Annotated in this window: 29 protein-coding genes, 2 rRNA genes and 3 pseudogenes; 21 read left to right on the forward strand and 13 right to left on the reverse strand. The window is 35.3% G+C overall.

Features of this window, described 5'->3' with window-relative positions; all coding sequences use genetic code 11:
• Positions 1-221 precede the first annotated feature (221 nt).
• The 3 genes from TY19_RS02075 (at position 222) to TY19_RS02085 (ending at position 4,474) form a co-directional block, all read left to right on the forward strand.
• A 23S ribosomal RNA gene (locus tag TY19_RS02075) occupies positions 222-3,171 on the forward strand.
• 131 nt (positions 3,172-3,302) lie between these two features.
• A 5S ribosomal RNA gene (gene rrf / locus TY19_RS02080) occupies positions 3,303-3,417 on the forward strand.
• 241 nt (positions 3,418-3,658) lie between these two features.
• A complete protein-coding gene (locus TY19_RS02085) occupies positions 3,659-4,474 on the forward strand; it encodes an NADAR family protein (protein WP_042279684.1) in 816 nt (271 codons plus the stop codon).
• Positions 4,475-4,583: 109 nt separating this feature from the next.
• On the opposite strand, the gene TY19_RS02090 is transcribed toward TY19_RS02085, so the two are convergent.
• Entirely contained in the window at positions 4,584-5,492 is a 909-nt protein-coding gene (locus tag TY19_RS02090; RefSeq protein WP_042279688.1) for a phosphoribosyltransferase-like protein, read from the reverse strand.
• 220 nt (positions 5,493-5,712) lie between these two features.
• Here TY19_RS02090 and TY19_RS02095 point away from each other — a divergent pair, with 220 nt between their 5' ends.
• The 3 genes from TY19_RS02095 to TY19_RS02105 are packed head-to-tail and all read left to right on the forward strand — an operon-like array spanning position 5,713 to position 8,748.
• Positions 5,713-6,705 carry a malate dehydrogenase gene (locus TY19_RS02095; RefSeq protein WP_042279690.1) on the forward strand — a complete coding sequence of 331 codons (993 nt, stop codon included), beginning with the start codon at positions 5,713-5,715 and terminating at the stop codon, positions 6,703-6,705.
• A gap of 52 nt (positions 6,706-6,757) precedes the next feature.
• Positions 6,758-7,918, forward strand: a complete 1,161-nt coding sequence (locus TY19_RS02100) for a citrate (Si)-synthase (RefSeq protein ID WP_042279692.1) — start codon at positions 6,758-6,760, stop codon at positions 7,916-7,918.
• 8 nt (positions 7,919-7,926) lie between these two features.
• Complete coding sequence (locus tag TY19_RS02105; protein WP_042279694.1) at positions 7,927-8,748, forward strand: hypothetical protein; 822 nt, start codon at positions 7,927-7,929, stop codon at positions 8,746-8,748.
• Between the two features lie 55 nt (positions 8,749-8,803).
• Here TY19_RS02105 and TY19_RS02110 read toward each other — a convergent pair whose 3' ends face one another.
• Positions 8,804-9,808, reverse strand: a complete 1,005-nt coding sequence (locus TY19_RS02110; protein ID WP_042279696.1) for an NAD(P)/FAD-dependent oxidoreductase — start codon at positions 9,806-9,808, stop codon at positions 8,804-8,806.
• 466 nt (positions 9,809-10,274) lie between these two features.
• Here TY19_RS02110 and TY19_RS02120 point away from each other — a divergent pair, with 466 nt between their 5' ends.
• From TY19_RS02120 to TY19_RS02165, 10 genes are all read left to right on the forward strand, one after another.
• Entirely contained in the window at positions 10,275-10,574 is a 300-nt protein-coding gene (locus TY19_RS02120) for a hypothetical protein (protein ID WP_042279700.1), read from the forward strand.
• A gap of 39 nt (positions 10,575-10,613) precedes the next feature.
• Positions 10,614-11,363 (forward strand): MBL fold metallo-hydrolase, encoded by a 750-nt coding sequence (locus tag TY19_RS02125; protein WP_226988462.1) that lies wholly within the window; start codon positions 10,614-10,616, stop codon positions 11,361-11,363.
• A 3-nt stretch (positions 11,364-11,366) separates the two neighbouring features.
• Positions 11,367-12,701: a GTPase HflX gene (gene hflX / locus TY19_RS02130; protein ID WP_042279703.1), complete on the forward strand. Its 1,335-nt coding sequence runs from the start codon at positions 11,367-11,369 to the stop codon at positions 12,699-12,701.
• Positions 12,702-12,708: 7 nt separating this feature from the next.
• The gene (gene radC / locus TY19_RS02135; RefSeq protein WP_079979190.1) at positions 12,709-13,404 is read left to right on the forward strand and encodes a RadC family protein; all 696 of its coding nucleotides are present in this window, start codon (positions 12,709-12,711) and stop codon (positions 13,402-13,404) included.
• 197 nt (positions 13,405-13,601) lie between these two features.
• Positions 13,602-20,807 carry a hypothetical protein gene (locus TY19_RS02140; protein ID WP_042279706.1) on the forward strand — a complete coding sequence of 2,402 codons (7,206 nt, stop codon included), beginning with the start codon at positions 13,602-13,604 and terminating at the stop codon, positions 20,805-20,807.
• 194 nt (positions 20,808-21,001) lie between these two features.
• A complete protein-coding gene (gene mtaB / locus TY19_RS02145) occupies positions 21,002-22,306 on the forward strand; it encodes a tRNA (N(6)-L-threonylcarbamoyladenosine(37)-C(2))-methylthiotransferase MtaB (protein WP_042279709.1) in 1,305 nt (434 codons plus the stop codon).
• A 47-nt stretch (positions 22,307-22,353) separates the two neighbouring features.
• Positions 22,354-23,433, forward strand: coding sequence for a hypothetical protein (locus TY19_RS02150; RefSeq protein ID WP_042279711.1), 1,080 nt, complete (start codon positions 22,354-22,356; stop codon positions 23,431-23,433).
• Between the two features lie 44 nt (positions 23,434-23,477).
• Entirely contained in the window at positions 23,478-25,661 is a 2,184-nt protein-coding gene (gene glgB, locus TY19_RS02155) for a 1,4-alpha-glucan branching protein GlgB (RefSeq protein WP_079979191.1), read from the forward strand.
• A gap of 255 nt (positions 25,662-25,916) precedes the next feature.
• Positions 25,917-27,914, forward strand: coding sequence for an NAD-dependent DNA ligase LigA (gene ligA, locus TY19_RS02160; protein WP_042279714.1), 1,998 nt, complete (start codon positions 25,917-25,919; stop codon positions 27,912-27,914).
• Positions 27,915-28,106: 192 nt separating this feature from the next.
• Complete coding sequence (locus TY19_RS02165) at positions 28,107-28,724, forward strand: superoxide dismutase family protein (protein WP_042279717.1); 618 nt, start codon at positions 28,107-28,109, stop codon at positions 28,722-28,724.
• Between the two features lie 61 nt (positions 28,725-28,785).
• Here TY19_RS02165 and miaB read toward each other — a convergent pair whose 3' ends face one another.
• Entirely contained in the window at positions 28,786-30,057 is a 1,272-nt protein-coding gene (miaB, locus tag TY19_RS02170; RefSeq protein ID WP_255346654.1) for a tRNA (N6-isopentenyl adenosine(37)-C2)-methylthiotransferase MiaB, read from the reverse strand.
• A gap of 569 nt (positions 30,058-30,626) precedes the next feature.
• Here miaB and rplM point away from each other — a divergent pair.
• Positions 30,627-31,058 carry a 50S ribosomal protein L13 gene (gene rplM / locus TY19_RS02175; protein WP_011176302.1) on the forward strand — a complete coding sequence of 144 codons (432 nt, stop codon included), beginning with the start codon at positions 30,627-30,629 and terminating at the stop codon, positions 31,056-31,058.
• Positions 31,059-31,075: 17 nt separating this feature from the next.
• Positions 31,076-31,465, forward strand: coding sequence for a 30S ribosomal protein S9 (rpsI, locus tag TY19_RS02180; protein WP_011176301.1), 390 nt, complete (start codon positions 31,076-31,078; stop codon positions 31,463-31,465).
• 264 nt (positions 31,466-31,729) lie between these two features.
• Here the strand turns inward: rpsI and TY19_RS02185 are convergent, their stop codons facing one another.
• The 7 genes from TY19_RS02185 to TY19_RS02215 form a co-directional block, all read right to left on the reverse strand.
• Positions 31,730-32,299 (reverse strand): YqgE/AlgH family protein, encoded by a 570-nt coding sequence (locus TY19_RS02185; protein WP_011176300.1) that lies wholly within the window; start codon positions 32,297-32,299, stop codon positions 31,730-31,732.
• 19 nt (positions 32,300-32,318) lie between these two features.
• Positions 32,319-33,548, reverse strand: a complete 1,230-nt coding sequence (locus TY19_RS02190; protein ID WP_042279721.1) for an MlaD family protein — start codon at positions 33,546-33,548, stop codon at positions 32,319-32,321.
• 5 nt (positions 33,549-33,553) lie between these two features.
• Positions 33,554-34,330, reverse strand: a complete 777-nt coding sequence (locus TY19_RS02195) for an ABC transporter ATP-binding protein (protein ID WP_042279724.1) — start codon at positions 34,328-34,330, stop codon at positions 33,554-33,556.
• Positions 34,331-34,381: 51 nt separating this feature from the next.
• Positions 34,382-35,173, reverse strand: a complete 792-nt coding sequence (locus TY19_RS02200; protein WP_039358789.1) for an MlaE family ABC transporter permease — start codon at positions 35,171-35,173, stop codon at positions 34,382-34,384.
• Between the two features lie 360 nt (positions 35,174-35,533).
• Entirely contained in the window at positions 35,534-35,893 is a 360-nt protein-coding gene (locus tag TY19_RS02205; protein WP_042279726.1) for a hypothetical protein, read from the reverse strand.
• 282 nt (positions 35,894-36,175) lie between these two features.
• Positions 36,176-40,033, reverse strand: coding sequence for a translocation/assembly module TamB domain-containing protein (locus TY19_RS02210; RefSeq protein WP_042279728.1), 3,858 nt, complete (start codon positions 40,031-40,033; stop codon positions 36,176-36,178).
• A 20-nt stretch (positions 40,034-40,053) separates the two neighbouring features.
• Entirely contained in the window at positions 40,054-41,952 is a 1,899-nt protein-coding gene (locus tag TY19_RS02215) for an autotransporter assembly complex protein TamA (protein WP_052354728.1), read from the reverse strand.
• Positions 41,953-42,167: 215 nt separating this feature from the next.
• Between TY19_RS02215 and hemL the strand changes: the two genes are divergently transcribed.
• On the forward strand, positions 42,168-43,466 hold the full coding sequence (gene hemL, locus TY19_RS02220; RefSeq protein ID WP_042279730.1) for a glutamate-1-semialdehyde 2,1-aminomutase: 1,299 nt from the start codon (positions 42,168-42,170) through the stop codon (positions 43,464-43,466).
• Positions 43,467-43,850: 384 nt separating this feature from the next.
• Here the strand turns inward: hemL and TY19_RS12580 are convergent.
• Positions 43,851-44,522, reverse strand: a pseudogene (locus TY19_RS12580) (IS1 family transposase).
• A gap of 213 nt (positions 44,523-44,735) precedes the next feature.
• Between TY19_RS12580 and TY19_RS11505 the strand changes: the two are divergent.
• Positions 44,736-45,569, forward strand: a complete 834-nt coding sequence (locus TY19_RS11505) for a hypothetical protein (protein ID WP_052354729.1) — start codon at positions 44,736-44,738, stop codon at positions 45,567-45,569.
• Positions 45,570-45,708: 139 nt separating this feature from the next.
• Entirely contained in the window at positions 45,709-45,984 is a 276-nt protein-coding gene (locus TY19_RS02235; RefSeq protein ID WP_042279733.1) for a hypothetical protein, read from the forward strand.
• Positions 45,985-46,204: 220 nt separating this feature from the next.
• Here the strand turns inward: TY19_RS02235 and TY19_RS12585 are convergent.
• Together TY19_RS12585 and TY19_RS02240 are read right to left on the reverse strand one after the other, a co-directional pair.
• Positions 46,205-46,528: pseudogene (locus TY19_RS12585) on the reverse strand (IS1 family transposase); the annotation flags it as partial.
• 265 nt (positions 46,529-46,793) lie between these two features.
• Positions 46,794-47,001, reverse strand: a pseudogene (locus tag TY19_RS02240) (hypothetical protein); the annotation flags it as partial.

Here is a 47,001-nt window from a genome sequence, read left to right on the forward strand (position 1 = left end):
TATTTTGAAAGTCATAAAAGTTTAAGAATCAAGTTTAATCTGAAACGTTGATTGTTCGAAAGAACAAGAAACGTGAAAAGTAAAGATGACCAAAGTCATCACAAATTCACTGATCAAAATCAGCGCTTGAGAATAATCTTCACACAAAAATTTAAGTGACATAAGCGATCAGCTTATGTGAGTCGTAACTCATACTTAATTGCTTGAGACTAAAATTTTTTGGTCAAGCTATTAAGGGCTATTGGTGGATGCCTTGGCATTAACAGGCGATGAAGGACGCGAAACCTGCGAAAAGCTTCGGTGAGCTGGAAAAAAGCATTGACCCGGAGATATCCGAATGGAGCAATCCAACCAGAGTAATGTCTGGTTATCCTTAACTGAATCCATAGGTTAAGGAGGCGACACCTGCCGAACTGAAACATCTAAGTAGGCAGAGGAAAAGAAATCAAATCAGAGATTCCCATAGTAGCGGCGAGCGAAGTGGGAAGAGCCCAAACCACTAATTTATTAGTGGGGTTGTAGGACTCATCACAATGGCTAGCGAACTTTAGCAGAACATTTCTGGAAAGTTAGGCGATACAAGGTGAAAGCCCCGTATGCGAAAAAGAGAGCTAGCTAGATGAGCACCTGAGTAGGGCCGGACACGTGAAACCCGGTCTGAATCCGGAGGGACCACCCTCCAAGGCTAAATACTCGTTAATGACCGATAGTGAACCAGTACCGTGAGGGAAAGGTGAAAAGAACCCCTGTTAGGGGAGTGAAATAGAACCTGAAACCAATAGCTTACAAACGGTCGAAGGCCTATGCCCAATAATTTGGGAATGGCTGACGGCGTGCCTTTTGCATGATGAGCCAGCGAGTTGCGTTAAATGGCAAGGTTAAGGGATCTCATTCCGAAGCCGAAGCGAAAGCGAGTCTTAAAAGGGCGTTAAGTCATTTGGCGCAGACACGAAACCAAGTGATCTATCCATGACCAGGTTGAAGCAAGGGTAACACCTTGTGGAGGACCGAACTAGTAACTGTTGAAAAAGTTTTGGATGAGTTGTGGATAGGGGTGAAAGGCCAATCAAACTTGGAGATATCTTGTTCTCTTCGAAATAACTTTCGGGTTAGCCTCGGACAGCCCTTTACAGGGGTAGAGCACTGAATTCACGCGGGGGTCTTACCGACCTACCAAAGGAAATCAAACTCCGAATACTGTAAAGTCGTCCGGGAGATAGACAGCGTGGGATAAGCTACGTTGTCAAAAGGGGAACAGCCCAGATCGCCGATTAAGGCCCCTAATTCTATGCTAAGTGAGTAAGGAAGTGGAGTTTCTAAAACAGTTGGGATGTTGGCTTAGAGGCAGCCATCATTTAAAGAGTGCGTAACAGCTCACCAATCGAGAAACTCTGCGCCGATAATATCCGGGACTAAAGCATAGAGCCGAAATCGCGGGTTTATTCTGTTAAAGAATAAGCGGTAGGAGAGCGTAGTATGCAGCGTCGAAGATGTACCGTAAGGAGCGTTGGAGCGCATACTAGTGATAATGCATGGCATGAGTAAACGATAAAGGAGGTGAAAATCCTCCTCGCCGAAAACCTAAGGTTTCCAGGGTAAAGTTCGTCTTCCCTGGGTTAGCCGGTCCCTAAGCCGAGGCTGAAAAGCGTAGGTGATGGAAAGCAGGTTAAATATTCCTGCGCCACCTAAAACATTGGTGACGGGTCGACGGAGTACGTTAAGCGCGCGGACCATTGGATGTGTCCGTGGGGCAATGAGGTTGGTTAGTAGGTAAATCCGCTAACGGAAGACCAGGTTGTCACTAAGGGAAACCTTCGGGGGAACCGATAGCGTAGCGCAAGGCTTCCAAGAAATAGACTCTAATCGTTGATGGTGACCGTACCAAAACCGACACAGGTGGGTGGGAAGAATATTCTAAGGCGCGCGAGAGAACTCTTGTTAAGGAACTCGGCAAATTATCCTCGTAACTTCGGGAGAAGAGGAGCCACAAGTTGTGATAGCACTCGCTGCTAAAGCATCCTGTGGCCGCAGAGAAATGGCCCAGGCGACTGTTTAACAAAAACACAGCACTATGCAAAGACGTCTAAGTCGAAGTATATGGTGTGATGCCTGCCCAATGCCAAAAGGTCAAAAGGAGATGTTAGCACGTTAAGTGCAAAGCATTGAATTTAAGCCCTGGTGAATGGCGGCCGTAACTATAACGGTCCTAAGGTAGCGAAATTCCTTGTCGGGTAAGTTCCGACCTGCACGAATGGTATAACGATCTGGGCACTGTCTCAACAAGAGACTCGGTGAAATTGTAGTAGCAGTGAAGATGCTGTTTACCCGCAATAAGACGGAAAGACCCCGTGAACCTTTACTGTACTCTGATATTGGCTCTTGACTTGTCATGTGTAGAATAACCAGGAGACTAAGAAAGCTCATCGTCAGGTGGGCTGGAGTCGTCGTTGAAATACTGGTCTTGATAAGTCGGGAATCTAACGAAATCCCATGAAGCTGGGATTCGGACATTGTCAGACGGGCAGTTTTGCTGGGGCGGTATCCTCCTAAAGAGTAACGGAGGAGTCCAAAGCTTGCCTCATCGTGGTTGGCAATCACGAGTAGAGCGTAAAGGTATAAGGCAAGTTAACTGTGAGACCTGCAAGTCGAACAGAGACGAAAGTCGGGCTTAGTGATCCGGCGGTGGAATGTGGAATCGCCGTCGCTCAACGGATAAAAGGTACTCCGGGGATAACAGGCTTATCGCCACCAAGAGTTCATATCGACGTGGCGGTTTGGCACCTCGATGTCGACTCATCGCATCCTGGGGCTGAAGAAGGTCCCAAGGGTTTGGCTGTTCGCCAATTAAAGCGGTACGCGAGTTGGGTTCAAAACGTCGTGAGACAGTTTGGTCCCTATCTTTTGTGGGCGTAGGATACTTGAGAGGAGCTGCTTCTAGTACGAGAGGACCGAAGTGGACGAACCAATGGTGAGCCGGTTGTTCTGCCAAGAGCATTGCCGGGTAGCTATGTTCGGAACGGATAAGCGTTGAAAGCATATAAACGCCAAGCCTCCCTCAAGATAAGGTATCCCTATCAGACACCATATAGACCATGTGGTTAATAGGTTGGGTGTGTAAGCGCAGTAATGCGTTGAGCTTACCAATACTAATCGGTCGATCGGCTTGACCACCTTTTTTTCTAAAGGATGAAAACCATTCCCTTTAGCACAAACAGTGTGGTGCGAAATAAAAAATCAAGCGTGTGAGATTGTTTTCAAGAGCTGATTTTGATAAGTGAAACTTAAACCTTTTATGATTTTCGTTTGGTGGCATTAGAGAAAGGGAAATACCTGAACCCATTCCGAACTCAGAAGTCAAGCCTTTCATCGCCGATGGTACTGCACACAAGAGTGTGGGAGAGTAGGTCGCCGCCAAACTTTTCTTTTTGGCCTTAAAACACCCCGTTTTAAGGCCCTTTTTTTTGCCCGTTTCTTTCCTTTCCTTTTAGGCTCCCTGGCAAACCACCCGTGATTTACCCTAGCATCCCCAATAAAACTATTCATGAATTCGTTTTGTATTTAAGAAAAACATTTTATAAATATTCAAATTTAATTTGATAAATATTATTATTTGGACTGGAAACTTGTTGAATTTATATAAAATTTAAAGAGAGACCATATGAATCCAGAATTAAAATTTGAAACAGCATTAAAAACTTATTATAATCAAAACGAAAAAGTAAATAGCAATAAAGAGATTTTATTGTTTCAAAATGGTCAATGGCAGAGCGTTGATCAATCCTACAAGCATATCCAAGCTTTATTTGAGCAAACGATTCAAGAAATAGTTTTGCTAGATTCGAGTCAAATAAATACTCCTTTTTTAGCTGTTTGGATTCGAGATTTTAACGCGACTAAAACGACAAAAGATTTGCAAAATAAAAAAATTACAACCATTAAAGCCTCTGATACCCATATTCAATTTAGTTCTGTAAAAGGATTTGAATGGTTGTCCAATTTTTATCCCACGCTTATATATGATGCTGAAAATCAATTTATTTATCCCCATGTAGAGGCTGCTTATGTGGCTTTTAAAGCTAAAATGGCGGGTAAAAGTCCAGAAGAAGTCAGAGAATTTGCAATAACAATAGACCCCAAATTAGTGAAACAGCTTGGAGCTCATTTATGGAGGTGGGAAACTCCTGAAGATGGTAAAAAAGTAATTCAAGAAATGAGGCGTTTGGTGGCATTAAAAGTGAGTCAAAATCCTCTAATTAAAACTTGGCTAACGCCTTCGGCGGATCGATCGTTGGCTTTCGAAGAATTTACATCAGATACATTTTGGGGAAGTGGTTATGGAACAAAGATCGATGATATGCAATCTAATCATTTAGGAAGAATTTTTAATGAAATCAGCAACGAACTCAAAAATAATACCCAGAATTTTCCTAATTCGGCAATGAAAGCAAAAACAAAAAAATCTAGAAATTATTAGTGGGTGGGCCAATTTTTATTTTTCCAAATAAACTTAACTACTTAAGCTTGAGACTAGACAACTTGACTTTGAAATTCGCCAAGTAGAATTTCAAAGTCAAGTTGGTTTTTTACATATTTTCTTCTTGCGGTTTATAAGGAGGAGTGAATTCAGGAATAAAAGGGACAGGATCGCTTGTTGCTTTTGATTTAGGATGAGTAACAGTTCCTTTTGCTAAAACATCTGGAAATGACATTTGATTGGGAACTTTATGAGCAAACCAATGAAGAGCTGCTGTATTAGGCCGTTCTGCCAGCGCATTTTGATCCATGCCTTTCCAAAAGACATCTTTGATTTTGCTTAGATCATTTGATTTAATTTCTTCTGAAATTGTTTTCATGATTACAGCATGATAAATCTGAATTTTTACATTACTTTTTCTTAATCCTTCTAATTTATCGAGCGCAGTTTTGGTAATATAAGGAATAATAACATGAAAGGTAGGCTTTACGCCCGTATTTTCGAGAATAATCTCATTAGCACGAGTAATATTATTTGCCATTTGATTGCCAGAGTAAGATCCATCATCGACAATGACGTAGTTTGGTATGTCTCTATTTTCTTCCATTTGCTTTAAAGAATAGTCTAACCTAGCAGCTCCTTCTTCCCCTACACAAAGATAGGCTTTTGCGTTTAACCCTTGTTGCATCACTAACTCTGTTACCCATTTTTGGCTTTTTCCGGGTTCGACTAAAGCAATGTAATCATTAACTTTACCATCGAATTGCTGGTAAGCCCTAGTAAGTGCTTCATGAAAAACTTCATAGGAAACGTAAGTAATTTTACTTTGTAAGTTGTTTAATGCTTGGTGATATTTAGCCTCGTAACTTTCTACCCATTGTTTATAAGCATGGCCGTTAATTTGTTGTTCTGGAGGACGTTGTGGTTCCCCCATCGTTAATTCTCCTTCATAGGGATAAGTTCCAATGATAGGGATTCCATCATTAACTGGACCGATATGGTGATTAGAATAATCCATTTTAATTATCCTTTATTTTTAATTATTTATTAAAATGAAGGTTAAATTATCTTTTTTTATCTCATCTTGTTAACTTTATTTTACTACTAAAACTAGTTTTATTTATTAAGCATTTGTTAATTATTTGTTAATTGTTTAACTGGATCAAAATTAAATAAATTTTTTTGCGAAATATAAAGGGGAAAACTATAGTGAGGATAACTACGTTCACGGAGGGAATATGTCTCAACCAATCAAAATTGCAATTTCGGGAGGAGCGGGGCAAATTGCTTATAGCTTATTATTTCGCTTAGCGAGCGGAGAATTGTTTGGGCCTAATCAATTGATTGAATTACAGGTTTTAGAAGTTCCAAATGCTTTGTCAGCTTTAGAGGGTGTAAAAATGGAGATAGAAGATTGTGCATTTCCGCTTCTATCTTCCATTAAGATTTGCAGTGATCCGTATCAGGCATTTGAAGACATTGATTACGCTCTTTTAATTGGTGCAAAGTCACGCGGGCCAGGAATGGAGCGAAGAGATTTATTACAGGAAAATAGTAAAATTTTTGTTACTCAGGGACAGGCTTTAAATGCTGTGGCAAAGTCTTCAGCTAAGATATTTGTTGTCGGGAATCCTTGCAATACGAATTGTTTAATTGCATTAAACAACGCCCCCAGCTTAAAAAGAGAAAATTTTTATGCTATGACTCGTTTAGATCAAAATCGAGCTACGTTTTTTCTTTCAGAAAAAAGCCAAGTTTCAACAAAGGATGTCTCTTGTGTAACGATTTGGGGAAACCACTCTGCGACGCAGGTTCCTGATTTTGTGAATGCAAAAATCAGTCAGCAACCGGTTGAAACTATTATTCCCGACCGTCAATGGTTAGAAAAAGATTTTATAGAGTCTGTTCAAAAACGAGGAGCAGCGATCATTCAAGCTAGAGGAAAATCATCTGCAGCTTCTGCGGCCAGTGCTTTATTAGACGCCATGCGAGACCGGATTTTACCCACCCCCACCGGAAAATGGTTTTCTACTGCGCTGTTGTCAGATGGAAATCCTTATGGAATTGAAGAAGGATTAATTTTCTCTTTCCCTTGTCGCGTCGAAAAAAATGGCCAGCTTTCTATTGTTTCAGGGCTTAAATGGGATGCATTTTTGGAGGAAAAAATTAAATTAACAGAGCAAGAATTAAAAGAAGAAAGAGAGATGGTTAGTTCAATATTAAAAATTTGAAATATTTTATTTTTTATTTGATATAAAGATCGATTAAACCCAAGGAATCGTTATGTCTGAAGTCCTGTTCGAAATAACAAAAGAAAGCTTAGAAACTGGTTTAAGGGGTTATCCAGTCGGGTACTGCACAACTTCAAGTGTTGATCCTGTCAAAGGTCTTTTTTATGCAGGGCATCCAGTATCGGAAATTGATCAATGGGAACCCGAGCAAGTAATTTATTTGCTTTATCATGGACATGTTGGTAAACCTGAAGAGGTTTCTAGATTTAGTCAAGATTTATTAATAAGAGCCAATTGCTCAACAGCGTTGGTTGAATCGATTGAAAAATTACCTAGAAATATTCATCCTATGAAACTTTTTTCTATTGCTTTACTTTTAGCAAGTGGATTTGAAGGAAAAAATGATTATCATGAAGATTATTTAAATTTAATCGCGAAAGTTCCTGAAATTGCAGCGACTGTTATTAATCATCATGCAGGATGGGGGAAGACCAAGCAATCACAGCCTCAACTCGGCTATATGGAAAATTTTACGCAAATGCTTAATGTACCAAATGCTAATCAGCAAGAGTTAGCAAGAGCCTTTAAATTTTTTAACGTTTTGCATTATGATCATGGAGGAGGGAATCTTTCAGCTTTTGTTGGTAAAGCTGTTGCTTCAGGCTTAGAAGATTTATATGGATCTATGTCAGCAGCTATGTGTGCATTAGCAGGGCCGCGTCACGGAAAGGCTAATCAAGATTGTTTGACTTTTGTTCATCAACTCGTTAAAGAGTTAGGCGAACACAGCACAGAAGAAGAATTAGAAAGGGCTATTCGGGCTCATTTAGATAAAGGAGAATTGATATTTGGCTTTGGACACGCCGTTTTACGTGTTGAGGATCCACGAGCTACTCTTCTTTACGAAGTAACTAATCAGTATTATGCTTCCCATGCTCTTGTAAAAATGGCACAGCTTTTAAGAAAAGTGGGTAGTAAAGTGTTGCAAAATAATCCTAAAATTTCAGATCCTTATCCCAACGTTGATGCTATTTCAGGAATTTTATTGACAGCCGCTGGCTTTCCTTGTTCTGAATATTACACTGTTTTGTTTGGACTTGCACGTGTAGTGGGAATTGGAAGACAAATCGTCTATGAAAGAAAAGAAGCGCGAGAAGGAAAAGGCACGCCAATTGTGAGACCTAAATACTTTTTTAAGGAAAATAAACAATAGAAGATTTAATGGATTTTAATGCAATTTCTCATATTTTTAATCGGGCTCTAGCTTTAACATTTACAAAGAAAAAACTTTTATTGGTTTTTTGTATTCTTGCCATGAGCGGTGTTTTAATCGTCTTTTTTCGAGGAGTTTCTCTTCATGCGGGACGGTGGGTACAACTCAGCCTCACTTTTTTACCTATTTTCATTTGTACGGGAATTTTATTATCTGCAGGAATTTTATTAATCCGCATTTATCATGATGAAGTAAAAAATTATGAAGTAAATTATTGGAATATTTTATCCAAATCATGGGAAGTCATGATAGGTGCATCGTATTTTGCTATTCCGATTATTCTGAGTTATTTGCTTCTTTGGATTTTATTAGGAGTTTTTGTCTTATTACAAGAAATTCCAGTTATTGGGGAAGTTTTTGGTTTAATTCTTTCTTTTGCTCCTTTTCTCATTAATTTGGGTACATTAATATTATGTGTACTTAGCCTTCTAGTTTTATTTTTTGTGGCTCCTGTCATTGCCTTAAGGGGAATCGAAAAAGGAGCTGTTTTTCATTTAACAGTCAAAAGATTAGAGCAAAATCCCTTCAACAATATTTTTTTAATAATAATGTCTTTATTACCTCTGATTTTTATTTTAGGTTTATTACTACTTTCTACATGGATGACTGGAACAATCTTTGTAGAATGTCAAAAGCCTATTTATACTATCCTAAAATGGTTTTTTATTATGCTTCCCTTTGTTGCTTTCCTGACACCTGCTGTAATTTTCTTTTTTAATTTTGCTGCAGAAGCACATGTATTGATGCAGAAACAAAAAGATCTTTCATAACCATCTTAATTCTTTATATGTTATTGAAGGCTATTTTGTTGTAGACTTTATACAATTAAATTGATTTTGCAATGGCTTTAACAAGTTGCTTGGACATGAGGGCGTGGTATAACAGCCCTTTTGATCCCATGCCGGTTAAAATCCAATGACGGGAAGAAAAGCGATGGATAAAAGGTAGATGCTTGGGACCAACCCCTCTTAACCCTGCATAGCTGTTGACAACAGGAAGCTTTTCTAAGAAGGGTAAGATTGCCTGCGCTTTGGGCATAATTTCTGTAATTGCAATTTCTTTTTCAGGTTCGGCATTTGTAAATTTTTTTTCATACGTAGCTCCAACTAAACAGGTGCGTTTAGATTTAGACATCACAATGTATGCTTGAGAATTTACAGCAACTGGTAAAGGGGGAATAGTGTCTGGCCAGGCTAGCTCTAAAATTTGTCCTTTCACCACCCGCAGTGGTAGAGTGGAAAATTCAGGTAAAAGCGAAGTTTGTGCTCCCATTGCCAAAATAATATAATCGTTATTTTCGATTTCTTGTAAGGAGTGTATATGTTGTTTTTGGAATCGAGCCCCTCTTTTTTGGCAGGCATTCCACAATCCTCGAAGATAAAGGGAAGAATAAACAATTAATCCTTTTTTTATCCATAAGGCAGGAGCTGGTGCGATTCCCGGTATCCAGGATAGAATTTTTTCTTGGGTTAACCACTCGACATCCATTGGATGGTTTAAAGCACAATTTTGAAAGTCTATAAGTTGTTTCGCACTTAAAGCAATTCGTAAAATTCCTGCACCATCACTAAAAACGGATTGTTTTAGTTCACGAGAAGCAATTTGAAGTAATTCATACGTTGCTTGGAAACCCTCCCATCCCGATAAATTTAATTTTGCTTGACCTCCTACATAGGGATGTAAAAGTCCAGTTGCAATCCCTGAAGCTGCTCCACCGATGCCTTTGGTATCAACGATCTGGATAGACGCGAATTGAAATTGAGGATGATTTAGCAAATGCCAAGCTGTGGCTAAGCCGCAAAACCCAGCTCCTACAATGGTAATTTTCATAATAGTAAAAAATGTTAGAAATCGTTTTAAATTGCTTTAGTGTCTCAAATTCGGAGAAAAAATTGTTTAAAATTTTCCAATTCTTTCGAAAAAAATAACAAAGCGACTTCTTTGTTAAAAGAGTTGTATACATGATTGTTTTTCAAAATTGTCATTTAAATCTAACGAGGTTAGTATAAATCGAATAAAAAGTGTAAAAAAGGCAGCTATTTTGGAAAACACAAGCATCCATAAACAGGTGAAGCAAATTGTTCTTCTTTTAATAATGGTTGTTTTGTCTGCTGTTTTTTTATCTGCTTTTTTTCTCTATCTTTATAATCTTATAGGGCAGAGCGATGTAAATAACATGCTGATTGATTCAACTGTTTTTAAAAATTCTCAATTTGAAAAAAGGGAACAATAAGTAGTTGATAGATTAAAGTTTTCTTATTTTGTTCCAAAACTGACTCAATTTGTGGTACGTCCTGTGACATTTAAAAAATATCAAGAGTTTTATCGATTCAGTGCTTCCGAAAACATTTTGCAGTCAGTGGATGAGAAATTAGATCTTATTTTTCATCATCATTCGACGGTATTAACAATGAAATTGAGATCGGATCCACAAAGTCAATTGGTTTTTCAAATCGCTCAATTCCTATTCCTACCTGATCATTATTTCCGCATTCAGTTAATTGGAGATGACAAGAGAGGAGGGTGGGTTTATTTTTCCCGGTCTGAACTTTACAAAAAACTTTTTTCATTACTTACGATTAACCAAAACTTTTAGATTATGGGAAAATTATTATTTCTTGGGACTGGAGCTTCGATGGGAATACCCGTTTTAGGTTGTGGCTGCGAAGTGTGTCATTCTTCTTCTTCTTTTAACCAACGCTTACGTCCTTCAGCATTAGTTAAAACTCATTTCAAACAGTTTTTGATTGATGTAGGACCTGATTTCCGTTTACAAGCTTTACGTCATCGCATTCATGCCTTAGATGGAGTCATATTAACTCATGCTCATCAAGATCATACAGCCGGTATTGATGATTTGCGTCCCATTTATTATAAACGAATAACTCCTCTTCCTATTTTGCTTTCGGAAATCACTAGAATAGATATCCAACAACGTTACCATTATTTATTTGCTACAGAAAAAAAAGATTTTATTCAACGTTTGCATTTGCAAACGCTTCCTTCATTAATTGAAGGAAGCGTGACATTTGAAGGAACTTCTATTAATTATATGACCTATGAACAGGGAGGAATGGCTGTTAATGGATTTCGTTTTGGTGATCTCGCTTATTTATCAGACATTCGAACGTTTCCACAAACGATTTTTACTCAGTTACAAGATTTAAAAATCCTTGTTATTAGTGCATTAAAGTATACAGCTTCTCAGCTTCATTTTTCAATTGATGAGGCATTAGACTTTGCTAATAAAATTGGTGCTGAGTCTGTTTGGTTGACGCATCTTTCACATGAATTAGATCATGATAAAGTAAATGCTTATCTCCCCAAACATGTGAGACTGGCTTATGATGGCTTAGAGATAGAATTTAATGATTATAAGGAATAAGAAATGAAAAATGATAAAACTGTCAAAGATGAATCAGATTTTATTTTACATGAAGAAGAAAAAAACCAGAAAGCTTTATTGATTTCGGTTTATCAAGGGAATAAGCAATTAAGGCTTTGTGAAGAACACTTAGAAGAGTTGGCTTTATTAGCTTATACATTTGGGATTGAAGTTGCAAAAAAAGAGCCGTGCTCACTACGAAAATTCGATGCTTCTACCTATGTTAGTAAGGGTAAGCTAGAGGAATTAATTCAAATCGCTAATGAATTAGCTGTAGATCTTATTATTTTTGATGATGAAATCACACCTGCTCAGCAGAGAAATTTACAAGCGGCTTTCAACAAGCCGGTTATTGATCGAACAGAATTGATTTTGGGTGTTTTCGCGCAGAGAGCTCACACTAAAGAAGCGCGTTTACAAATTGAATTAGCAAAAATTAAATATGAAGCTCCTCGCCTAAAAAGATTGTGGACTCACCTTTCTCGTCAGCAGGGAACTTCAGGTTCTGGCGGGGGAGGGGCTTATTTAAAAGGAGAGGGGGAAAAACAAATTGAAATTGATAAACGAATTCTCAAACGTAAAATGGACGTTTTACAAAAAGAGATAGATGATGTTAAAGCTGTTCGGGAGACGCAACGTTTATCAAGAGTCCGCTCTGCAATTCCTGTTTTTGCTATTATTGGTTATACGAATGCAGGAAAATCTACTCTTCTCAACGCTTTGACTGATGCAGGCGTATTTGTGGAAGATAAGCTTTTTGCAACGCTCGATACGACCACCCGAAAATTTACTCTGCCTAATAACCAAGATATTTTAATTGTCGACACAGTTGGATTCATTCGCAAGCTCCCTCACTTACTAGTAGCTGCCTTTAAAAGCACGCTTGAAGAAGCTATTGAAGCAGATATTCTTTTACATTTGATTGATGTCAGTCATCCCATGGCAGAAGAACAGGCCGCTACAACTTATGAAGTCTTACAAGAACTAGGAGCAGGAAAAAAGCCTATCATTACAGTTTTAAATAAAATCGATCAATGCGAACATCCTCATATGATTCATCGAATTAGGATGAGTTATCCAAAAAATGTGCAGATTTCAGCTTTAAAAAGAATAGGATTTGAAGAGCTTCAAGAAGCCATGATTCAGGAATTGAGTCGCCAAAGACAAGTTGCCGAATTTCGTATTCCTCAAAGTGATTACGGTAGTGTGAGTGAAATTATCCGTTTAGGACATATTTTATCTCAAGATTATGAAAATAATGATGTTTTACTAAAAGTTGATTTGCCAGCATTGATTGTTGATAAATATGCGCATTATCAAATCTTAGCAGAAAGATAGGATAGGGATGAGAATAAATGAGCATTCCATTCAGTCTTTACCTAAAGAAGAAAGACCTAGAGAGCGATTAATTCGGCATGGCGCAGATTCTTTATCGCTGATAGAAATTCTGGCGATCATTTTAGGTAGCGGTTCAAAAGTGGCTTCAGTTTTGGAAGTATCTCGAGCTTTGGTGACACGATTTGGAGGATTAGAAGCCTTAATGCAAGCAACTTTGACAGAGTTACTAGAAATTCAAGGAATTGGATTTGCAAAAGCCATTCAATTGAAAGCGGCCCTTAATCTTGGTTTTCGAGCGACGCGCCAACAAATTAAATCTCGCTATTTAATCGAACATTCCTCTCATGCCTACCAGCTGGTCAAGGATGAGCTTGAAAATGAAAATAGAGAAATTTTTATGGCGATTTTTCAGGACACAAAAGGATATTTAATTACTTATGAAGTAATTTCTATTGGGAGCTTGTCCCAAACGCTTGTCCATCCAAGAGAAGTTTTTTATTCTGCGATTCGCCACAAAGCAGCCAGTTTAATTGTTGTTCATAATCACCCAAGTGGCGATCCAACGCCTTCAAATCAAGATTTAAAATTGACGCAAACATTATTAGAGGGAAGTCGATTGCTAGGCATCCCCCTTCGAGATCATTTAATTATTGGTAAAAATTCTTATGTATCATTTAAAGATCAAAACCTTTTGTTAAAATAAATATTCTACAAAATTTTTTATTGGCATAAAGTATGCAGAAATCTTTTTAGTAAATGTATTTTTAGGTTTTTTAAGATTGAGTTGTTTTTATTTTAAGATATTATTTTTCTGTGAGTATCGATTTACTAATATAATTTTATTTGTTAAAATATAGTTATGTTAAAAATAATAAAATTATAAATAATTTTTAGGTTTTTATGGCACCGATAAATTCTGTCCCACCTTCAAACCATCTCTCTCAAAGTGATCAATCAAATACTAACGTTGTAAAAGTTGATACTACAGTCAGAACCGATGAAAAAGCCCAAAATGTTTTAAAGGATCAAACTTATTGGGGTGGATCTTTCAATCCTCTGAATTGGGGGTGGGGGATATTAGGCCCTAAAGAGCCTAAGGATTCAGATGACATGGATGATGGAGCTGAGTCAAATTTAGATACTGATACTGAAGAAGAGCAAAGCGAGAATTTAGACTGGACTGAAACGGTTGCAACAAACTCGAGAGAGTCTCTAGCAGAAGAGATCCCATTTCTAAATTCACAAGAAACAGAACTAGATCCTTTTGATACAATTTCCTCTCTTAATAATGAAAATTCTGAGCAAATATCAGCTGCTAAGTCAACTGCTGAAAAAGCAAATGAAATCACTGCTACTCGTATTTGGAATGCTATCACAACAGTTAGTTCTGCTTTACAGACCATTGGTTCATCTGTGAAAGCAGGGACATTTGCTGCCTTAAAAAAAGGCGGTGAAATGTATGTTTCAAGTTATGCGAAAAATTTAGATAAAGAAGTTCTTGTTGCAGAAGCTTATGAGAGAATTCACGCTTCGGGAGTCGGTTCTGAATATATTGCTTTTTCACAATTTGTGACTAAAATTCTTTACGAGCCTATTACCAATTTAATTCCCTCTACTATCGATATAGATAAACAACTTATCAAAGACCTTTTAGATATTAATTTAGCCATTGCTTTTTCAAATCTTGCTGTGAATGTACAAAAAGAGGGAAAATCGATTAAAAATTTTGGGAATCAGCCTGTTTTAGTTAGCATCATTTCTTTAGTTGCTCAAAAAATTTCCGAACCTGTCGCTGAATTAAAAATGGCACAAGTTGAAGAAAAGTATCGTGAGCATAGACAAAAACACGCTAAATTAATCAAAGAAATTTTTCCAAATATTGATGATGATTTAGAAAAGAAAGCTCTTTTAAATCAGTGGGCAAATGGACAGCTTACAGGATCTCTTTCTGATACATCGTTATTTCCTGAATTTCAAGGTTTATCAGAAGAAGTTCTCGAAGGTTATGTCATGCAAGGTGCGGACGATTCGACAAGAATTGGAAGCCGGTGGAATCAGGCGAGAATTTTAGCATTCAGTATGGAAAAAGAGATAGAACGTCGACAAGAACTAAAAGCTATCTTTAAACCAGCTGTTGATGATCTCATCAAATACTGTTTTCCAAACAAAGTGAAAGATTTGGTGATTCCAAAGCTCAATTTATCAACCATAGGTATGGGATCTTTACAAGAAAAACTTGAGGGTTTTATTTACAATTCCTTAGTGGATGTATTAACCAATCAATTGGTTGAAGCTTATAATCCACTGGAAAAAGATCTTATACTTAGACAAGAAAGAGAAAAAGTAATCCAGGATCGCATTGGAGATGTAAATATTGAAGGATTAATCGATGCGCCAGCTGCTCTTATTCTTAATTTAGGAAAAAAATTTATACAAACCGATCCAAAAGTGATTAGTTTGGTAGAAGATATTTTAAATACAACTAGTTTAGCTGTTCAGCCGCAAACAACTTCTGCAATTTTAGCGAAATGTTCTCAAGAACAATTAGCAGGATGGATTGTAGAGTCTGTTCAAACCATGTTGCATACGAATGATCCCAACCTACTTAAGGTGGGTTATTTTACCCAAGGTGTTTTGAGAAATTTGACTCTATCTTTATTAGCACAAGGAGCAGAATTAGTTATCCCTGAAGGACAAACAATTGATGAAGGTCAATTTATTAAGGAATTAATAGACCGGATTGTGGCAAAAATTAAAACGATTGAAGAGGGTAAAGTTATCTCTGACGAATTCTTAAAAGATTTTGCACGTAAATTACCTTTACCTGATCTTTTAATAGAAAAATTGCTGATCCCACAGCTCATAGAGAAAGCAAAAAGTTTGCAGAATGTACTCACTGAAATGAGCCCAGATTTTCAACAAGTTCAGTCTCTTTATGATGATGCTGTACAGAAAGTTAATGAATATCAAGAAGGTGAGCAGCTTTTAGAAATTAGCCAAGCCTTTAGTCATCAAATTGTCGATACAGCTTTATCTCGCAACCTTGATTTGATCGATTCGATAGGATTGGGTAGCGAATTAGAGGAATTATTTAACACCTATTTACCAGGTCTAAAAATTGATGAGACTTTAAAACAATGGTTTAAGAGGAACATCACGGCTTTAACTGCAGATTCTATTGGAGAGCCAGAATCAGTTTCTTTAATAAAGAAAGGGGTACAAGCCGCTATTTTGAAAGCGATGATCAATACGATCCAAATTAATTTCCATGAAGACAGCAGTGATTATGCTGCTCAATTATTTTCAAATATTCATCAAGCTTTTCAAAAAGCTTTTCCTGTATTGAATGCAGAAAAAATTGAAGAAATGAAAACGGCCCTTGCGTTGCAAGGGACTATCACCAAAAATGATCAAGAGATCAAACACCTTCAAAAAATTATTGCGAATCCATTCTCGGGAATTACTCCAGAACAATCTTTACTAATCCAAGCTGTTATTCAAGGAAACAAGCAACTTCTTCGCGCAAGTCATGAAGTAATACTTCTGGAAAACAGGTTAAATCACATTTTTGAGAAATTAAATAAAAATTCATCAATTGATTGGAGTCGCCCTCAATTAACTAAAGCTCGAGCAGCTATCGCTTATCGACAAACAATTCAAGAACAATTTCAAATCGAAAAAGAAAGTCAAAGTTTAATGAGTGATTTAGCAGTCATTCGATCGCTCAAATTAAAATTGGATGACAAATTAGCTTCATCTGCCGCTTTAATTGATTTGCAAAAGCTACAAGAGGAGCAATTACATTTAGACATGTTGATTACGCTTTTTTCTCTTTCAACAGAAGAACTTTCGCTAGTTTCTGAAGCGATGGTGATGGAAAAAACGCTTCAAAATGCGAATAAAGAGCATGATTATCTGTTGAAGGTTTTACAAGAAAAGGAAAAGGCCGTTCAAAACGAAAAACCGTCCATTAATCAAGCACAATGGGATCAAGCATTAATTCAGAAAGGTTTTATTATTGATGCTTTTCATCAAATTCAAGAATATAAAGAAGAAAATTTACGTTTAACAGTAGAATTAGATAAGCATTTAAGCATGTTCCAAGTTCTGGTTACTGAATTGTCAGGCTTAATTGGACTGGGCCAAAAAGAAAAATTAGAGCTCCCAGTCGCCATTCAAGATCAAATTTGGCCTTATATAGAAAGTGTTAAAGAAAAGCAGCTAGGCCGACTCGTTTTTGCTCAACTTTCTCCTATAATTTTAACTATTGTTGAAGCAAAGTCTAATCAACAGATGTTGGCTTCAATGGGAACGGGAAGCCAGTTGTTAGCTCAACTTTCACATGTCGCTGCAAGTAGTCTTATAGATCATCTACCTAAAATGGTGGCAAGTTATAAGCCTTTTGCTCAATCCATATTAAAGTTGGGTAACATTATAGACCCTTCTGAAGGTCAAATTGTTGCTATGGAACAAGCCTTAACTGATGAAATGCAAAAGCAAGGGTTAAGCGCATTAAATTTAGGTCAAATTAAACATTTTTTAGAAAAACGGATTCCTCAGGAAGATATTGATCGTGTTAGTGAAGGGCTTCTTGTTTTGAAAGAAAGCAGACAGATTTTATCAGAAGAGCATATTCGTACCATTTTAGCTGAAAATCAAGAACTTTATGAATTAAATCTGGATAAGAAATCGAAAGAATTGGTTTTAGAGCTTCATCACATGTCCATTCAGTTAGGGAAAGAACACCTTACTACCGAATTGTTGGTTTCAGCGTTTGAAAGAGCTTTAAATCAAACGTTAGATGAACAAGAACAAGAACTTTTGAAAGCTTCTTTAGAAAATCAAAAAACACTTAAACACATTAAGAAGATTCTCTTGACTCCTGAACGTTTAGCGGAATTATTAAACGATGCTATTCCTGGAGCAAACAGCTTGCATACTCTAATGGCTCCTCAAATCCAAGAGATGTTATCTGGCACGGGAACTGTTTTTCAAGGTAATTGGAGTATACTTGAGCGTTATGTGGAAGGAACTTTATTAAAGGTTTTTGTTAAAATTGCAGAAACTAATGAAAGAGAAAATTCTTTAGCTGTTATTGGTGAAAAGTTAAACAATTTTATTCAAGATCCAACGCTAATTCAAGGTCGTTCCAAAGAAGAAGCAGCTAATTTGGTGACAGAAAAAATATTAAAAAATATTTTAGGTGTTCAATCTGAGCAAGATATTATTGGTATTCCAGCAGTTTTGCAAAAAATGGCTTATCAAATTCTTAAAGAACAGGCTTATGAACACTTAAGTCCCGTTCTTTTGCCTATGATAGAAAAAGAGCAAAATAAAGAAATACTTAAGCATGTCTCAGGCTCCAAGCTGCTTGGAAATCTCGCCCGAGCTTTTTCAAAAGATGTATTTAAAGTTTTTCCTTCTGTTTTTAGAAGCTTGCGCCCAACAGCCAATCTTATTTTTAAGGATTTAGCCGGACGTGAACCGACAAGTGCTGAACTTGATGAATTTACACACAAAATTGCAGAGTTGACAGAGCATGCTCGCGAGCAAATGATCACGAATAAAGCTGTAGTAGATGCCTATTTACAAACGGCGCATCTTCATATAGAAAATGAAGTTGAATTTACAAATCTCATTCAAATTATTGATCAAAAAAGTTACAGAGACCAACTTTTTGTACTTTTGGAAGAGTTATTTGAGGTATTAATAACCCCTGAGCAAGTCACTAACTCCTTGCAAAAAGGTTTACCTCAAATGAATGGAATTATTGCTCAACAGTTAGCGAATCAACTTGAATCAACAACGCGTTTAGATAACCCAACCTATCAAAATTTGAGCGGATTTGCCTCAAATTATGTGGAATCTATGTTTTTACGATTGTTCGTAAAAATAGCTCAGAAAAATCCTCCAAGTAGAGGTAAGGATAGTTTAATTGTTTTAACTGAAAATCTGTTGGCAGTTGTTGAGCGCAAATACCAAGAAGCTAAAACTAGGCAGATCGGAGTTGTTGCGCAAGAACTCAATGACGAAGTTTTTAAAGAAATTTTAGGATTAGACTCTGAGGAGGCTTTTGAAGGAATTCCAAAACCTTTAAGAAAAGTAGTGTATAATGCTGTTAAAGATCAGCTTAACCAATTAGTTCTGCAAATTCATCATCATGTTTCTGAAACAGCAGACCAGCAAAATCAGACTATTTTTCATACCAAAGAATCATTAAAAAAATACGGTGTGGAAGCTCAAACAGGTAGAGCTTATGTCGATATTATAGTAGAGGATATATCTCAAGAGGTAATGAGAGCTATTCCTTCTATTATCAATGAAGCAGGACCTAATGGAAACCGTTTGATTAATAAAGCGACGACTGGAATAAATAGTTATTTAGAAGATTTATCAAAAGCTAATTTTGAAGTCGCTAAAATATTGCTCAATTATGCAAAAGCACCAGCCTTCCAACAAATGGTTGGAGAAAAACTTGAAAAAGTTTCAGCTTCGGATGTTCTAATCGAAGATAAACAAAAAGTGGCTGCTCTTGTAGGTAATCTCGTTTTAGGAAATCTGCATCAGCTATTTGAACGAGTGATTCATTTTGAAGAACAGCAGGGTGCTCAATTCAATCGTAATTTGATGAGTAATCTTTTCAGCATAGTTGGTAAACATATTGAACTATATAACAAAGCTAAAAAAATAGCAAAAGTTGCAGGTAGAAACCACATTAGCCATGAAGATTTTGTAAAAGCAGCAGATTCAGAGCTACATTCTGTTATTCCAACTAAACCGATTAGTTACGATCTATCTGTCGCTGAAATCAATAAACGTTTGAATGAACGCTTAACAATTGAACAGCAAAATCTTTTGAAGATCGAGTTAGCAAACATGGTGGCTTTACAAGAAAAAGGGGACGAGGCTATATCCGTCAACAAATTGATTGGAGTCATCGAAAAAATACGTGGTGTCCCTCAAGATGCTCAACCTCTTAGTAAAAGTCGCAAACATGCTCTAAATAAAGTTATTGATGGTAAATCAATCAAAGATTTTATTAAGAGTGATGCAAATATTATTAAAGCTCAAAGACAAACACATTTTCACGATCCTGCGACTAAAACATTGATGAAAATGTTATTTCCAAATGGTAAAAAAGATTTAGATTTCATTCCTGAAAATCTTCGTTTGACAACTTGGAAATTGTTAAAAACAGATGTGCTCCCCATCGCAATTCAGTCGTTTGTTGAAACTGTGCTTGATGAGGCAAATGTTAAAAAAATTATTTCAAGCGCACTAGCAATTACTCAAGAAACACTAAATCAAGAAATTGTTTTAGATACAACTCCTCCTGAAGATTCTTCTTTAGAACAATTGAATGATGCATCCGCAGAGTTAATAGCGGCTGTATTAGAAATGTTTGAATTACCTGCAGTCGTAAAAAATAAATTGAGAAATTCTAAAACGGGTAAAATTGATCCATCATTGAAGCGGGCTGTTGGAGCCTCGTTAGGAAAACAATTTAATGGAAACTTTATAGAAAAAATTTTGAAATCAGCTCTTAAAAGTGCAGCTGAGCGGGTTCCATTGACTAGAGAACCTACGATTTCGATTGATCCTTCTTCCGAAACCGCTAAAAAAATTAAGCATGAGCAAAAAATTGCAGAACTTGATGTAAAAATCAAACAACAAACTTACGATGTTGTAGATGCTAGTGTTTCTTATGCGATTAAGAATTTATGGAAGACCGCTCAAGCAAAATTTGATGCCCTAGTTTTCAAAGCTTTTGGGAAAATGGGGCTTAATCTCAAAAATGCCTTGGATATCTTATTTAATTTTATTTTCTTTAAAATAATTGGGTCTGTTCTTGAATTTATTTATGACAAAACAGGGCTTAAAAAGTTAATGAAAAAAATTCTTTATAATTTCTTATCTCTAGATGCCAATCGCGAGAAAATTTTAGATTTCTTAACTCGTACACCAGATAATCAACCAGTGGATTCTCATCCTTTACATCTAGAAGCGTTGGTTTACAATTTAGCGAAGGAAATACATTTAACTGTAGAAAAAGCTTTAAGAGAAGATAGTTTTTCTTTTCCAGTTGAAGAAAATAGTGTTCCATAAAGCTTGTTTTAATAAAGATTTTAGCTAAATGGGTAATTTATTTTATAGGAGGCTAGTCTAGCCTCTTTTTCATTTAAAATTTTTTTAAAAGAAAAAAAATTCTTTCATTCAAGTTAGCTAACTAACGTGAGTTTATTTTCTCAATTTGATATATTTTTAAGCGAATTACATCTGAAAATACATAAAGTAAATGCATGGAAAACGAAACTAATAAATTTAGAATTATAACTTTAGGTTGTCGAACAAATCAGTATGAGTCACAAGCCTATCAAAATCAATTGCTGAGGATGGGATATCAGGAGGCTAAAGAAGGTGAAAAAGCTGACATCTGTATTGTCAATACATGCACGGTTACGGAATCTGCAGATAGTAGTAGTCGACATGCTATTAGGCAATTAGCAAGAGAGAACCAAGAAACGCAACTGTTAGTGACCGGATGTTTTGCTGAAAGGCAACCAGAAGCCATTCAGAAAATAGATGGGGTCACTCATGTCATTCCCAATCGGGAAAAAGAACAGTTGCTGGCTCGTTTATTTCCTAAAGAAAATCTCCCTGAATTTTCAATCACTCAATTTGATTCGCATACAAGGGCTTTTATTAAAGTGCAAGATGGCTGTAATTCTTTTTGTACTTATTGTATTATTCCTTATGTAAGAGGGCGTTCTCGTTCAAGAAGTGTAGAAGAAATTCTTGAAGAAGCAAAAGCATTGATTTCGAATGGATATAAAGAAATTGTTTTAACAGGAATTAACATTGGTGATTTTGATGGCAAAGTTGCTAAAGGGGAAAATCCTGTTAGGCTATCCGAACTTGTTCGAATGGTGGATCAATTGCCAGGCTTAGAGCGCCTTCGCTTATCTTCAATAGACCCTGACGAGGTAGACGATGAGTTAAGTGACGCCATTCTAAATGGGAAGCATACGTGTCATTCGATGCACATCGTTTTGCAATCAGGATCGAATGTCATTTTAAAACGTATGAATCGCAAATATACAAGGCAAATTTTTTTAGATACTGTTGATAAATTAAAAGCGGCTCACTCAGATTTTACTTTTACGACTGATATTATCGTGGGTTTTCCAGGAGAGACAGATTTAGACTTTCAAGATACGATAGAAGTTATGAGGTATGTTAAATTTGCTAAAGTGCATATGTTTCCTTACAGTGATCGACCTCGCACACGCTCGAATCTGATGCCAAACAAAGTTTCACCTGAAATGATACGGGTGCGCAAACAGGAAATTTTACGTGTTGCAGAGCAAACTGCTTACAAGTTGCGAGAAGGTTATCTCAATCGACGCATGAAGATTTTAACGGAAAGCATAGATGAAGCAAGGCCTGGCGAAATTCACGGGCACACAGAGAATTTCTTAAGTGTATGGATTCAGGGTGAAGGCATTCAATCCAATAAGATTGTTGAAGTAGAGCTCGTAGCTAATACACCTGCAGGGCTAATTGGAAAGCCATGTCCAAATCCTTTCAAATTATACCAACCTTAGTAGGTAGGTAACATCTTTAGTAAAAACTCAACTTAAGTTAATAAATAATGATTAAGATTGCAGAACGGTTGCGCCCTTTTAGTCACCAAAGTGGGACTTTATGTTTAATTCCTATGTCCTCTTTTGCTGTTCAAGTATTTCCTTGTTTGATTCGTTTGTTTCGTTGGGATTTACCTACCCCTCAACTTGTTAATGAATATCATATTTTTTTAAAGGGTCCTGTTGAAGACTTTACTATTCAAACAGATTTAGAAAAAGGTAAAATTCTTGTTTGGGGAAAAACAGCTTTTGGACCGATTCGCTATATTATTACATCAACTTCCACTGGCATATCACTGATGTTAGATCGTTCCTCTGAACAAGGAATCATTTTTAAAAATCAAAATGAAGAACAATATGTGTTGAAAGGGAAATCGATTTATTTAATCGAGATGATGCAAAGATTAGAACATCCCTCTTTAGAAAGACTTTCTCTAGGGAATCATAAAAGGCAAGATTGGGATTTAATCAAACGTCGGTTGGACTTAATTGAAATCTTTCCCATTTGGTATAGTTTAGGACAATGGATCCCCACTACTTTAGGAATCAATAATCCTTTAGAGAAAATGGGATGCCATTTCCGAAAAATTGAAGAGATTATTAGTCAGAATCAATCCGATCAAGCAGTTCCCATTTGGAAACAAATTTTTCAAGCGACTTTTCAAGGAATTTTAGTCCCTTTTTGGGAAGACGAATTTTTTCAAGGGATTATTGATCAAACAATAAGTCCTGTTTGTTCTCCCTTAGCGCTTTTGAAGAAGGGAATGCATTTGATGCAACGCCATTTTATTCAGCAAGAGTTTAATCATATTTATTTGTTGCCTGTTTTACCCCCTGAATTTCATTGTGGTAGATTGTTATCTATAAAATTAGCGGAACAGGGACTTTTAAACATGGAATGGACTAAAAAAGTCATTAGGCAAGCTTCTTTTTATTCTGCTCAACAACAAGATTTACATTTACATTTTCGTCATGTAAAAAAATGTCGCATTAAAAAACAAGGTCAGAAGGAAATTGTATGGATAACGTCTGGTGAATGTTTTAATTTTGAAAAAAATTGTTATTACATCTTTGACAATTTTAAATAATTGACTATGATCCAGTCCAATTGCTGATTCCAATAAGGTAGACTATGATGACTATGCAACAGACTGAATTTGACTCTCAATTTAATGAACATATTTATCGTATTGTTCATGTTGTTCATCACCAACCTCATGCTTTTTTGGGTCTTCATTCTTTTTTCGAAGGATCTAAAGTTATTCGGCTTTGGAGACCCAATGCGCAACAAATCTTTCTAGAATTATTCGGAAATATTGTTGAAGCTAGGCGTATACATGAAATGGGAATTTTTGAATGTATTGTTCCTAGTCATACAACAGCCATAGATTATAAAATATTTCATCAAAATGGAAAACTTCATTTTGATCCTTATGCATTTCTACCCACATTTGGAGAAGTCGATCAATATCTATTTGGAAAGGGTGTTCATTATGAACTTTATCACCAAATGGGCGGAAGATTAACCACGCATCAGGGTACTCAAGGAGTAAAATTTGCTGTTTGGGCTCCTAATGCGAAAAGTGTTTCCTTAATGGCTGATTTTAATCATTGGGATGGAAAAGTCAATCCTATGCGTATCATGGGATATTCGGGTGTTTGGGAATTATTTGTACCTGGTTTGCAGGAGGGAGAAAAATATAAGTTTGAAATTCATACTCAACAAGGGGAAAGAATTCTTAAATCCGATCCTTATGCGTTGTCAAGTGAACTGCGTCCAGCAACGGCCTCTAAAATTGCTAATATTGAGCGTTTTCAATGGCAAGACCAAGCGTGGATGGAACAAAGAAAGACGAAAAATTGGACTTCTTTACCCATGAATATCTATGAAGTTCATTTGGGGTCATGGAAAAAAAAGGATTCGAATTCAGAATTTTTAAATTATCGAGAACTTGCCCATGAATTGACTGCCTATTGTTTAGATATGGGATTTACTCATATAGAACTTCTTCCTATTCAAGAACATCCTTTAGATGAGTCTTGGGGATATCAAGTTTCTGGTTTTTATGCCCCATCTAGTCGCTTTGGGCACCCTGAAGATTTTCAATATTTTGTGAATTATCTTCATCAACACCAGATAAGTCTTATTTTAGATTGGGTTCCCGGACATTTTCCAACAGATGCATTTTCATTAGCACGTTTTGATGGTTCTGCTCTTTATGAACATGCAGATCCTCGTCAAGGCTATCATCCTCATTGGCATACAAATATATTCAATTTTGGTCGACATGAAGTCTCCAATTTTTTAATTGCTAATGCCTTGTATTGGTTAGAAATCATGCATGTTGATGGCCTTCGAGTCGATGCTGTTGCTTCCATGCTATATTTAGATTATGGTAGAGAGGAAAATGAATGGATTCCCAACGATGTTGGAGGGAAAGAAAATTTACAAGCGATCGAATTTTTAAAACATTTGAATTCTATTGTGCATTCTAAATGTCCAGGTTCATTGATGATTGCGGAAGAATCTACATCATTTACAGGAGTTACGCATTCCGTAGAAAAAGGAGGATTGGGATTTGACTTGAAATGGAATATGGGATGGATGAATGATACACTGCGCTATTTTTCCAAAGATATGTTATTTAGAAACTACCATCATCATGATCTAACTTTTGGATTAGTTTATGCATTTTCTGAAAAATTTATTTCTGTTTTTTCACACGATGAAGTCGTTCATGGTAAAAAAAGCTTATTGAGTAAAATGCCTGGGGATATGTGGCAACAATTTGCTAACTTACGTTTATTGATTAGCTATATGATTTGTCAACCAGGTAAAAAACTGCTGTTCATGGGTGCAGAAATTGGACAATGGAATGAATGGAATTGTAAATCGGGACTGGAATGGTTTTTATTGCAATTTCCTACCCATGCTGGAATTCACAAATTTGTTCAAGAAATTAATCATTTTTATTTAAAACAGCCAGCTCTATGGCAAAAAGACTTTAGTCATGAATCTTTTGAATGGGTAGATTTTGCAGATATGCACAATAGCGTGATTAGTTATGTCCGTAAAGGGGGTACAGAACACCTTCTTTGTGTCCATAATTTTACGCCTCTTTATCACTCTGATTATGTTTTAAACTTAAGTCAGTTTGAGCACATTGAAGAAATTTTTAATTCAGATGCAGAAAAATTTGGAGGCTCTGGAAAACATAATTTGAACCCAGAAATTATTCGAAATGAAGCTAGGTCTGTAATAGGGTTACGTCTCATCTTAGCCCCTCTTGCTACCCTAATCTTCAAACTCTCTTAGTCGCTTGGCAACCTAAACGTTTTAAATTTTTTTTGAAAACCTGCTCAGAGACTCAAAATTCATATGTATGAACTTAGAAAAACAAAATCATTTTACATTGTTGACAAGTGATAGTTTCTAACAGGCAAATTTTATTTCTCTGTATATTTTTATTTACTCAATATCGATTCACATGCAAATTTGAAGCGAAAAACTCAACTTCTCGATTCGAAATATTAAATAACATAATAAAATTAAAATTTAGGTTATGTCTCAATGATCACGCAAAAAGATTATGAAAAACTTTGTCATGAAATTTGGCATCATAACAAACTTTATTACATTGAACATCAACCCATTATTTCTGATGAAGAATTCGATGCTCTTTTAAAAAAGTTGGAAGAAATCGAGCGATCGCATCCTGAATGGATCACGGAATTTTCTCCCTCCCAACGCGTTAATGAAAGTTTAACAAGTGGTTTTAAGACAGTTGCACATCGTACTCCTATGTTGTCTTTAGCAAATACGTATTCTAAGGAAGAAATTGAGGATTTTATTAAACGCCTTCAAAAACTCGTCGGAAAACGACAAGTAGAATTTTCTGTAGAGTTAAAAATGGATGGGATTGCAATTACTGCTATTTATGAACAAGGGATTTTTAAGCGCGGAATTACAAGAGGAAATGGAAAAAGAGGAGATGACATCACTACTAATATGCGAATGATTAAAAATCTTCCTCTTCAACTTAGTGGAGAAAATCTTCCTGATTTCTTAGAAATTAGGGGGGAAGTTTTCATGCCACGACAAGTATTTCTGCAATTAAACGAACAAAAGTTACAAGATGGAGAAGTGCTCTGGGCTAATCCACGCAACGCTGCAGCAGGGTCTTTAAAACTCTTGGATCCAAAAATGGTTGCGGAACGAAGGCTAGCTGTTGTTTTCTATGGTCTTGCTGAAGATTCTTCTGCCTCTATCAAAAAGCAAGCTGAAGTTCCTTCATTTTTTCGATCTATTGGTCTTCCGGCATTAGAACATCACGCATATTGTCAAAATATTGAACAGATATGGAAATTTGCTGAAGAAATTCGATCTTTGCGAACTACTCTTCCCTATGATATCGATGGGATTGTTATCAAATTAAATGATTTTAAAGATCAAAAAAGATTAGGTGTCACAGGCAAAAGCCCTCGTTGGGCTATTGCATATAAATTTGCTGCTGAACAAGCAAAAACCAGAATTATTGACATCACTGTTCAAATTGGAAGAACGGGTGTTTTGACTCCAGTTGCAGAATTAGAGCCTATCTTTTTGTCAGGAAGTACGATTGCGCGAGCCTCCTTATATAATCAAGAAGAAGTGCAACGAAAAGATATTCGAATTGGAGATTTAGTCACTATTGAAAAGGGAGGAGATGTCATTCCCAAAGTTGTGAATGTCGAATTATCTCAACGCCCTTTACATTCCCAACCTTGGCAAATGCCTCTTTACTGTCCTTCTTGCGGAACGCAAGTCATTAATATCATAGGAGAAGTAGCCGTTCGATGTCCCAATGAAGTTTCTTGTACTGAACAACAAATTAGAAAATTGATCTATTTTGTGGGAAAGCAAGCTATGGATATTAAACATATGGGAGAAAAAATCGTCATTCAGTTATTTCAAAAAGGATTTATTCATCTTCCATCTGATATATTTGCTTTAACTGAAGGGCAAATTTCGCAGTTGACGAATTTTAAAACTAAAGCCATTCAAAATTTAATGAGAAGTATTGAAGAGTCTAAACATGTCTCTTTGGAACGTTTTATTATGGCCCTTGAAATTAAATATATAGGAATAGGGACGGCCGAATTATTAGCGGCAAGAGCTGGGACTATTGAAACGCTTATGCAATTAAACGAAGAAGATCTTATCAAAATAGAGGGGGTAGGCGAAAAAGTTGCACAGGCTGTGGTTGAACATTTTCAAAATCCAAAGCATCGGCAAGAAGTTTATCGATTATTAGAATTAGGTGTTTGTCCCCAATCTAAAACAGTTCAAATTTTTACGAGCCATGCTTTTCAAGGAAAAATTTTTGTACTTACGGGGAGTTTAGAACATTATACAAGACAAAGTGCTGCTAGTTTGATTAAAGAACGAGGGGGAAAAGTTTCAGATTCAGTTAGCAGAAAAACCAATTATGTGGTTGCAGGAGCCGAGCCTGGATCTAAGCTTGACAAAGCCCGAACATTAGGAATTCCAGTTCTCAACGAAAAAGAATTTATAAGTCTTTGTCATTAGCTTCTAAAAAAACTATTGAGAGTAGGTTAATTTTTTATTTGCTTTAGAAATCCTCTAAAGTTTATGCATAAAGCTGATAAAAATGAGATTTTGAAGAATCAAATGTTTATTTAAAATTGGTTTTGCTTAAGGGATAAACTTCAATACTTATCCATACATGTATTAAAAAGTTTTTACCAAGGAAAGGTGTATATGTCTAAACAATCATTTCATCATGCTTTAGGATTTTCAAAGTTTTTTGCAGCAGCTTTACTTGTCATAACAGCCGCAAGTTGCGCATGTAAAGATTCTCATGCTCATACACGACAAAATAACAATAAGAATAACGAAGTGGCAGATGCTGGTGTAATTCAGATTCGTCAAATTAAAAAAGCTAAAGCTGTTGTACATGGAGTTAATGATAACAAAGTCAGAGGGACAGTGACATTTACAAAAGTTAGTGGAGGAGTCAAAATTATTGCAGATGTAGTGGGATTAACGCCAGGTAAACATGGTTTTCACATCCATGAATTTGGCGATTGTGGAAAAAATGGTGAAGCAGCTGGTGCTCATTTTAATCCCATGAATCAAAAACATGGCGGTCCTGATAGTCTGGAAAGGCATGTGGGAGATTTTGGTAATTTAGAAGCTGATAGCCATGGACATGCTCATTATGAAAGAGTAGATAAGTTTATCGAACTAGATGGTAAAAATTCAATTATTGGTCGCTCGATTATGATTCATGCTGATGAAGATGATTTTAAAACTCAACCAAGTGGTGCTTCTGGAGCTAGAATTGGTTGCGGAACAATTGAAATCGAAAATGAATAACCATTAAAGCTAATTTAAAAAAGTGGGTTATTTATATCACCCACTTTTTTAAATCAATCAGTTACTGTAAATCACCTAACAAAGTTTGATGGCTATAGCCATGAATTTTAACTTGCTGCATTGTCCCAATCAACTCATCTCCACCTGTAAACAAAACGTTTTTCCAGCAACGCGTGCGACCTTTGACAAGGCGATCATCTTTAAAGTTTCGTCTTTCTACAAGAACTTCTACTGTTTGCCCTAAAAACGCTTGTCTATGTTTCATATAAATAGTATCTTGGAGTTGTAAAAGCCTTTGCAAACGGTCTTGCTTGACTTCTTCAGGGACATCATCACGCCATCGCATGGCTGGAGTTCCTTTCCTTGGACTATATGAAAACAAGAAAGCAACGGAGTATTCAATTTCTTTGAGTAAACGGTAAGTTTCTTGAAATTCTTCTTCCGTTTCGGTTGGGAAGCCAACAATAATATCCGTTCCAAGTGCAACATTGGGAACAATTTCTTTAAGCATTTGAACTTTTTCTAAATATTGTTCAACAGTATAAATGCGATGCATTTTTTTTAGGACGCGATTAGCACCAGCTTGTAATGGAAAGTGAACAAATTCGCATAGCGTTTTAAGATCTCGAATAGCTTCCATGAGCTCTTTTGAAATATCAACAGGGTGGCTTGTCATAAATCTGACTCTTTCTAATCCTGGAATTTTATCTAATTGATAAAGCAAATCATGAAAAAGGCATTTCCATTCAAGTTTGTCTTTTCCGTAGCTATTGACATTTTGTCCAAGTAAAGTTATTTCTTTATAGCCTTGATTGACAAGGTGACGACACTCTTCTAAAATATTTTCAGGAGCTCGAGAAACCTCTGAACCTCTTGTATACGGAACAACGCAATAAGTACAAAATTTATCACATCCACGGATAATCGAAACGTAAGCTTTAATTTGATCTTCTCTTTTTGCATTCAAGTAATCGAGTTCGAATTCAAAATGATCATCTGTTCGAATAGATTGTTTACCTGAAGCTAAAACTTCATCAAGTACATGGTTTAAATCATGGATATTGTTAGTACCAAGAACAAAGTCAATATGAGGAAGTTTTTGGAATAGGGAGTCTTTTTTAGCATTAGCCATACACCCGGTTACGCCAATAATTGCTTGACTTTGTTTAGTTAATCCTAATTTTCCTAATTTGCCCATAACTTTTCTTTCTGCGAGATCTCGGATAGAGCAAGTGTTAAAAATCAAAAGATCGGCGTCATTTTCATCATGACTACGAGTCAGCCCTCGATTTTCTAATTGGCCAATCATAATTTCTGAATCGAGTTCATTCATTTGACAGCCGTAAGTTTTGACAAAAAACTTTTTTAATGATCGCATAATTATGTGTTGGTTAAAAGATTAAAGCTGAACATTTAAAGGCTTTTGAATCGAGCCAACCCCGCTATTTCAAAAAAGCCAGCCAAAAAAATTCGCAAGAGAAAGAATTTTAATGATAAAAGATCTTTATTTCAACCCGAAAACATCTTTGTAATTGTGTTTATTTTAATATCGTTTTTAAACGAGAAAATTTAACTCCTTAATTAGGAAAATTTTGAAAACATTTTTTTGATTTAATAAAGTTTACTTGAGTTGTTTGAAGTGGTATTTATTTTTTTTGATGCCCTATATATTGTATGCCAAATAAAATAAACCTCCCTAGTTTTATTTCGGAGTGAATCTGTTTTTTTAACAGGAAATTAAAACTTCGATTACAAGAGATAAAATTAAAAAATGCTTGGCAAAATAGGTGTAAATAAGTATGATTACGACTTATATTATTTAAATAATCAGGTTTACGACTTACCCGTTAACCTGAGCTCTTTTTTGCAAAAGAGTGAAAATTATGCATAAGGTTCGAAAACATGCAAAAGACGTTTACTCCGAATAAAAATGAAATAAAACTTAAGTGGTTTGTTTTAGATGCAACCGGAAAGACTTTAGGTCGCTTGACATCTGAGATTGCAAAAATTCTTCGTGGAAAGCATAAACCTACTTACACAACTTATATGGATTGTGGAGATGGTGTTATTGTGGTCAACGCTGATAAAGTAGAAGTCACGGGTTCTAAAGAAGCTCAAAAAATTTATCATTATTATACAGGTTCTATGAGCGGTTTGAGAGAAATCCCTTACCGTACAATGAAAGCTCGTAAGCCTGAATATATCATTGAGCATGCCGTTAAAGGAATGATGCCTAAGACGCGCTTGGCAAGACAACAAATTAAAAAATTGCGTGTATTTGCCGGAAAAGAGCATGATTTAGCTGCTCAACAACCAATCCACGTTAACATTTAAGAAGAAGTAAGAGGATTATGTTAGAAGAAACAGTAGCAACTGGACGACGAAAAACAGCTGTTGCGTCCGTTAGACTTAGAAGTGGAAATGGCAAAATTGATATTAATGGAAGATCGCTTGAAGAGTATTTCCCACTAGAAATTCAAAGAAGAACCGTATTTGCCCCTCTCGAAAATCTCGGCGGTAATAATCGTTATGATATGGTTATTCGTGTAAAAGGCGGTGGTGTTGAAGCTCAAGCTATAGCTATTCGTTTAGGATTAGCTAGAGCTCTAGTTGAAAATGATGAAAATTTACGTCATGAGTTCAAAAGCCATGGTTATTTGACACGAGATTCACGTAAGAAAGAACGCAAAAAATATGGCCGTGCTGGAGCTCGTAAACGATTCCAATTCTCTAAACGTTAATATTTTCTTGCTAAATTCCAAGATCAAGCACAAAGCAAATTTATGCTTGATCTTTACCTATTGTTGAGTAAAACATTTAATCAAACTAGATTTTTTTCAAAAGTTTACTAAAAAACTTTAAAATTCTTTTCTTTTAATAATTTTTGACGATTTAAAAGTTATCGTTGGCAGTCTAAAACGAGAAAACTCTCTTAGATGAAATCTTAATCGCTATATTTTAGAGATTAGGAAAAATTTTGGTAGATTGATTTATTTCTTCAAATTTTAATTTAAAGATAAATCCTCAGGAATCATCGATAGGGTAGCATATTTGCCTCCCATTTCACGTAAAAGATGTTGCCATAGTTTATCAGGTGAAATATAAAAAACATGCCTTAATTCTGCTGGATGTAAAAACCAGTGCCCATCCAAGAATTCTCTTTCTAACTGACCTGCTCCCCAGCCTGAATAACCAAAACATAAGTGAATATGAGGTCCATTTTGATCTGTAATTGCATCTTGTAAAAATTGTAAGTCTCCTCCAAGATAAACACCTTCCGTAATCATCAAGGTTTGTTGCTGAATTTGACTAGAGGTATGAAGAAGCATCATTTGGTTAGTTTGAACCGGTCCTCCCGATCGAATACTGATATAAGGATTGATTAAGTGTTCAGAATTTACAATTTCTTCAGGGAGTTCTAAGTCTAAGCTCTTATTAATCAATAAGCCAAAAGATCCGTTGGCATTATGCTCACAAATTAAAATGACACCACGAAAGAAAAAACCTGAATCAATATCAGGAGTGGCAATTAAAAAAGTTCCTTTCTGGATTTGAGAATAAGGCATGTTTTCCATCCGATTAACTCCTTAAAATCTACTCTTGGTCGATGACTTGTTCATTATACATCTTTAATGCGTTTTCCATTTCCCCCACACGCTTAATAAGGTCCGCAAACCGGCAGGTGAATTCCGGGGTATTCAATAAGGAATAGGGATAACACTCTGCTTCGTTTAATACCATAGAAATACTAGAAAGAGAAGATGAAATTTGATTGATTTCGTCATTGAAATAATTAGCAAATTGGTTTGAATCAGATAATTTATGTAATAATTTCATTCGTTGCGCTTGAAGACGTTGCCACCGTTTGTTGTGTTGAAATAGAATTCCATACTGCTTAATATCGCTAAAAATGTTCTCACCTTTATTTAAAATAGATTTAACTCGTAAATATAAATCATCTGCTACGAATAGCTTACCTAATGTTCCTTTTCCTTGCGCCATATTTGCAACCAAAAGTTGCGTTTGATTCGTCATTTTTTGCAAATTGACTGAAGCTAAATTGAATTCTTTTAAAGTATTTTCAACAGACACCCAGGAAATATTAGCTTTCTCACTGAGTTGATAAAAATTTTGACAGGCTGCATCTAACGTCTTCCACGATTGGTGGGTTTGTTCCGATAAATTAACAAAGTTAGTAAGTATACGGCTTAATTTTTCTGGTTGATTTACAACCTGGGTAATTTCCCCTATATTTTTTATCGTTTGAGCAATTCCTTCAATGACTTTTTCATTTTTCAAAATTGCAAAAGTGTCATGGAAGTCTTCCAGTACGACCTTGAGTTGCGTGGAAATTTGATCAAATTGTTTTAATGTTTCTTCAACAGATCCAGAAGGAGAAGCATAAAGAATTTGGTTTTCGACATCAATGAGTGTCCCACCTGATTTAAGAGGCTGAGGGTCGATTTCAATATTTTTTTCACCCAATAAACCGGAAGTGCGAATAGAAATTTCATCTGAATTATAGACACTCACGCTAGAATCCACTTTCAAAGTTAGTTGATAGATATAAACGTCACCTTGATGGTTGATTCGACCGATTCTTGCATCAGGTATTTCTTCAATTGAAACAACTTCTCCGACAGGTTTACCGGCAAATGTAACACGCGAGCCAACATTGACTTTATCAATATTGGTAAAGCGAACTCGTAATGTTTTTGCATTATCTCCGACAGAAGGATGAAGAAAAAGAAGTAGGAAGACAATAATGGCAAGAGCGAGAAGAACGAAGATTCCTATTAGAATATTTTTTACCGATGCTGCCATAGTAATTATGAATCTCCCGACTGTTTTGGCTTATAAAAAATTTTTTTATCAATGAACGCATTATTGAAAAAATCATTAAGGAGCGGATCATCGATTTTTAAAAAATCATTTTTTGGAGCTATTTGAGCAATTTTTCCATCATTGTGGAAAGCAAGACGATCTCCGATTTCCAACGCTGAACGAATATCATGGGTAACAACAATACTTGTTGCATTGAGCTCTGCTTTTGTTTGATTAATAAGTTCGCTAATCTGCATAGAGGTGATGGGATCCAGGCCTGTTGTAGGCTCATCATATAAAATAATTTGAGGTCGATAAACAATTAAGCGAGCAAGAGCCGCTCTTTTACGCATTCCTCCTGAAAGTTCAGAAGGCATTTTTTTTTGAGTACCTTCTAAACCGACCATTTTTAAAGATTCTGCAACGCGTTCGAGAATTTCAAACTCAGAATAAGCAGATTCAGGATGCTGTCTTAAATAGAAGGCTGTATTTTCACCGACATTCATTGAATCAAATAGAGCGGCTCCTTGAAAAAGCATCCCCATCGGTTTGATTTTCGTTTGATGAGCACGAGTATTTAAATTTGTTACTTTTTCGCCTTCTATTTCTACAAATCCTTCATCAGGGGTTTCAAGACCGATAATTTGTTTAAGTAGAACACTTTTTCCAACGCCGGATCGACCTAAAATAACAAGGGTTTCTCCCTCATTCACAATCAAATCAAGGCCTTTTAGGACTTGCAATTTGCCATAACTTTTCCAAATTTTCTGAACCCGAATCATGATTGGTGCATCACTATATGTTTAAGCAAAGTTAACGTTTGGTATTATCTCTTAAAACCATTTCGTCAAAAACTCATTAATGAAGTTAAAGGAAGAATTTAGGCCAAGAGTTAAGATGAAGTTTATAATGAGAATGACAGAATAGCAAATGACAACGCTATTGGTTGTTGAACGTCCCACTCCTGCAGCTCCACCTCGGGTTTTCATACCTTTATAACAAGAAATCGTTACAATGATAATCCCAAATACAAAGGCTTTAACCATGCCACTAATAAAATCAAACGTGTTGATATGAAGAGGTAAAGGATCAATAAAAGAGCTTGCTGGCATTTTATAAAAATAAACAGCAATAAGATATCCTCCAAAAATCCCCATAATAGCGCTAAACACTGTTAGTAATGGCATCATTATCATTCCCGCAAGAAAACGAGGCGCGACTAGATACCCAAGTGGATTAACAGACATGGTGCGCATTGCATCTATTTGCTCTGTGACCCTCATGGTTCCTAATTCTGCACACATAGCAGCTCCTACTCTTCCAGTAACCATGAAAGCAGTTAAAACAGGTCCCAGTTCAACTAACATAGCCTTAGCCACCATTAATCCCGTTGCGCTTGCTAAGCCTTTGTCGGAAAGTTGAAAAAAAGATTGAGCAGCAAGAACCATTCCTGTCGAAAAACCTGTAATTGCAACAACGGGAAGTGACATGACCCCAATATCAAAAAGCTGATCTCTGATAAGAATCCAAGTCGGAGGTCGCCGTAAAGAAACCATTATCACGTTAGTAATCAGAAGAATATAATCTCCAAACGAAGATAAAATATTGAAGAAAATAGAATTCATTAAAATACGCGATAAAAATGATAAAAAGAAAAAATAGTTAGGGGATCAAAGATGTGGCTAGATAGATTTGAATTGATTCGTTTTGCCATTTTTTTCCAAATTTTTAGATCAGAAATATTTATCAAATTTTCAAAGAAACGTTGTTTAAAAATAGAGCTTTCTTAAATGAAGTGTAAAAGGGATTGAATTCTGTAAAAATAATATAAAACCGGATATTAGGAAATGACAAAATTAGAGTCAAGATAAGGTCCCTATTTGACTAGATTTAACCATTATTATTAGCCGTAAAAGAAGAATTGAAAAGCCCTCTACTCTAGAAGCAGAAGGCACAGAAAATTTCATTAAGTTAAAACAGAATTTCTAATCCTTACTAGTAAAATGGAGAATATCAAAAAATATTTCTGTCAAAATTAACGGAGCAGCCACCATTAAAACAGCCCTTGAGTTTACTGTTTGTTTAGTGATTAAATGTTGGGCAACAAAGCTTATCGTGATTCCTAATGCTGTTGCAATATAAGTAGAAATAACATTGTTAAACAATTTCTTCGTAACAGCGCTAACTAGAGAAGCCAAAGAAGCCACTAAAGTTAAGTGTGGAAAAGAAACTGAATAGTGATTAAGTTTTCCTGAAATTGCATTTATTGCAGTCACTGCTGAAGTTTGTAAAATTGGTCGTAATAGGTTGATATTTAGAAAATCCGGTTCGGCTTTTATTGCCATAAACAACTCCTGTAAGTTTAGAGTACAGCCAATCTTTTATTTGATTAAACTGATTTCGGGTTTAACAACCGATTCGCGCTTCCGACTGGTTTCGCGATTGCATCAAAAGATTGGTTAAAAATAATGGTGATGCAGTTGCAGTAGAATAGAAAGCTAATTGCTTTTTGTCAATAGACCACTTTTTTTATTTGGATGAATAATGATGATGAGAAGTTTTATTTTTTCAAAAAATAAAAAGGCTTTGGAGTTTTAAGAAGAGAACCGAACTTTCCAACTTAGAAGTTAATAATCATTTTTCCATTTTAATGAGATTTTACCTTGGTTGGCAGTTCCAAGCTCTACTTCAGCTTGAGCTTTTAAATTTTTATGAACATTAGCTTCAATTGCTAGCCGATTCCCTATATCACTAATACTTTTGTTAATAGAAACAAAAACCCCTTCTGTAATGTATTTTCCAATTTGAAGAGAAAGGTCTTTGTTATTATTATCGTTGGCAGAAATATCTAAACGATCAATCCCAATATTATTTCGAATTTTGGTTAAAAAATCATCACTACTTGAATTTTGTTCGCTAGCATTTAAAGATATGAAAGATTGACTTAATTGATCCCCTTGATCAGGAGTAATGTCGGCAATTCCTCTATTGAAGAGAATGTAAGAAAGAACTTCTCGTTGTGAAAGAGGAGGATTTGATCGAAAACTAACGACTAATTTATCTGCAGCTCCTTTGACGATGATATCTGCACGAATTCGATCAATTTCTTTGCTTGCGACGACATAAATACTCGTTTTTTTTCCAGGAGATCCTGCGAAATGGATATTTCCTTGCGAAAGATTAAAGGTTTTTCCGTTGAAATCATATTGACCATTGATGACGCTTAAATCCCCCTTCAAAAGGGGGTTATTTGCTGTTCCTGTAATTGTAATAGCACCCTTCCATTCGGATGAAAGATTGTTTCCTTCAATAGAGACATTGCCAGGGATTTGGAGTTTAATATCAAATGCTAAGGGAGAAGAATTAGAAACTTCTGAAGAGCGTTTAGACTTATGATCAGGATTTTGATTAATAAAGATGACTGCTACAGACTTAATTTGTTTAGGTAAAGCTTCTTCCATATGTATCACAGCATTATCTACTGTTAAATCACCTCGAAGTTTAGACTTCTTTAGATTTCCTACAAGTTGCAAGGATCCGCTAGCCTCTATATCAGCATAATCGGATTCCATAATTGCAATTTGTTTAGGCTCTAGTTTAATATCGAAGGGGAAATGCTGCTTTTTATCCAAACTAATTTTCCCCTTAGCAGTAATAGAACCATGTTTACTATTTTCTGCAGAAAAATGTTTGATAACAACAACGGAACCATCACCTTCTAAAATTGCTTGTATATTGTGATAAATACTTCCAGATTTTAAAATCTCATAGGCACCGTCGGTAAGTTTAATTGAGCCTTTGATTTGAGGGTTATCTATTTGTCCACTTAGATTAATGGCAATTTTCACCTGCCCTGTCAAATTACTTGTGTCATTATAAAATAAGTGCATATAAGGACCAATTTCTCCTCGGGCTTCGAGAGTTACAGAAAAGGGGTTATCTTTTTGTATTATCATAGAGATCGGAGATAAACTAAAAGCAATAGGCAATGTTCCTTGTGCGTGAACAGGAGAACTCCCAATTCCATTTAAAGTGCTTTTTAAATTGATTCCCGAACCATTAAGATCCAATTGTATATTTCCTTGCACTAAAGGATTTTGGGCAAAAATTTCTTCGGTAATTTGCATATTTCTTAAATAAATAAGCAGACTTCCTTCGGGTTGATCAATTGTTCCACCTAAATGTCCTTCGAAGGAGGCTTTTCCTGTAATAGGTAAATCGGGATAAAAATATTTAATAAGTGTGGTGGAAATATCATTTGTTCGGAAGTCGAAAATAATTTCTTTATTAATCTTTTGAAATTGAGCCTTGATCTCCGCCTTACCAAAAGAAAGATTTAAATCTGGTAAAGAAATATTCCCTTTTTGGTATGAAATCCATAAAGGATTTTGAAGTTTTAAAGGTTGGGTACCGTAGATTCCTTCAAGTTTTTCTAAAGCACAGTTTAATCCGTTTTGAAATGACCAAAAGCCGTTTGCTTCAGCATTCCACTCGACTTGACTGTTCCCTTGCACATATATTTGAAAAGGATTCTTTTTTTCAAATGAATTTAAAGTAGTTATTGCATTTAAATGATTAAACGTAGTTGCTTCTGTTTGAATGTGTTCTAAAGAAACGTTTACCTCTCCTTGAGGAGTTGTGAATGGATCTTTTAAGAAAAAATAAATTTGGCCAGATTGTGCTTCGCCTCTCACAGATGAGATTTTATCTAAATGTATTTGAGTGGATAGATCAAAAACAGAATAAGTATCCAAATTGATGTTTTGAGTAGTATTTACAGAAATATTTGATATTGAGTAATCAGTAGATTGTAAGTTCTTAGCTTCAATTTCCGATTGAAGAACATAAAAATTTTGTTTTTGAGGAGAAGGATAAAATTTTGCTTGGTAGCTTAATTCATCAATTTGATGATCATTCATATCTAATTGATATCCATTAAGCTTTGCATCGATCGCTTGTTGTTTATTATCATTAATATTGAGGGCTGGTTTAAGTTTAATCTGAGCCAGACCATTTCCCTTCATAGACGGCAAGTTAAAAAAATTAGAGAAATTTTCTAAATTTGTAAAATGAATATCAAGATGCCCTTCTGTGATCAAATTCAGTAAATTTAGTGTTAAATCTCCTTCTGCGAATGAATCTAAAGCTTTGACACTCAAGTCAGAAAGAGTAAGTAATTGATCATCAATAGAAAAATTGGAATTTAAGTTACAATTTTGATTAAGATGTTCAAATTCGAGCCCAATCCTTCCCCTCATATGTCGATTTTCTAAATGGGTTTTTGAAGATATGTGAACATTTTTAAAGGAATAATTTTCTAATTTCACCTCTGGGCTCGACCCTTCAAAAATAATTTGAGGTTTATTTCTTGAGCCTAAAATGCTTCCTTCAAAAGTTAGCAATCCTTTAATGTTCTTATTAGATAAAAAAGAGAATTTTTCTAAATCTAAGATAGTTCCGTTGAAAAGGCTTTCTCTAATATAAAAATTTTTATCTATCGCCGCTTGTCCATTAAAAATGAAAGTTTGGCTATTCAATTGGATTTCTGATAGCAACAAAAGGTGATTTTTCTTGAAAGAAAACTTCCCTTCTAATTGTAGCTCTTTTCCTAATAAATTTTTATAAAACGAATCTGTTTCAGGTAGTAAAGCGATGATTTGATAAGAGCCATTAATTTTATTTCCTTGCTGTTTGGGATTTTGAATGGTTTTTTGCCAATCATTGAGGGAAGCCATAAAATTGATTTTTATGTCTATAGGAATGACTTCGTTGGACAGCTGGAGAGGATAAGTAAAATGATCGTAATTAAAATTAGATGTTAGATGATTATTATCAATATCAAGGTTGACTACTAGTGGAAGGGGTAAATAATTATTGTTAGCGATTTCGAGAATAGCGTGAGTAGAAAATAAATTCTTAAAGGGATTATTTTTTAACGTACCTTTGATAGAGAATTTAAGATCACCAGCTTGTTCAATAATGTTAGCTGAAAGATTGAGTTGTTTAAAAACAGTAGGTGCTATTGAAATGTTACGTAAATCAATATTTCCAACTTTTACATATAATGGAAAAGGAAAGGTTTTAAAGTTGACTTCAGACGAACTATTTTCGTTTTTAGGCGATTCGTAAATATCTAATAAATTTTGTAGAAGAATATTTTCGGCCTTTAAAAAGGAAATCACAAACTTGCCTTTTAACAGTTGCCAATATTCACAAGCAATGTTGAATTTTTCTATAGTTAAAATAGGTTGTGCTTGACGGGAGATTGAAAGGCCTTCAACGTGTAAATGAAAGGGGAATGTATATTCAAATATTTCTGTTTGAATGGTTGTCTCAGTTTGCTTTTCAAGATAAGCAAGACCTTTCTCTACCACCCATTTTTGCCCTTGTCGTGTAGAAAATAAGGCGATTAAGACTATCCAAATAAATATTAAAGTTGTAAGCAATGTTAAAAAGACTTTAACAAGAGATTTTAATAGTTTCATAATATTCAACGTGTTTATTATTAAAATGATTGGCCAATACTAAAATAGACTTCAAAAGCATTATCGATATGTTTTCTTCTGTTGATGGGCACAGCAAAATCCAGACGCAAAGGTCCAATAGGTGTATAATAGCGAATCCCTAATCCAATCGATTGTAAAAATTTTTTTCGGAAATTGGGGTAATAATTTTGAAAAACATTTCCTATTTCGTAAAAGGTAACGAGGCCAAAATTTTTCGTGAGTTTACTTCGTAATTCTAATGAGTAAATAAATAAAGAACGTCCACCTAAGGGTTTATGCTCTCTTCCAATTGGACTGACAGTTAAATAGCGATAACCTCTTAAAGCATTTTCAGCACCGGCATAAAAACGTTCTGGAGGAGGGATATCATGTTTACTTGCTCCTAAAATAGTTCCAAACATTAATTTTACAGCAAAAACATGCTTTTTATTTTTTGTAAGAGCTTGGTAGAGAGAAGTTGTTAATGAATTAATTGAATAGGCAAAAAAAGGAGAAATAAACTGTACCGATGGAATGATTCTAAGTTGGACGGCAGCTCCTTTTGTCGGATCTAATAGACTATCTACATTTGCCCATTGTAGCTGAAGCGGAATTTTAAATAAATCGAAGGTCCCGTTACGTTCAGATCTTTCGCTACGCAAAAGTTTATACATTAAGCCATATGAGACGCGTAGTTGATCTGAAAGTTTCCTTTCAATAGTTGCTGAGACTGAAAGTGCTTTTTCGGTAAAAGCTTTTGTTCTTTCATGATTATAGTCTAAGAGCCAGACTAAGTTTTGATTTTGCCTTCGATAATCAGGAATTAAGTAAGAAATTCTAGCATCTTGTAATTTTTCCCATAAATCTGTTCGAAAGCTTACTTTTTGTCCTTCTCCAGCAATATTGCGATCCTCCCATTCGGCCGTAATTCCAGGTCCAAATTGGGTAGTATAATTTACTCCAAAACCCATACTTCTTTGTTTTGCTTCTAAAACATTTATTTCAAGTGGAAGTAAATTTCCTTGAACAGGTTCTTGTGCAGGGCTAATATTAATTGAACTAAATAATCCAGAAAGTTCAAGAGCTTCTTGAGTTTTTTCTAATTTTTTAGGGTCGTAAAGTTCTCCTTGATTCCAGTGCAATTTCTTATAAAAAAAGCTTTTTTTTACGCGATCGCAACCATTAATTTTGATAGGGCCAAAGTAAGTTAGAGGCCCAATTTCTACTTCTAATAGGACAACGACAACATCTTTTTTCAGATCAGCAAAAACATCTCTTTTTCTGATTTTTGCGAAAGCATAGCCTTGAAGGTTAAGCTTATCTAGTAATATATCTTCTGCCGTTAAAATCACTTCAGGAAGGGCACGTTCTCCTAAAGTTACTTTTAGTTCACATAATGACGGGAAAGAGGTAAGTGCTGAATCTAACTCTTCTCCCATTTGAAAATAGCGAATAATAAATGCTTCTAAAGGATAAATAGGTCCGGGTATGACCTGAATAGTGACAGAAGATCCATCTTCTGCAACTTGAAAAGAAACTTTTGCCTCGTAATAAGCTAAACTTTGCATGGCTAAAGTTAAGTCAGAAAGATCTGATTCCGCCCGTCTTCTTATTCCTGTTATTGTAGCAGGAGGAGAATTTTTGAGTTTAACGAGTTGTGAAACTGATTCAAGTAAAGAAATAGCTTCTTGATCTTGAATTCCTTCAAAATAAACTTCGTAACAAAAAATTGATGAAAATAAATTTGAAAATAGCGCTGCTAAAATAAAGGTCTTTTTACTATTTTTAAAAGCTAATTCTTTATTCCAAGAGTTTTTAAATAGGTTGCTTATTCGCTGATCACAATTTTGTTTGAATGGGCGAATAATGCTAAAAATGTCCTTCAAAAATGAGTAGAAAACAATAATGATCTTAAACATTATCATTAATGTAGACGAAAGACATAGGTTAAAAAAATTAAAAAAAGTTAGCAACTAAGCATCCCTAAATTTTCTAAATAATGGAAGAAATTTGTTTTTGGTCTATGAGATAAAACTTCTAGCTTACAATTTTATATGCATAATTCTTGCGATTTTATAAGCTTTGAACAATAAATTAAACCCTGATTTTGTTTTTTAATTCTATGGTAAGTGATATGATTAGCCGTCCCATCAGCCAACAAATTTATTCAAACTTAAATCGAGTCATTCCTGGGGGCGTTAATTCTCCAGTTCGAGCCTGTGCTAATATGGGACAAATTCCAATGATCATCGATCATGCCTATCGTGATACTTTAGTGGATGTGGATGGAAAAACTTACGTTGATTATTGCGGGTCTTGGGGAGCTTTAATTCACGGCCATGCGCATCCATCCATTCTTGAAGCTGTGCAGCAACGAATGAAAAAAGGAACCAGTTTTGGGATTACCACGTCTATTGAGGGGGAACTCGCTCAAGAAGTCATTAAATTAATTGATTCAGTCGAAAAAATTAGATTTGTTTCGTCGGGAACTGAAGCAACCATGAGTGCGGTTCGCTTAGCGCGTGGATATACCGATAAAGAATTCATTGTAAAGTTTAACGGTAATTATCATGGACATGCTGATTTTTTTTTAGTTCAGGCGGGATCCGGTGTTTTAGAAGTTTCTCCCTCAGCCTCATCCGCAGGGATTCCTGCTGATATTGTTAAACAAACACTATGTTTACCTTATAATGATATTGAAGCTTGCCGTCAGATCTTTCATCATTCCGATTATCGACATAAAATAGCAGCTATTATTTTAGAACCTATTGCAGGAAATATGGGAGTTATTCCAGCTTCTCAAGAATTTATGCAGTTCTTGAGGGAAGAAACTTTAGCAATGGGAGCGTTACTGATTTTTGATGAGGTCATGACTGGATTTAGAGTCGCCTTGAAAGGAGCACAGGACATTTACCCTGTTGAACCTGATTTAACTTGTTTTGGTAAAATTATAGGAGGCGGATTTCCCGCGGCTGCTTTTGGCGGCCGAGAAGAGATTATGAATCTGCTAGCCCCGTTAGGCTCTGTTTATCAAGCCGGGACACTTTCTGGTAACCCCATAGCAATGGAAGCTGGCTTGCAAAGCTTACGTTTAATTCAGCAACCGGGATTTTACGAAGAATTGCAGAGAAAAACAGATTTACTTTTAGACCCTATTAAAGAAACCATTAAAAAAAACAATTGGCCAATTTGTATTCAACAAGCCGGATCCATGTTTACTTTGTTTTTCTGTAAAAATAGAGTCCGTAACTTAGAAGATGCACTGAAAGCGAACACAACTATTTTTGCAAACTTTTTCAGAAAGCTATTTGATCAAGGTATTTATATCCCTCCTTCTCAGCATGAAGCTTGGTTTATTTCTCAAGCTCATGAAGAGTCTAATTTAATCAAAACGCAATCTGCTATTTTGACTTTTTTAGAAGAAAATTTTTAGAAATTAATCGTTTAATTTTAATATTGCCATTAAATTGTCGGCCAGAAAATATTCAGGAAATAAATATTTATTGATAAGAGGAATAGAAAAATTTGAGCACCATTATTTTCTAAATAGATGATACGAGCGATTTTACAAAAATAAGCTTATATTGCCGAATCTGCAAATATAGAGAAGCCTTTTATTTAATTGAACGCAAACAACCCTAGAATAAAGTTTTAAATTTTTAAAACAAATATTAAAATATTTTGATGAGTCAAAGAAGCTTGTCTGAAGCAAAAGCAAAATATACTTTATAAGACCGAGAAATTTATACCCATTTAGGTAGGGCTAAATAGGTAAGGCTCTCAATTGTCTGTAATCACAAATAAAATATTTTATTAACTAAATGGGATTAGTTAGTTTTTTAGAAAATGAAGGTGTTTTCTTTACAAGTCTTGCACACCTTTGTCTGAGAGTACAATTAAATCTTTCCATGTCGCTTGTCTGACCAGATAGCTTGCTAACTGGTTGATGTTGGCTCCAAGGAATGATTTCATAATAGACATTAAATTTATTAATGAAATAGAAGGCTTTTTTAGGGATTCAGATCGTTTTGCAAAAAGAGGCTCAACGGATTTTATCTCGGGGACCCACTTGCCTAGCAAGCACTTGCCGACTTTGTTATGGAAGACAAGCCATAACTGCGGATCATTTTTCTTATTTCTTACCAAACTCCATCGCTCATCTCCTTCAATTTTAGCCACTTCCAACTCTTCTTTCTCATGGCAAATGACTTGTGCATTTAAATCCTCAGGCAAATCATTGATAACGAAATTAATAAAATTGAGCAGCCATGGCATCCTTACATCAAAAATTCTACAAATTCCATGAAGAGATACTCTTTCTAAAAGAGCTTTTCTGACAAGTTCCTTTAACTGTTCGTTAATAATTTTAGCTTCATTGTTTTCGCTCCACTTTTGCTACACTCTAAACAGCAAAAATTTTGCTTTTCCTGTTTTGGATCATCAATCTTCTTTTCTTTACCAAATCTGATCCGCAATGCATGCATTTCATTGCTCTTCTCCGCTTGAATTAGAATAATTAATCTATCTAATTAGATAAGTTTATTGAAATAGCTTTACCTATTCAGTACTACCTGTATTTTTATTTTTTATTTTAATAATAAATAAAAATTTCAAATAATTTAATTTTTTAATATAAAATTAATAAATTAGTTTAATAATTAAGAAGGAGATTAAATTAAAATTTATAATAAGGAGGCTGTGTATGAATATACCGACTAGTGGATCAACTCCATCTCTTCAAATAGGAGAATTAGTGCAATCAAGGGAAATGACATCTGAACAACCAAAAGAAAATACTTCAAAATCATCTGAGGATTCTCAACAAAGTATATCTACAGAAATAGGTGATACTAGTGTTTCTATGCAGGCTAATCATAATGCTTCTGTGCTTGGGCATTTAACGTCAACAAAATTACATCGAGAAATAGATCAGCAACAATCTGTTGCTAAAACACAGGAAAGTGAAACAATTTCTGTAAATCCAAATGCACTTAGACTAGCAAGTGCCGAAGAATTTCATCAAGCAATAACAAATGCAAAGGCTGGTAAAACTGTATATATTTATCCTGTTGAAGAGTATGCTGAAATGACAATGTTGCTATCTAATGCTGGGTCTTTTGGCGTTGCCATTAAGAAAGATGGAGATATTGTTTCTGTCTTTAAAAGTACTGTTTCAGAAGTGCCTAAAGGTGTCACAGATATTCTAATTCCGGAAGCTTTAAAGAATGGAGGAAGACGTTTGGATTGTTTTAATATGCCAAATCTTCCTTTACCTCTGATGTATGCTAAACACGGGCTTGTTCCGGTTGCAAAAGTTGCATTTGATCCGAAAGAAAAGCCAGAGGGTTGGGAAGAGAAAGATGGAACACCCGATGTTATATTTATGGCTTACAATCCTGCAAAACCCTATCCTACAGATACAAGAGAGAGGCTACCGCTAATAAATGCTGATATTAACAAATTAGAAGCTGTGGATTACGGCAGTGCTATAAAAATTCAGGAAGAGAAAGTAGAAGAGTTTAATTCTAAAAATTGAGAAATTTTTATTGCTTTAACTTTTTTTTAAATAAGCTATTTGTACAGACATAACAAATCTGCTAAATAAATTAATAATGTTGGCTGATATTAAGATTATCTTAATCTGGCATCGTTAAATTACAGATAAAGGAGATATTATGACAAAAGGACTAGAAGAATTTAAACATAATTTCTTTTTAAATGATCATAAAAGCAGTTTTTCTACAGAAAAATCTTCTATTCATCAGCAGCAAACTCCTGAGCAAATTTCCAATATTTCTGAAGCAGATATTAAAAAATTAATGAGTCAAACCAATTTTACCGAAGCAAAGGCAAAAGAAGTTTTAGAGGATCGAGAGTTTTATATTGAATTAGCTATGAAGCAAGGTTTAAGCAGAGAAGAGGCAGAAAAGCATGTTGATTCTACCTTTTAAAAATTTGCAAAATTCGAAGGGAGTCTAATATTTAGTTGACTCCATTCTGGGTAATTGAGACATATGAAGAACAGTAATTTTAATTCATTGAAATTTAAATGTCCAATTACCAACGAAAATTAGATAGATCTGTTTAATTTATAAATAGCAGGTATGAGCAGTGCTAAATAGATAAGGCTCTCAATTGTCTATTGTAGTCACAAATAAAATATTTTATTAACTAAATGGGATTAGTAAGCTTTTTAGGAAATGAAAGCGTTTTCCTTACAAGTCTTGCACACCTTTGTCTTAAGAGTACAACGAAATCTTTCCATGTGGTTTGTCTGACCAGATTGCTTGCTAATTGGTTAATGTTGGCTCCAAAGAATGGCTTCTATAATAGACATTAAATTTATTAATGAAATAGAGGGCTTTTTTTAGGGATTCAGATAGTTTTGCAAAAAGAAGCTCGGCGGTTTTTTATCTCGAGGAACCACTTGCCTAGCAAGTACTTGCCGACTTTTTTATGGAAGACAAACCATAACCACTCATCACTATGTACATTTCATGGCTCTTCTTCGCGGGAATTAGAACAATTAGTTTATCAAATTAGATCAGTTTATTGAAATAAACTTACCTATTTAGCATTACCTAATATTGATTTATCAGGTAATTTTAAAAAATATGTTTTACTTTTTCTTTCTTTGGCAATCGAGCAGTTAACTTTTTTTACGGTTTAGTTTTAAACTTAAAATTTTTGTTAATATGCCTCAATTACCAAAAAGGAGTTGATGAAAAATAAATTTTAACTAGTTTGAAATTTTTGAGTTTTAATAGACAGAATCTACCTGTTCCTCTGCCGCTTGTCTATTTAAACCTTGCTTCATAGCTAATTCAATATAAAACTCTCGATCCTCTAAAACTTCTTTTGCCTTTGCTTCGGTAAAATTGGTTTGACTCATTAATTTTTTAATATCTGCTTCAGAAATATTGGAAATTTGCTCAGGAGTTTGCTGCTGATGAATAGAAGATTTTTCT

Origin of the sequence: Candidatus Protochlamydia sp. R18 (assembly GCF_000648255.1) — a bacterium.
In the GTDB taxonomy this organism is placed as follows: domain Bacteria; phylum Chlamydiota; class Chlamydiia; order Chlamydiales; family Parachlamydiaceae; genus Protochlamydia; species Protochlamydia amoebophila.

Coding starts and splice junctions, on each gene's coding strand:
- TY19_RS02085 (WP_042279684.1), top strand. CDS start 3,659: ATGAATCCAGAATTAAAATTTGAAACAGCATTAAAAACTTATTATAAT.
- TY19_RS02090 (WP_042279688.1), bottom strand. CDS start 5,492: ATGGATTATTCTAATCACCATATCGGTCCAGTTAATGATGGAATCCCT.
- TY19_RS02095 (WP_042279690.1), top strand. CDS start 5,713: ATGTCTCAACCAATCAAAATTGCAATTTCGGGAGGAGCGGGGCAAATT.
- TY19_RS02100 (WP_042279692.1), top strand. CDS start 6,758: ATGTCTGAAGTCCTGTTCGAAATAACAAAAGAAAGCTTAGAAACTGGT.
- TY19_RS02105 (WP_042279694.1), top strand. CDS start 7,927: ATGGATTTTAATGCAATTTCTCATATTTTTAATCGGGCTCTAGCTTTA.
- TY19_RS02110 (WP_042279696.1), bottom strand. CDS start 9,808: ATGAAAATTACCATTGTAGGAGCTGGGTTTTGCGGCTTAGCCACAGCT.
- TY19_RS02125 (WP_226988462.1), top strand. CDS start 10,614: ATGGGAATACCCGTTTTAGGTTGTGGCTGCGAAGTGTGTCATTCTTCT.
- hflX (WP_042279703.1), top strand. CDS start 11,367: ATGAAAAATGATAAAACTGTCAAAGATGAATCAGATTTTATTTTACAT.
- radC (WP_079979190.1), top strand. CDS start 12,709: ATGAGAATAAATGAGCATTCCATTCAGTCTTTACCTAAAGAAGAAAGA.
- TY19_RS02140 (WP_042279706.1), top strand. CDS start 13,602: ATGGCACCGATAAATTCTGTCCCACCTTCAAACCATCTCTCTCAAAGT.
- mtaB (WP_042279709.1), top strand. CDS start 21,002: ATGGAAAACGAAACTAATAAATTTAGAATTATAACTTTAGGTTGTCGA.
- TY19_RS02150 (WP_042279711.1), top strand. CDS start 22,354: ATGATTAAGATTGCAGAACGGTTGCGCCCTTTTAGTCACCAAAGTGGG.
- glgB (WP_079979191.1), top strand. CDS start 23,478: ATGATGACTATGCAACAGACTGAATTTGACTCTCAATTTAATGAACAT.
- ligA (WP_042279714.1), top strand. CDS start 25,917: ATGATCACGCAAAAAGATTATGAAAAACTTTGTCATGAAATTTGGCAT.
- TY19_RS02165 (WP_042279717.1), top strand. CDS start 28,107: ATGTCTAAACAATCATTTCATCATGCTTTAGGATTTTCAAAGTTTTTT.
- miaB (WP_255346654.1), bottom strand. CDS start 30,057: ATGAATGAACTCGATTCAGAAATTATGATTGGCCAATTAGAAAATCGA.
- rplM (WP_011176302.1), top strand. CDS start 30,627: ATGCAAAAGACGTTTACTCCGAATAAAAATGAAATAAAACTTAAGTGG.
- rpsI (WP_011176301.1), top strand. CDS start 31,076: ATGTTAGAAGAAACAGTAGCAACTGGACGACGAAAAACAGCTGTTGCG.
- TY19_RS02185 (WP_011176300.1), bottom strand. CDS start 32,299: ATGGAAAACATGCCTTATTCTCAAATCCAGAAAGGAACTTTTTTAATT.
- TY19_RS02190 (WP_042279721.1), bottom strand. CDS start 33,548: ATGGCAGCATCGGTAAAAAATATTCTAATAGGAATCTTCGTTCTTCTC.
- TY19_RS02195 (WP_042279724.1), bottom strand. CDS start 34,330: ATGATTCGGGTTCAGAAAATTTGGAAAAGTTATGGCAAATTGCAAGTC.
- TY19_RS02200 (WP_039358789.1), bottom strand. CDS start 35,173: ATGAATTCTATTTTCTTCAATATTTTATCTTCGTTTGGAGATTATATT.
- TY19_RS02205 (WP_042279726.1), bottom strand. CDS start 35,893: ATGGCAATAAAAGCCGAACCGGATTTTCTAAATATCAACCTATTACGA.
- TY19_RS02210 (WP_042279728.1), bottom strand. CDS start 40,033: ATGAAACTATTAAAATCTCTTGTTAAAGTCTTTTTAACATTGCTTACA.
- TY19_RS02215 (WP_052354728.1), bottom strand. CDS start 41,952: ATGTTTAAGATCATTATTGTTTTCTACTCATTTTTGAAGGACATTTTT.
- hemL (WP_042279730.1), top strand. CDS start 42,168: ATGATTAGCCGTCCCATCAGCCAACAAATTTATTCAAACTTAAATCGA.
- TY19_RS11505 (WP_052354729.1), top strand. CDS start 44,736: ATGAATATACCGACTAGTGGATCAACTCCATCTCTTCAAATAGGAGAA.
- TY19_RS02235 (WP_042279733.1), top strand. CDS start 45,709: ATGACAAAAGGACTAGAAGAATTTAAACATAATTTCTTTTTAAATGAT.